Genomic DNA, 57,671 nt, shown 5'->3' with positions numbered 1-57,671 from the left:
TTCTCGCAACGACAATCTGGCCATTCCTGATTTGTTCGGTTTTCTGTACTGCCAGAAGGTCACCATCCAAAATTCCTGCATCGCGCATACTCATTCCGTGCACCCGAAGTAAGTAGTCTGCAGGGGGGTGGAAAAAGCTGGGAGGGAGGTCGCAATAGTCTTCAATATGCTCAGCAGCAAGAATAGGGTTGCCTGCAGCTACGCGTCCAACAATGGGTAAGCCCGATTGATGATCCGGAATACGTATGCCCCGCGACGCGCCGGCAACCATTTCAATGGCTCCTTTTCGCGCCAATGCTTTCAGGTGCTCTTCAGCGGCATTGGGCGAGCGGAAACCCAGCTCCTGGGCGATCTCTGCTCGGGTAGGGGGGTAGCCGGTATCATCGAGATAGGTTTTGATCAGCTCTAATACCTGAGCCTGGCGTGCGGTGAGATTGGTCATAGATTTACCTAGCTTTTCTGTATTTATATACAGTTGCTGGGATTATATACAGAATTTTGGTTCACGCAATCCTAACACCTGCCTCTTCATAAGCTGCTACATTGTTTATGAAAACAAGGAATGAAAGCGATCGTTGAAAGATCTGACAAAGAGGGAAAAAAATAATGTTGGATGTGAAAATGCCAGAGGCGTGGCGTGTCCTGCGGATACAGTCTGAGTTGGTTGATGGGATAGAACGTTTGGTCCCGCTCAGTGGAGCAGTGACCGTTTTTGGAGGGGCAAGATTTGAGGAGGGCAGCCCGGAGTATCAACAGGGGGTAAAACTGGGGGAGCTATTGGCTGCGGAGGGTATCCCGGTGATTACCGGCGGAGGACCGGGGCTGATGGAAGCTTGCAATCGTGGTGCTTTCGATCAACCTGGCACTTCAATTGGATTGAACATAGAGCTGCCATTTGAGCAGGCTGCGAATCCTTACCAGGATATCAGTTTAAATTTTCGTTACTTCTTTGTTCGTAAATTTATGTTCGTTAAGCATGCTGTAGGCTTTGTAGGGTTACCTGGGGGATATGGAACACTGGATGAGTTATTCGAGGCGTTAACACTGGTTCAAACACAAAAAGTGCGGCGTTTCCCAATTGTGCTGGTTGGTAAACGTTACTGGGCAGGGCTTTATGATTGGCTGGTAAACACAGTGCTTGAGCGCAACTGTATTGATGCCAGCGACCTGGATTTGTTCCATATAGTAGATACTGTCGAGGAGACAGCGGAGTTGATTATGAAATATATGCGCAACAAGGAATAATAAAAAATATTTATTTAATTGGTTGCAGGGTTTTTCTGCCTGTTGCTAGGGTGATATTGCCCATAAATCCATTCTGGACCATATGATGGTTTTTGAAATCGTTATAAATATCACTAAATGCCTGTTCCCGATTATCTCAGATTAACGGGATGCTTGTGCCTTAGTCAGGAGGCTGGCCTGTGCCAATTTTTGGCCCTCAATTGTCGAGACCTGCAAATTTAACCAATCTCCTGCTGCCCGCCCTGAAAAGTAAGCCTGGTGAAGTGGCACTTGTTTCCGGGAGTCAGGCCTGGACCTGGCGAGAGCTACAGGGGGATATCAATGCCCTTGCCTTGGGGTTGATCACAATGGGTTTAGGTAAGGGGGATAGGGTTGCATCCCTGATGCCCAACTGCGGCGAGATACTTATTTTTTATCTCGCATGTTTGAAGGTGGGGCTGGTGGTAGTCCCATTAAACTATAGATATACCACACCAGAGATTGACTATGCCCTTGAAAAAAGTGCAGCAGTATCACTGATTATAGGCGTTGAGCGAAGTGGAGATGTCCGGGCAAGCAGATTTATTGGTAAATTAAAAAAAGGCTATCTTTCTTTTGGTGGTACGCTCGGAAATGCCCCAAGTTTTGAAGGTTTGATTAACAATAAGGGGCAGTCTGCTAAATTTTCTACCTCTGCTGTTAATGACCCTGCATTTTTATTTTTCACCTCTGGGAGTACGGGTAAACCAAAAGGCGTAGCCCATAGCTTGCTTAGCTTTGGGGCTATTGTGGCTAGTTTCGTTGCTGCTCTAAAGTTAACCCAGGACGATATAGTACTGCCAGGTGGCTCAATCGCACATGTCGGATCGCTTTTAACAGCTCTGGCAGCTCTCTCAGTAGGTGCGAAGACCCTTATTCCTCACAGTTTTGACGGTGAAGAAATTCTTTCAATATTGAGGCGAGGCCGGCCAACTATTTTGGTTATGGTTCCTGCATTATTTATTGCAATGGAACGCAACCCCAAGGCCAGGCGCGAAGATTTTACTTCACTTCGTGTGTGCTTTACGGGCGGAGACAAATTTCCAGTTAACATTGCCAAAGAATTTACTCACAAAACTGGTCATGTGATCCAGGAGGGATATGGACTGACAGAAGCTCCTGGCTGCCTTTTCAATCGGTCGCTCTCACCAGATAATGCCGGATCGGTGGGTACTGTTGCCCCAGGCTACGCCGTAAGTCTACGCGATGAGCAGGGCAGGGAGGTAGCACCTAATATTGATGGCAATCTTTGGCTCAGTGGAACCCCGGTAATGGCAGGCTATTGGCAGAACCCCCGAGCAAATAGGGAGGCGTTCTCTGATGGTTGGTTCGATACAGGCGATGTTATGCGTGTCGACTCCGAGGGATATTTCTGGTTTCGCGGCCGAAAGAAGCAGATCATAGTCCACGATGGCTCAAACTTATCACCTCAGGAAGTTGAAGAAGCTGTAATGGCGCACCCGGCTGTGGACCTTGCGGGCGTCATTGGCATTCATGACGACGCGCATGGGGAGAATGTTTGGGCTTATATCACCTTGAAAAAAAATGCCCCTAAGCCCTGTGCTAATGAGGTTATCCGTTGTGCAAAAGAACGTGTTGGATACAAGGCTCCGGAGGTGATCGAAATCCTGGATGAAATGCCAATTAATCCAACAGGTAAAATTGACAGAGCGGCCCTTAAGAAGCTTGCTGAAACGCAGTTAGCTCACGATAAGAACAAGTGAATCTGTTGGGAGTGGGTACTAGGGGGTAAGGTTGGCTCTGTAGTTGTGGATCCCGCGAATCAAATTCTTAATCCCGCCCACACCGTAAAGCGACCTGGGAGGCCTGTTGAATCTTTCCAAATATCTTTTCGGTAGTAAGGGGTTGCCGCAAGTACTGCTACCTTTTTCGGGCACGTGAGGAACAGCACGCCATTGGCTGAACAGTGGAATATGCTACTCTGGCCAGAATTAAACAACTGTTTTAAATGATGGTTTGAGAGTTATGAGCCAGACGGATACTGTTAGCCGGATTCTGGATGCTGCCGAGGTTCTGTTTGCCGAGCGCGGTTTTACTGAGACATCCCTGCGCACAATTACGAGTACCGCGGGAGTTAACTTGGCTGCGGTCAACTATCACTTTGGCTCCAAGAAGGAGCTTATTCAGGCGGTCTTCGAGCGTTTTTTGACGCCCTTCACCGATGCCCTCGAGGCTGAATTAGATCAGCGTATCGCTACAGGTCGGAAGCTGCGTGTGGAGGACTTGTTAGAGAGTCTCTATCGCGTGGGACTCGGCGGATTAAGTCAGCAGGGGCTCGACCCGCAACGTTTTATGCGCTTGTTGGGGCTGGCCTATACACAATTTCAGGGGCACTTACGCCGCTTTATAGTGTCCCGATATGGTGATAGCTATCGCCGCTTCGCAGGTTTGTTGGCTGAAGCCCTGCCGGGAGTAGACCCTGTAACTTTCTACTGGAGACTCTATTTTATGCTGGGTGCCACGATCTTTACTCTGTCGAGCTACGATGCCATTGAGGCTATTCTGAGAGAGGATTTTGGCGCGCAGAGCAGTCTGCCGGAGACACTGGAACGGCTGGTTCCTGCGGCATCTGCGATGCTGAAAGTGGAGGCCGGCTAATTTAGCTGCCCTGACTGGCGGATAATAGAGGAATAGAATATGTCTGCACCCTTGGGACCGGTCATGGTTGATGTCGAAGGGCTAGAGCTTACCGACGCGGACTTTGAGCTGCTGCGTCACCCCCTTGTCGGGGGACTGATTTTCTTTGCCCGCAATTATCGTGATCGGAGACAGTTGCAGGACCTGGTAGCTGCCATAAGGGCGGTACGGCCCGAGATATTATTGGCGGTGGATCAAGAGGGTGGCCGGGTTCAGCGTTTTCGGCAGGAGTTTACCCGTCTGCCATCTATGCAGGCATTGGCTGCCGTAGCGAGTGAGGAACAGTTGCAGGATGTTGGCTGGCTCCTGGCGGCTGAGCTGTTAGCGGTTGGGGTGGATTTCAGTTTTGCTCCGGTATTGGATGCTGATGACCGGCAAAGTCGGGTCATCGGCGATCGCAGCTTTTGCGCGGACCCCAAACGCCTGGAGGTATTTGTGCGCCCTTTTATGCGTGGCATGCGTGAAGCGGGCATGGCAACCACAGGTAAGCACTTCCCGGGCCATGGTCACGTACTTGAAGACAGCCATGTAGAGCTGCCGGTGGATAAGCGCTCTCTGGATCAGGTGATGGAGTCTGATGCCTTGCCCTTTGTCGATTGTATTGCTGCTTCTGAGCTGGATGCGGTCATGCCAGCACATATTCGCTTTGTGAATATCGACAGCCAGCCAGTCGGGTTTTCCCGCTACTGGTTGCAGGATATTTTACGTGGGCGGTTGGGCTTTGGCGGTGTTATCTTTAGCGACGACCTGTCGATGGAGGGAGCTGGTGCTGCCGGTGGTTATGGTGAGAGGATTCGTGCGGCACTGGAGGCAGGCTGCGACATGGGAGTAGTCTGCAATAATCGCAGTGGCGCTCTGGAGGCACTAGCCGCCTTGCAGGGCTACATACCACAGGCGGAATCCTGTGAACGTTTGAAAGCCATGCGCGGTAGACCTTCCATTACATCCTGGGCAGAGCTGGAAAAGAGTGCGCGCTGGCGCAGAACCTGCGACTGGTTGACGTCGATAATGCATTAAAGGTCGCAAGACTTTGGTACCGGCACTGGCCTGGCTGCCGTGAGAGCCATAAAGTAGAGCGCCAGGCCTGATTTAAGAGAGCGGAGGGGGTATTCGTGGAATCCGTAGAGAGCATTCTTTTGGCGTGGCTGGGTGAGAACCGGGTCTGGATAGTATGGGTTTTCCTTATAGTGCTGGCTTCGGCACTGGGAGCCTGGATCTTTGGGCGCTTTGTGCAACGCTTGGGGGTAAGGGCTGAGAAGACGGTCAACCCCTGGGATGATGCCTTGGTTGGAGCCATGTCCCCGCCTGGCCCAGTACTTGTATGGCTTCTGGGGCTGACGGTTGCTGCACAGCGCGCCGGGCAGGCCACTGGAGCTGAGATCTTTTCCCTGGCTGTGCCGGCGCGGGAAATAGGACTCATCTTTGTGCTCTCCTGGTTTGCCTGGCGCTTCTCTCATAGCGCAGAGCGCAACCTGTGTAATCCCCGTTATATCGGCAAGCCGATGGACGCGACTACGGTGCGGGCAATCGGAAAGCTGGTGCGGGCGTCGATCGCTATCACTGCCGGCATAGTTATTATGCAGTTCCTGGGGTACAGCGTCAGTGGTGTGTTGGCTTTTGGTGGCATCGGTGGCCTGGCGGTGGGTTTTGCAGCCAAAGATCTCTTGGCCAACTTCTTCGGCGGTTTGATGATCTACCTAGATCGTCCATTCGCAGTGGGTGACTGGATACGCTCCCCGGACAAAGAGATTGAGGGTACGGTCGAGGATATCGGCTGGCGATTGACCCGCATCCGTACTTTTGACATGCGACCGGTGTATGTGCCCAACAGTATCTTCACTCAGATTTCTGTCGAGAACCCCTCGCGCATGCTGAATCGCAGAATCTTCGAAACCATTGGTATTCGCTACGAGGATGCCCACCTGATGGCAACGATAGTGGCCGATGTTAAGGATATGTTACAGCAGCATCCTGAAATCGATTCCAATCGAACCCTTATCGTCAATTTCAATAGTTTTGCAGCGTCATCCCTGGATTTCTTCGTATATACATTTACCCGAACGACGGATTGGGTCCGATATCACGAAATCAAACAGGATGTTCTGTTAACAATCCTGAATATTGTTGAAAAACACGGTGCTTCTTGCGCATTCCCAACTTCAACAGTGCATATTGCCGATATTCCTTCATTAGAACGCGAGGCCGCGTTAGACAGTTGAGTATAGGGAGTGCAATAAGGTACAAATGATTAGTTTATATATGTGTTTCAAGTGAGATTTTGACGGTTAATTACGCATACTGGTAAAAACGTAGTATTTATTTCACATAGAAACCTAGACACTGGCGCTGTTTTATCTAAGAATCAAGGTACGTCCTTTGGGTATCTACCAAAAGGATTAAGCAAGATAGCATTCTGCATGGAGCAGTTTGTTAACAATGGGGTGGCGTTTGCCCCTCTTGCCGAATGTAGTAATGAGGTAATTGAGGTAGGCGCAATAACAATAATGAGGTTTTCTCAATGAGTGATCGCGTTACAGGTACTGTGAAGTGGTTTAATAACGCACGGGGTTATGGCTTCATCACCTGTGGAGAAGGAACTGAAGACATTTTTGTTCATTACCGCAGTATCCGCGGCGAGGGTTATAAGACTCTCAATGAAGGGCAGGCGGTAGAGTTCGAAATGCAACAAGGTGACAAAGGACTGCTGGCGGAAGATGTTGTTCCCTGTGAGTGATTTGCGGATCGCTCGTTGAAAGAACTGTTGTCGTGTAGAGTTTGTGCGGTAACCTGCTGCCGGCTCTGCCAGCGCCTCTGGGAAAGCGGGCTGAAGAGCTCGCTTTTCTATTTCCCTTTTTAATGGGCTTCTCTTGCCTTGTCGGATGAGTGGTCAGCTACTCCTGTGGCTAACTTTTAGTTTCACTCCAATTCCCTTGCTTATAATTTTCCGTTTTTCATTTTTCTTATGCAGATTAGCTGAGCTGACCTATTTCAAAATTATAATTTTAATAAATTTGAAATCTATTTGATGATATCGGTCGAGTATTGGTTGAGCTTAAATATTGTTCGCGTTAGTGAAATTTTATTCCCCTTATATTCAAAAGCTGAAGAAATAAAATCGATAATCGAACTGTCCGTTGAAAGGGATGGTTTGTTGGTTGAATGGGATTGTTTTTGCGTTCAGTTGTCTTGTGTTTTTCGATACCGCTGCCATCGGTTCGAGATCACTATTAAAACCAAACAATATAAACCTGCTAACTGTTCAACTGTGTGTGGTAAAAAGAAGGCTTTGGGCGGAGTTGTGGGTTGAGTGGGGTTATAGCGTTTATAATCCCCCGCCTGGACGGGGGATATGTTAAAAGGTTTAGTATTTTATTAGTTTTCAATATTAGTGGTGCTGCCCTCAATGGGAGAGGAGCTTATTTCAATATCTTCCTCTTGGGGCTTGGCCACAGTGCGAATTTCGATAAGGATACCGAAAGCCGGGTGGTCGATATAATGTAATTGACCACTACGTAAACGGCGTTCGTGCTGCAGGTGGGCAGCATGGGCGACGTAAACCGTTTGCTCTGCCTCTAGCTGGGGTTCCCCAAGAGTGATGGGCTCATAGTCTCCAAGAGAACCCGGGTCATCCTGTAGTGCCAAGCTGCTATAGGAGGGGTTTTTATTTTCTGATTGAGTTGCACTCAATATCTTCACTGGAGTTTCTACAGTAGCCCTGGGGCGTTTGGGGAGTAATATGCCCTCATCAGAAGCTGGCGAGGAAAAATCACTGAGCCAGAGATTGGTGCTGAGGTGAAGATAGCGGGAAACGCTCAAGGTTACTGAGCCTCCCAGCTGGCTGTAACCCTGGAAGCTATTTCCACCGTCGATCAGGACTGCAGGAGAGCTGCGTTTTTGTTTCAATACTTGGCGCCATGCCTTGTGAAACAGTACCCGGTCTCCGCCTCTGACAAGAGCGGCCGCCTTATTGTTTAGCATGGTTGCTGTTGGTGACAGGAGCAGCGCTGAGCCGACTTTTGCTGCTGCCTCACCCATGGGTTCACCATTGGCTCCTGCCGGCGAAAGGGCTTCGCGGCTGGCAACAGGTTTTGAGCTTTCCTTGCGGGTGTCGAAGTCGACCCAGCGGGAAGGGTATTCAAGGCGCGGACTTGCCGGCCAGTTTTCGCTCGTGTGCGCCATGCCCTGGGGGCGCTCGAAGATAATCATCTCGATTTCGAAAGTGCTTCCGGCATAGTTGGCAGCCTGGGAGCCCGCAGCAGCGAGGGACAGTGCCAGGGCGGAGCAGAGGCGGGTTATCCTTGTCATGGTCATGGTCATGGTCATGAGTTACCACTTGTCATCATTCTATTGTGGGTACCTGGAATAGCGGCCGGCAGCCAGTTATCGGTGTTGGTGATTTTGGCAGGGGGCTTAGCCCCTGTCGATCGACCACCTCACTGACTGCCGGATAATATCACTGTGCCAGCCGCTCCAGTACTTCGTTAATTTCCTGCAGCTTCCGGTCGGGACCCTGCTCGTCGAGGCTGAAGTTCAGCTGGTTGGCTCCTGCGAGTTGATAGCGTCCCGGCTGGGTCTGCACCAACTTCACCAGCGTCAGAGGGTCCACCTGGGTATTCTCGGCGAACTCAATGCGGCCGCGTACTGTAGAGGCTTCTAGCTTGCGAATGCCCATCTTATCTGCCTTCAGCTTGATTTCCGTGGTGCGGAACAGGTGTTTCACAGGTTCGGGCAGCAGGCCAAAGCGATCGATCATCTCCACCTGCAACTCTTTGAGCTGCTGGCGATCGGCGGCATTGGCGATGCGTTTGTACATCATCAGACGGCCATGCACGTCAGGCAGGTAGTCTTCGGGAATCAGTGCTGGTACCCGCAGGTTCACATCCACTGCGGGTGATTCTAGCGGTTCATCGATATTTGGTGTGCGTCCTTCGCGAATAGCCTTCACCGCCTGGTCCAGCATTTCCATATAAAGGTTGAATCCGACACTCTGAATCTGTCCGCTCTGCTCTTCGCCAAGAAGTTCGCCAGCTCCGCGGATTTCGAGATCGTGGGTAGCCAGGGTAAAGCCTGCACCAAGGTCCTGGGCCTCGCTGATGGCCTCCAGGCGTTTGATGGCGTCGTTAGTCATTGAGCGCTTATTGGGGGTCATCAGGTAAGCATAGGCTTGGTGGTGAGAGCGTCCCACACGTCCGCGCAACTGGTGCAACTGGGCCAGGCCAAATTTGTCCGCGCGCTCAATCAGAATGGTATTGGCGGTGGGGATGTCGATACCGGTCTCGATAATAGTAGTGCATACCAGTACATTGAAACGCTTGTGGTAGAAGTCACTCATGACCTGCTCCAGCTCGCGTTCGCGCATTTGCCCGTGACCGATCCCAATACGGGCCTCGGGTATCAGCTCCTGAAGTTCGCGGGCGGTGCGCTCAATACTTTTGACCTCATTGTGAAGGAAGTACACCTGGCCGCCACGCAATATCTCGCGGAGAATTGCCTCCTTTACCAGGGCTTCGTCGCGCTCGCGCACGAAGGTTTTCACCGATAGGCGTCGCGCTGGCGGGGTGGCGATTATGGAGAGGTCGCGAATGCCGGCCATAGCCATATTTAAAGTACGTGGGATCGGGGTGGCGGTCAGGTTGAGAATGTCCACCTCGGCACGCAGGCTCTTGAGCCGCTCTTTCTGGCGTACGCCGAAGCGGTGCTCCTCGTCGATGATCAGTAATCCCAGATTTTTAAAGTCCAGGTCACTCTGCAGTAGTTTATGGGTGCCAACCAGGATATCCACTTTGCCGCTTGCCACTTTTTCTTTCACGCTGTCCACTTCCTTGCCTGAGCGGAAACGTGAGATCACTTCAATATTAATAGGCCAGTCGGCAAAGCGGTCTTGGAGAGACTGAAAATGCTGTTGCGCAAGTAGGGTGGTGGGTACCAGCATAGCCACTTGTTTACCGGCATGGGCGGCGACGAAAGCTGCGCGCATGGCAACTTCAGTCTTGCCAAAGCCCACATCGCCGCAGACCAGGCGATCCATGGGTTTTTTCGACAACATATCGCCGACCACGGATTCGATAGCCTGTTGCTGGTCTGGTGTTTCCTCAAAAGGGAAGCCCGCAGAGAATTCGCGATAGGCAAGTTTGGGGTCGGCAAAGGCATGGCCGACACGGGCTTCCCGACGCGCATAAATATCCAGGAGTTCGGCGGCGGCATCGCGCACTTTTTCGGCGGCCTTGCGCTTGGCTTTCTGCCACTGCTCGCTGCCCATTTTGTGCAAGGGGGCCAGGGCTTCATCAGCTCCTGAATAGCGGCTGATCAAGTGCAGACTGGCCACAGGTACATAGAGCTTGGCCTCGTTGGCATATTCCAGAGTCAGGAATTCTGCAGGCTGCCCGTCGATCTCCAAGTGCTGCAGACCGCGATAGCGCCCAACGCCGTGATCAATATGTACTACCGGAGCCCCAATGCGCAGTTCCGCCAGGTTTTTAACTGCATTATCGGCATCGTCTTTAGCTTTTTTGCGGCGCCGCTGCTGTAGTACTCGCTCACCAAACAGCTGCGGTTCAGCGATTAAGTTGATAGCGGGGTCTGTAAGTAGCAAGCCCTGATCCAGAGGGGCTACCGTGATGCCTGCAGGTTCCTCACTGTGCAGGAAATCCTCCCAACTGGTGAACGTGGGCGGACTCAGATGTATACCCTTTAACAGTTCCAGTAAGGCTTCGCGGCGCCCGCCACTTTCGGCACAGAAGAGTATCCGCCCGGAATAATCGAGCAGGTAGCTATCCAGGGCAGCCATTGGTTGTTCAGCTTTACCGTCTACAGGCAGGCTCGGCGGCACCTTGGTGGCAAAGTTGTAGTTACCCTGGTTCTCCGGCAGCGTCTCGGCAGAGAAGATAACTCTGGGCATCGATTTGAGGGCGCTGTTGAATTCGTCGATATCGAGCAGGATTTGGCGAGGCTGCAATATCGGGCGGGTAAGGTCGCCGCGGCGGCTTTCATAACGATTGCTGACTTCGCGCCAGAAACTTTCAATAGGAGCCTGTACGTCTCCCTGCACAAAAGCCTGGCTGCTCTCAGGGAGATAGTCGAACAGGCTCGCACATTGATTATCGAAAAATAGGGGCAGGTAATACTCGATACCTGCAGGAGCAATGCCTGCACTGATGTCCTGGTAGATGGGCACCAGGCTCGGGTCCGCCTCAAATTGTTCGTGCCAGTTCTGCAGGAAGCCGGAGAGGCCGGCTTTATGCAGTGGAAATTCCCGTGCGGGTAGTAAGTGAATGGTTTCCACTTTATCTACGGTGCGCTGGGTTTCCGGGTCGAAAGTGCGTAGGGATTCGATCTCATCATCAAACAGATCAATACGATATGGCAGGGGGCTGCCCATTGGGAATATATCCATCAGCGAGCCGCGCACGGCAAATTCGCCATGTTCGTAGACGGTGTCTACGCAGTGGTAGCCCACCTGCTCCAGCAGGCGCCGCTGGGTGTCGATATCATATTGCTGCCCCTCATTCAGAATCAGGGCATTGCCAGCTACATAATCACAGGGGGGCAAGCGGTGCATCAGGGTGCTTACGGGCACTATAACAATGCCGCTACCCATCTTCGGCATCCGGTATAGAGTTGCCAGGCGGTCCGAGATAATGTCCTGGTGGGGTGAAAAGGTATCGTAGGGCAGGATTTCCCAGTCGGGAAAATGGAAGATCTCAAAGGCGTCTTCCGTGGCGCTATCTCCCCGAGCCTTGTTAAAAAATTTCAGTTGTACCTCTAAACGGTGCGCCTCGAGGCTGTCGCGTGTAATCAACAGCGTTGGGGATGTGCTGTTGCGTGCGGCGTTTAAAAGGGCGAGCGCGGCCGCTGCGCCATGCAGTTGTCCCCAGAATTGCCGGTCATTGCTGCTGCGAAACTTTGGGGGAGTCAGGGGCTGTATATCGGTCATCTTTCCTTATATATCCGCGCTTTCGTTTGCTGTGGTGCCAGGGGCGGCTATTGTAGCCGCGAAAGGGGTGAACTGCAGTCTATGTTAACCGCGCCAGTAGTTCTGGTCGCGAACGGCTACGCTTTTTGGGAGATTGTGCGGCATTGTCCGGGTAAATGATAAAAAGGTAGTTTTACTACATTTTTTAGGTTTTTTTTTGTCCAGTTGCGTAGCAATAGTTGAATACTGATAATGCGCAGCCACACGGCCCCGAGTGTTTCCGGGCCGTGATTCCCCGCCTATCTAACACATTGCAGAGGTGTTGACAGTGACTCAGAAGCGACCGAAGCCCGCGGACTTTTTCAAGGACTGGAAACAGCGTGAAGCGCTGGCCGAATCCATGATCCCGATGATAGGAAAGCTCAACCGCGAGCAAAACGTCGGTATTTATATGTACGGCCGCAACCTGGTTAATCGCTCAGTTTTGAGCATTATGAAGGCACATCGCTTTGTGCGTCAGGTTGAGGAAAACGAACTCTCTGAGTTTGAAACCTTCCCCGTGCTCGAAGCCATCTGTAAGTTGGACCTGGGTCCTGTACATATTGACCTGGGAACCCTGACCAACAAGTTTATGCGCGATGAACGCGATCTATCTGTTGACGATTTTGTGCGCGAAGAGCTGGCGGATGCCGAGGGTGCAGGTACGCCTCTACCGGAGCCCAAAGATGTTGTGATCTACGGTTTTGGCCGTATTGGTCGCCTGGTTGCGCGCCTGTTGATCGACAAAGCTGGCAGCGGTGATGTACTGCGTTTGCGCGCTATTGTTCTGCGTAAGGGCAAGGCCCCGAACGATCTGGTGAAGCGCGCTTCCCTGCTGCGTCGTGACTCCGTGCATGGCGCCTTCCAAGGTACTATCCGTGTAGATGAGGAGACCGGCTCCCTGATCTGCAATGGCAATGAAATCAAGATCATCTACGCCAACTCCCCTCAGGAAGTAGATTACACCCAGCACGGTATTAACGATGCGATTATCGTTGACAGCACCGGTGTATGGCGCGATGAAGAAGGCCTAAGCCAGCACCTGCAGAGCCCTGGCGCCTCCAAAGTGCTTCTGACTGCACCGGGCAAGGGCGACATTAAGAATATCGTTTACGGTATCAATAGCAGCGATATCAAGCCGGAAGACAAGGTGCTGTCAGCCGCTTCCTGTACTACTAACGCCATCGTACCGGTCCTGAAGGCGATGATGGACGGCTACGGTGTTGAGCACGGCCACGTGGAAACTGTACACGCATACACCAACGATCAAAACCTGATCGACAACTACCACAAAGGTGAACGTCGCGGTCGCGCTGCAGCACTGAATATGGTTCTGACCGAAACCGGTGCGGCCAAGGCCGTTGCTAAGGCGCTGCCAGAACTGAAAGGCAAGCTGACGGGTAACGCGATTCGTGTGCCGACCCCGAATGTTTCCATGGCAATTCTTAATCTGAATCTGGGTAAAGAGACCACCAAGGAAGAGCTGAACGAGTATATGCGCGAAGTGGCGCTGCACTCTCCGTTGCGCCAGCAGATCGACTACACCAATTCTCCGGAAGTGGTGTCCAGCGATTTTGTTGGTTCTCGCGTTGCCTGCGTATTCGATTCCACTGCGACTATCGTGGATGGTAAGAATGCAGTGCTTTACTGCTGGTACGACAACGAGTTCGGCTATAGCTGCCAGGTAGTTCGCTGTTTGGAAGATATGGCTGGCGTTCGTTACGAGCGGTTCCCTAAAAAAGACTAAGGCGTCAGTCGCCAATCTTGCAGTCGGTTCTTGGGGCTGACTGCAAGGCCGGAGCGGCTCTTGCGGCCGCCCGCCTATAACAATCCAAATCCCTGTTTTTTCAGTAAAAATTTCCCATCTTGATGCCACTTTGGGGTCTTCCAGACTGGTAAAGATTCTGTCCCGTCTTTATAATGCGCGCGATTTTGCGGGGCGACCGTGCGCCGAGAAGTTAGCGCGCGCAAACCATAGTTAGCTTCCTTCCGCCCGGCCTACGGGTGATACGGTGTAAGCCCCTGCAGCACGGAATTCCACAATATGGCCCGCGAGTCCGAGGTCGACTGCTTGACAGTCTGACCCCGGACTCGCGGGCCATATTGCAATTTTTTTAAACTAGAAACTTAGGCATAGGCGTATGAGAAAGATCCGTCGGGGATTGGACTTACCCATATCCGGCGCGCCCGAGCAGGTCATCCACAAAGGACCTGCGCTCAAGACCGTTGCTGTTCTCGGCCCCGATTACCACGGGATGAAACCGACAATGGCAGTGGCTGTAGGGGATCGCGTCAATCTTGGTCAGCTACTTTTCAGCGATAAGAAAACCGAAGGGGTGCGCTACACCTCGCCGGCTGCCGGTCGTGTTGTGGCTATTAATCGCGGGGCCCGCCGTGTACTTGAATCTGTCGTGATTGGAATAGACGGCGATGCAGCTGAACAGTTCCAAAGCTACAGCGTAGACAAATTGTCTAGTCTGACTCGTGAGCAGGTCGTTGAGAACCTGGTTGAGTCCGGTATGTGGACTGCACTGCGCACCCGCCCGTTCAGCCGTGTTCCCGCGGTGGATGCGAAACCGGTAGCGGTGTTTATCAATGCGATGGACACCAACCCGCTGGCTGCTAACCCGGAAGTAGTGATCGCCGAGAATCCAAAGGCCTTCTCTCAGGGCGTTGAGATTCTTTCCAAACTGGCGGAAACCACTTACGTCTGCACCGCCCCCGATGCAGATATCCCTGTGCCGAGTGCCGATAATATCCGCCGCGAAGCCTTTGCAGGCCCCCACCCGGCAGGTCTGTCTGGTACTCATATCCATTATTTGCGCCCTGTGTCCGGCTCCCGTAGTGTCTTCACTATCAATTACCAGGATGTGATCGCTGTCGGTAAGCTGTTTAGCACCGGTAAGCTGTTCACCGATCGCGTAGTCTCCCTTGCGGGTCCCCAGGCTAAGCAACCGCGCCTGTTGCGCACCCGGCTCGGTGCCAACCTTGAAGCTTTGACCGCAGATGAGCTGAAAGGTGATGATGACCGCATTATCTCCGGCTCTGTATTTGGTGGCCGCACCGCTGAAGGCTCTTTGGCGTATCTGGGACGTTACCATAACCAGGTAACCGTCTTGGAAGAGGGTGGTGAGCGTCCATTCCTGCACTACCTGCGTGCCGGCAATAAGCGTTTTTCGGTATTCCCTGTTTACCTGTCGCGCCTGTTCAAGAACAAGCTGTTTGATTTCACTACCAGTACAAACGGTTCCGAGCGTGCCATGGTGCCGATTGGTACTTACGAAAAGGTAATGCCTCTGGATGTACTGCCTACACAGCTGCTGCGTTCGCTGATCGTTGGTGATACTGAGATGGCCCAGAAACTGGGTGCTTTGGAGCTGGATGAGGAAGATCTGGCACTGTGCACTTTTGTGTGTCCGGGCAAGTATGAGTACGGCCCCATTTTGCGGGACAACCTGACCCGTATTGAGAAGGAGGGGTAAGTATGTTGCGTAAATTCCTCGATTCAATCGAACCGAAATTCCACAAGGGCGGCAAGTTCGAAAAGTTCTATGCCCTCTTTGAGGCAATTGATACCGGCCTGTTCCAGCCGGCTGATAAAACCAGAACCACTTCCCATGTACGCGATGGCATCGACCTGAAACGTATCATGATCACCGTTTGGGCATGTGCCATGATCCCCGCCTTCTACGGCATGTGGAATATTGGCTTCCAGTCCAACACCATTCTTGAAGGAATGGCCAACCCGGAATTGTCTGGCTGGCGTCACGCGATCATTGGTGCGGTTTCCGCCTATAACCCGGCAAGCCTGTGGGACAACTTTGTCTATGGGGCTATGTACTTCCTGCCAATTTACCTGGTCACCTTTATTGTTGGCGGTATCTGGGAAGTCTTGTTTGCCGCTGTTCGCGGTCACGAAGTAAACGAAGGTTTCTTCGTAACCTCCATCCTGTTTGCCTTGACCTGTCCACCGGATTTGCCGCTGTGGATGGTGGCTATGGGCATCAGCTTTGGTGTGGTAATCGGTAAGGAAGTCTTCGGTGGTACCGGTAAAAACTTCCTCAACCCGGCACTCACCGGTCGTGCATTTGTATTCTTTGCCTACCCGGCGGCTATGTCCGGCGATGCTGTATGGACTGCGGTCGATGGTTACACCGGTGCAACTGCGCTGTCTGTAATGGCCAGCGAAGGTATCCAGAACGGTATCGTGAACGCTGCTGTTGGCCAGGTGACCTGGTTCGACGCTTTCTTTGGCAAGATACATGGTTCCATTGGTGAAACCTCTACCCTGGCTATTTTAATTGCCGGTGTCATCCTGATGGGCATGAAGATCGCCAGCTGGCGTATCGTTGCTGGCACCTTGCTGGGCATGATGGCCACTGCCTTTATGTTCAACCTGATCGGTTCCGAATCCAACCCGATGTTCCAGGTACCCTGGTACTGGCACCTGGTAGTTGGTGGGTTTGCTTTCGGTCTGATCTTTATGACCACCGACCCTGTATCCGCTGCGATGACCAATATTGGCCGCTGGTGGTACGGCATTCTGATCGGGGTGATGGTTGTCCTGATTCGTGTAGTGAACCCGGCCTTCCCGGAAGGCATGATGCTGGCGATCCTGTTCGCCAACCTGTTCGCTCCGCTGTTTGACCACTTTGTGGTGCAGTCCAATATCAAACGGAGGTTGGCACGTGGCTAATAAAGATTCCGTAACCGGTACTCTGATTGTCGCGCTGGTAATGTGCCTGGTGTGCTCCGTAGTGGTTTCCACTGCGGCGGTAATGTTGAAGCCTGCCCAGCAGGCTAATGCCGAGCTGGACATGAAGCGCAATGTACTGATGGCAGGGGGCCTGCTTAAAGACTCCCACGCTAGTAAAGCCGAAGTTGAGAAAGCCTTCGCTGATATTCAGATCAAATACGTCGACCTGAATACTGGCAAGTTCACCGACCAGGCTCCGGCTGGCGGTAGCGGTCGCGCTGCTTCCAAAATCGCCTCTGCCAGCGAAAAGCTGCCCACTGATGAGGACACAGCCAAAATTATCCGCCGGGAAAACACCAAAGAAGTTTACCTGGTAGAGAAAGATGGCAAGCTGGACAAGATAATCCTGCCTATCCGTGGCTACGGCCTCTGGGGCACCTTGTACGGCTTCATCGCCCTGGAGAACAACCTCGACACCGTAGCAGGCCTCGGCTTCTACGAGCACAAGGAAACTCCAGGACTCGGTGGCGAAGTAGACAATCCCAATTGGAAAGCCCAGTGGATTGGCAAGAAAGTCTTCGATACCGATGGCAATGTCGACATCAACGTGATCAAAGGGCAGGTTAACCCCAACAGCCCCGATGCGATTCACGAAGTGGATGGCTTGTCTGGTGCGACTCTGACCAGCAAGGGCGTGGATAACCTGGTGAACTTCTGGCTGGGTAACCAAGGCTACGGTCCCTTCCTGAAAAACCTGAAAGCAGGGGAGGCATAAGCATGAAAATCAAAGAAACTCTGCTAGACCCAATTTTTAACAATAACCCGATCGCGCTGCAGATCCTGGGTATCTGTTCTGCACTGGCTGTTACCAGCTCAATGCAGGTTACCCTGGTAATGTGTATCGCCCTGACTTCGGTTGTGGCCTGTTCCAATGTTGCGGTATCTCTGATCCGCAAACAGATCCCGAACAGTATCCGTATCATCGTACAGATGACCGTGATTGCCTCTCTGGTAATTCTGGTGGACCAGCTGATTAAGGCTCTGGCTTACGATATCTCCAAACAGCTGTCGGTATTCGTTGGTTTGATCATTACCAACTGTATCGTAATGGGCCGCGCAGAAGCCTTCGCTATGAAGAACCCGCCGCTGCCCAGCTTCTTCGATGGTCTCGGCAATGGCCTGGGTTACAGCGTAATCCTGATTGGCCTGGCCTTTATCCGCGAACTCTTTGGAGCGGGCAAGCTGTTCGGTGTAGATATCCTGACTACCGTGAGTAACGGTGGCTGGTATATCCCCAACGGCCTGTTGCTGTTGCCGCCCAGTGCATTCTTCCTGATCGGTCTGTTCATTTGGGCAATCCGCGCCTGGAAGCCAGCTCAGGTGGAGCAAGATGAGTTCAAGATTGCGCCTAACACCCAAGCGCAGGAGGCCTGATCCGTGGAACATTATATTTCTTTGATTATCCGCGCTGTTTTCGTTGAAAACATGGCGCTGGCCTTCTTCCTCGGCATGTGTACCTTCCTTGCCGTATCGAAGAAGATCGAAGCTGCGATCGGCCTGGGTGTAGCGGTTATCGTGGTACTGACGCTGACAGTACCTGTGAACAACCTGATCTACACCTACCTGCTGAAAGACGGCGCACTGGCCTGGGCCGGTTATCCCGACGTGGACCTGAGTTTCCTCGGCCTGCTGTCTTACATCGGCGTTATCGCAGCGCTGGTACAGATCCTGGAGATGTTTCTGGATAAATATGTGCCGGCTCTTTACAACGCACTGGGTGTATTCCTGCCGCTGATTACTGTGAACTGCGCCATTATGGGTGCCTCCCTGTTCATGGTGGAGCGCGAGTACGCATTCGGTGAGAGTGTTGCCTACGGCTTTGGCGCTGGCCTCGGTTGGGCCCTGGCGATTACCGCGCTGGCCGGTATTCGCGAAAAGCTGAAGTACAGCGATGTACCGGATGGCTTGAAAGGCCTGGGCATTACCTTCGTAACTGTTGGTCTGATGTCCCTGGGTTTCATGTCCTTCGGCGGCATCGACATCTAAGCGGGGGAAGGCAATCCTATGAATAATATTGAAATTATCCTCGGCGTAGCGATGTTTACCGTCATCGTACTGGCGCTGGTGGCGGTGATCCTTGTGGCCCGCTCGCGCCTGGTAAACACCGGCAACGTCAACATCCTGGTAAACGGTGAGAAGACTCTCACCGTACCGGCCGGCGGCAAACTGCTGCAAACCCTGGCTGCCAACAACCTTTTCCTGGCCTCTGCCTGTGGTGGTGGTGGCAGTTGTGCGCAGTGTGTGTGTAAGGTTAACTCCGGTGGCGGTGATATGCTTCCCACCGAAGCGGCTCACTTTACTCCGCGCGATGCGAAGGAAGGTAAGCGCCTTTCCTGTCAGGTTGCTGTTAAGCAAGACATGGAAATCGAAGTACCGGAAGAAGTATTTGGTGTGAAACAGTGGGAGTGCACTGTGGAATCCAACCCCAACGTAGCCACCTTCATCAAAGAGCTGACCCTGCGTCTGCCAGAAGGTGAAAACGTCGACTTCCGTGCGGGCGGTTACGTGCAGCTGGAAGCCCCGGCTCACCATGTAAAATTTGCTGATTTCGATGTGGAAGAGCAATACCGCGGAGACTGGGAGCACTTTGGCTTCTTCAAGCTGGAATCCAAGGTTACTGAGCCTGTGGTACGTGCCTATTCCATGGCCAACTACCCGGAAGAGAAAGGTGTTGTTAAGTTCAACATTCGTATCGCGACTCCGCCGCCGCGCACTGAAGGTGTGCCGCCGGGTCAGATGTCTTCCTACGTGTTCAGCCTGAAGCCTGGTGACAAGATCAAGGTATACGGACCCTTCGGTGAGTTCTTCGCCAAGGAAACCGATAATGAAATGATCTTCATCGGTGGTGGTGCCGGTATGGCACCGATGCGCTCACACATTTTTGACCAGCTCAAGCGCCTGAATTCCAAGCGCAAGATCAGCTTCTGGTACGGTGCTCGTTCCCTGCGCGAGATGTTCTACGAAGATGACTACAATGGTTTGGCTTCCGAGTTCGACAATTTCCAATGGCATATAGCCCTGTCTGACCCGCAACCGGAAGACAACTGGACTGGTTATACGGGGTTCATTCACAACGTTGTGTACGAAAACTACCTGAAGGACCACCCGGCTCCGGAAGACTGTGAGTACTACATGTGTGGACCGCCCATGATGAACGCCGCAGTAATCAATATGCTCAAAGACTTGGGTGTAGAGGATGAAAATATTCTCCTCGATGACTTCGGTGGTTAAGCGGAGAGCTTAGTTTGCTAAACGCAATCAAAGCCCCAAAAAAAGCAAAAACAGGGCCCGTTCTTCCGGCCCTGTTTTTGCTTTGTGTGGCTGTATTTTTTTCTGCCTGTTCTCAAGCGCCGGAGAATTGGCAGCTTAGTGGCCGCACCATGGGGACCAGTTATCACATCACGGTTGTCGATGTTCCCCAGGGTGTTGAGCGCAGCAAGTTGCAAACACTGATTGATAGCGAGCTGCAACAAGTCAACCAGGAGATGTCTACCTATATCGATGACTCCGAGTTGATGCGCTTTAATCGCAGTCCTGTTGGTGAGGCGGTTCATGTTAGCCAGCCGCTTGCTGATATTGTGGAGATGTCCCTGGATATCTATCGCCGCAGTGAAGGTGCCTTTGAGGTGACCGTTGGACCCCTGGTTAACCTATGGGGATTTGGTCCACAGCCTGAGCCAGAACGTATTCCCTCGGATACTGACATTACCTTATTGCAGAAGGTGGTAGGTTCCGATGCACTTAAGGTGACCCGGCAACCGGATACTATAACCCGCCAGCGCCCGGTGGAGATTGACCTATCGGCCATCGCCAAGGGGCACGGTGTCGACCGGGTTGCGGTGTTGCTAGAGCAGCAGGGAATCCGTAACTACCTGGTCGAGATCGGTGGTGAACTGCGCACCCTCGGTGTGAATCCAAAGAGTAAGGCATGGCGAATCGGTATCGAGGCTCCTGACTCAATGGGGCAAATGGTTCAGCAACCCATTGATGTCAGCGGTAAATCGGTTGCAACCAGCGGCGACTACCGCAATTACTATGAACGTGATGGTGTACGCTATGCGCATAGCATAGACCCGCGTACCGGGCGTCCGCTAAAGCACCGATTGGCGTCGGTGACTGTCATTGCGAATACTTGTGCCGAGGCAGATGGCCTGGCTACTGCACTGAATGTGCTTGGGGCTGAAGCGGGGATGGCTTTGGCAGAGCGTGAAAAACTGGCTGTGTTCATGCTGGTGAAAACTGACAAGGGATTTGAGGAGCGGTATAGCGCCGCTTTTGCCCCTTACCTAGAGAGGTCTGAGTAGTGACAATTTTTATATTTGCATTTGTTGCCATGCTACTGGTCGTAGCAGGGATGGCACTCGGAGCCATGGTTCAAAACAAACCATTAAAAGGTTCTTGCGGTGGCCTGAATAATATCGGCATGAAGCAGGACTGTACCATCTGTGGTGGCAATGATGACGAGTGCGAAAAAGAACAAGAGCGCCAGCGCCAGAAAGAGATGACCACTGATGACCTTGCTTACGATGCGACTAAGCGCAAGTAAGTAAGACCTTTTCCAAGCCCGTGGCCAACGGGCTTGTTGTTTTATGTCATTGGCACAAGCTGTGCTGATAACCGTAAATTGAGTGTTAAGTGGGTGACGTTATTGCGTAGCTCGCTTTTTTTGGATAACAGAATTAGAGCATTTGATGGCAGAGCAAAAGTTTGACCTGGTAGTAATTGGTTCGGGCCCGGCAGGTGAAGCCGCCGCGATGAGTGCTGCTAAAAAAGGCATGCGCGCTGCAGTTATTGAAAAGCGCCAGGTAGTTGGTGGCAACTGTACCCACAAAGGCACCATTCCTTCCAAGGCATTGCGCCACTCCGTCAAACAACTGATGCGTTACAACACCCAAAGTGTATTTCGAGCTCTGGGTGAACCCCGCCGCCTTACTTTTCCGCAGGTGATGCAGACAGTTAACAAGGTCATTTCCTACCAGGTGGAAATGCACACTTCTTTTTATGCGCGCAACCGAGTTGAGTTGATTGTTGGCGAAGCCAGGTTTCGCGATGCCAACAGTGTGGAAGTGCAATTACCGGATGGCGCCACAGAAATTGTCACCGCGAAGAAGTTTATTATTGCTACCGGCTCCCGTCCGTATCGCCCGGCCGATGTGAATTTTGATCACGAGCGTGTCTACGATAGCGATATGATTTTAGACATGCAGCATACCCCGCACTCCATCATGATTTACGGGGCGGGAGTGATCGGCTGTGAATATGCTTCAATTTTTGCCGGCTTGGGTGTGAAGGTTGACCTTATAAATACCCGGAGCAGTTTGCTGGAATTTCTGGATGATGAAATCTCAGACGCACTGAGCTACCACCTGCGTGATATGGGTGTCACCGTTCGCCACCAGGAAGAATATGCTCAAGTACTGCCCAACGAGCAGGGCGTGATTATGGAGATGCAGTCCGGTAAGCGTATACATGCCGATGCATTGCTCTGGTGTAACGGCCGTACTGGTAACACCAGCTCTCTGGGCCTGGATAATGTCGGCCTGGAAGCTAACCATCGCGGCCAGCTAAGCGTGGATGACCACTACTGTACTGAAGTGGAAAATATTTATGCGGTAGGGGATGTGATAGGCTGGCCAAGCCTCGCCAGTGCTTCTTATGATCAGGGGCGTGCTGTTGCGGCTGCTATTGCAGGGCGTGGCCACCGTGTAATCGAAGATGCACCCACAGGTATTTATACTCTCCCAGAAATTTCCTCGGTCGGTAAGACCGAATCCGAGCTGACCGCGGCCAAAGTGCCTTATGAGGTGGGTCGTGCGCTCTTCAAGCACACCGCACGCGCGCAGATCTCCGGTGAACGAGTGGGTATGCTCAAGATCCTGTTCCACATTGAAACCCGTGAAATCCTGGGTATTCACTGCTTTGGTGCTGAAGCCGCTGAAATTGTGCATATTGGCCAAGCCATTATGAAGCAGCCAGCTCCAAACAACTCGATTGATTATTTCGTCAACACCACTTTTAACTATCCCACCATGGCAGAGGCTTACCGGAGTGCCGCATTGGATGGACTCAACCGGGTTGCACGCTTATGACAGAACCCTCACCTAGTGAGTTTCAGGAGCTGGTAAAAGGGTTCTTTGAAAAGATCCCTTTTAACCAACAAATCGGACTTGAAATGCGCTCCCTGGACTTGGAGGCGCTGACCCTTTCAGCAGGATTTGATCTGCGCCCAGAGCTGATTGGTAATGTCTGGAAAAATATCCTACATGGTGGCGTAATCGCTACAGCCCTGGATACTGTCGGTGGCCTTACCGCTATGGTTGCTGCCTACCAGCGAATGGGCGACGTACACTGGAAAGAAAAAGCTGATCGTCTATCCAAACTTGGCACCGTAGATATGCGTGTGGATTACCTGAAGCCGGGCAGGGGAGAGCACTTTCTCTGTGAGGGCTCTATTCTGCGTACTGGTAACAAGCTGGTTGTTGCGCGTATGGAGCTGAGCAATGATAAGGAAGAGTTAATCGCAACCGGTACAGCGACTTTTCTTTATTAGACGGTGGAAATACTATATACCGGCCTAATCCAAAGGGCTGGTAAGTCCACGCTCATGTATGCCGACAACGTGAGTGTAGATCATCGTGGTACTTATGTCGTTGTGGCCAAGCAGCTCTTGGATATTGCGAATGTCCGCGCCTGATCGCAGTAGGTTAGTAGCAAAAGAATGGCGAAAGGTGTGGCAGCTGGCTTTTTTCCATATTCCTAAGTTTGAAATAGCCCTGCCAACTGCTCGCCTTATCTGTTGTTCCCCAATGTGATGTCTTCGTATGGTATCGCTGCGAGGATCACGAGAGCGCTCCCTGGCCGGAAATATATATTGCCAGACAGGGCTGGCTGCAGCCTTCGGGAATTTTTTGGCCAAGGCGAAGGGAAGATAGACTTCCCCGTGCCCCTCATTAAGATCTTGTTGGTGGAGCGAGAGAGCATAGTGAATTTGGGCCTTTAGAGGCTCAATAAGAGTTTTAGGTAGCAGGGTTCTCCTCGACTTTTCACCTTTGGCCTCACGTACGAATAAGCACTGTTCCGCAAAATCAACATCCTTAACTCGAAGCCGTACCGCTTCCATCACCCTGAGACCGGAACCATACATCAAAGATACGGCAAGCTTTGCCGGGCCAGTAAGCTGCCCCAAAATGTCTGTAGCCTCCCTATGGCTGAAAACTACCGGCAGCTGCCTGGGGCGGTGGCTACTGTCAAATTTGAGTTCACCCAGCTCAAGGCCCATAAACTGCTTGTATAAAAATACTACCGCATTCAAAGCCGTTTTCTGGGTATTGATTGACACGGATCGATTGATTGCCAAATGACTGAGCCAATTATCCACTTCAGCTTTACCCAATACTTCTGGATGACGCATCTGATTAAAGCGAATAAAGTCCTTAACCCAATAGCAATAGGTTTGCTCGGTTTTGTATGCCAAATACTTTGAACGCATAAAAGTTCTCAATCGATCCATAAATCGCGAGGAACTTTTGGGAATTGGTATAGGAATGTCATCCATTTTAACATGCCCAAATCTGGTTATATATACAGTCTTGCAGGAAATGTGACCAAATGCGAGTTGGAATTTCGGTCATCGTGACCGTTATTTTGAAAAGTTTTGCAAATATGCCAGAAAAATCATTAAATACAATGAGTTACGCAAAGTAGTATATTCCGGGATAGTGGTCGCAGTGACCGTTTTTCCATATTGTACCTTCGTATCAAGTTTGTGTAAGTGTATGATTTTGAGATGATTCAAGAGGTTCTGACGTGGAATTGCTTCTGAAATAGTAATCAGGATAATAGTGGTCATGGTGATCACTATATAAATGTTAAGTGAGTAATCCATTGAAACTAGTTACCAAAAAAGAACTAATTGAATATATTTGGAACTCGTGCAAACACGACGATGGTGCAATTGAATGGGCCAGCGGAAAGCTTTCGGATGGATATAAAATCCGCCTGGAGGAAGAACATAAAAATGTAGCACGTATCGGAATGCTGATGTCACATATTAGTGGGCATCTTACCGGTGACAACACGATAAGAACTATCAATGCAGCGGAGTATATTAATAGGGGTGAAATCCCTGAAGTGTTGGTAGGTTCAGATATTGAAAAATATTTCTCGGAAATATTTGAGCGTTTAAATAATGTCTCAAATCCGTAATCACTTAACAAGTAAAGGCAGCATCGCCCTTCGGGCTGGACGCGCTAACGCGCGCCGCTGCTTTAGGCGTTATGCGTAGGAATGACATGGATCGCATTTATCACAAAATAATTGAGTCTCCACACCTATATGACATCACATTCTTTTCATATCAGGTAAATTCAAGCGATATAAGCAGGTCATATATCGATCTCCACATGGAGAAAGATGGGGACCTTAGAAAGTTAAGATTCTGGGCTCCTCAAGACTTGGAGATTGAGAAGGGATTTCCATACTCTACGGGCGGAATGTTCATAGAGGATGTGTCTTCTCACCAACTTGATGGCATTAACGTGTATGTTGGGGACTTTGAATCAAACTATGGTTCTGTAACATTTTGGGCAAAGCGTGTTGAGCAGCTTTAATCTATGCGCGCATAACCAGCGCCAGCACACACGCCCGCAAGCGGGCTGGACTCGCAACTGTGTTGCTCGCCCGTGTGGCGAGCGTTATGTTTCTAAGGGTTCAAGATGAAGATTATCTTCGCAAAGCTTAATAATGATCCGCCACACTCTCTTTCGAAAAAAGACATAAAGAGAATCTTCACCCTAGTTCCTAAAAAATGGACTAGTTTGGTAGATCAAGTAATATTTAGCGCGGAGATTTTCCAAAATTCTCGATTTGATCGTCCAGTTATACATAGCTCATATTCTAGTCGATTAAATATACTGTCTAGAGGCTTCTCCAAAGAAGATATAGTAAAAGAAGTTTTTCGAGAGCTGGGGGTAAATGGCGGCATAGCGAAAACAGGCTATGCGAAGCACCTCCCTAAATCAGAATTAGATAAACTTGATCTTGTTATAGCGCCTTATTTGGATAGTTTCCTAAATGAAAAAACATAACAAAGCCAAGCACAATTGCGCATTACATGCGCTGGACTCGCAACAAGTTGCTCGCCTGTGTTGGCGGCGTTATGGCCGTAGCCGGAGAATAGGTAGGCATGAAAAAAGTCGATAGAAAAATCATATGTTAGTATTGCTCTTTCCCATATTCCTAATCTGCGTGCTTTCTAGCGTGTTTCTTACCGGAGAATACGTAACTCCGCTAGTATTGGAAATTTCAAACTGTACTCCAAGAAGCTCTAAACAGGAAATTATTGAATTTAGCCTTTTTATCACCTCATTTCTTGCCGGATATATATCTTTCTTGATTTCTGTCAAGATCATTTCCATATTTTTTGTCAGTGAAAGTCTGCTCCAAAAGTGGCGGGATAAATTAACATCTTCTGATGATTCTAAGTCTGGCTTTTCTACTGCAATAGATAAACACATTTATTGGGCCTTAAAATCCGAGAGGTGACTGCCATAACAAATGCCGGCACAATCAAGTACTTCGTGCGCTGGACTCGCAACAAGTCGCTCGCCTGTGCGGCAGGCGTTATGAGCTAAACGAGCTATGTTTAAGAACATTTTAAAATCTTCGTTTTTAGTGTTTTGTGGTGGATCTATGGCCGATGGTCTACCTGAAAATACTGAAGTAACACGGGAAAACGCTGAGTCACTGTCTGTTAAGTTGGCAAAAATAGATTCTGGAAGCGCTGATACTTCTCTATATCAGCTTGAGTTTGCTAATAAGCTCGGAAATTGCTTAGCGGGTCGAGTTCAAACCTATCTATTACTCGGCAAAAACGAAATTTCAGGCTCTTCTATGGATTATAAAGTTGGTAGTGAGCAACCCAGCGTTTTGCTTCATATGCCAGCATCGGGTTATGACATGGCGGTAACTGTTCAGTACTGCTGTTCAGAGGGTATGTCCCCTGGCTGTAAGCAATCAATCTCAATCAGTTCGGTCAATGGAATTGTGTCGCAGTGAGAGGTGCTCATAACAAGTGACTATGGTTCTTCGTCAAGCTTTTAAGCCATATTTTCATCCCAGTATGTGTTGTTTTTCACCATCGTATTCAGAATGGTAAGTTGCTTTCTCATACATGCAATGAGGGCCACTTTCTTAGGCTTGCCAGCGTCGACTAAGCGTTTATACATTGGCTTTAATTTAGGATGGCACTGGATGGCCGACATGATGGAAACAAACAGAACTGTGCGTACGCGATGCCTTCCGCCTCGAATATATCTCTTGCCCTGGAAGCTGCCGCTATCTCGGTTCATTGGGGCGATACCAACGAGTGCAGCAATCTCTTTTCGGTTCAGTTTCCCAATTCAGGTAGTTCGCTCATCAGGGTGTAGGCCAACACATTCCCGACTCCTTTAGCGCTTAACAATAGATCGCGTTTTTGTCGCCACTCGGCAATACTGTTGACGAGTTTATCCAGTTGCTTGTCGATTACCTCTAACTCTTTTTTGATGGCTTTCAATATGGATTGAATAGGTTTGTGTACAGATTTAGGCATTCGCTTGAGACGGTTCTTTTGCATGGTGCTCATCTCCAAGCACTGGCTTCTTACAACCAGTAAATCACTGATATTCCTTAATTTTTCAGGTTTTATCGACGATAGCCTCGGCTTCATTGCCTCCCCAAAGTGAGCAATGTCGACAGCATCCAGCTTGTCAGTTTTGGCGAGTCGCCCCGCTGACTTTGCAAAGTTTCTTACCTGCGAAGGATTGCAAACAACTATCGGCAATCCCGCTTTGTGGGCAGCACAGACAAACTCCAGTTCAAGCCTTCCTGTGGACTCGATAAGTACCCTTTTGGGTTTAAGGGGTTGCAGTCGTTTAATGGCGTCCTTAATACCATCTTTATCATTGGTAACACTAAAGAATTGGCCAGTTGGTCTCACAGAAATATCGAGCTGTTTGCTGCTAGTATCGATACCGACATTGATCTCTTGAGGTTCCATAAGATAAGCTATCTCCGCCTTGCTATTCGGGCTCGAGGCCCACATGACTATTCGAGTTATGCCTAGTGAGTGTCTGTCACGTTCCTACTTGTTATCGGTCTTTTATGAGCCGGCAATGCAACGAACTGTGATAAACAAGGCCTTCGGTGGCCGCCGAACGTGGGTCTCAATTTACCCGTTAGCGAAAAGGATTTTCAACATCAGAATCGGACAAGAACAACCATACAAAGCTAGGCAACCTCGCCCACTACGTGGGCTGGACCTTCATTCCGGCGCTTCGCGCCTCCACTCCGGCCGTTGCTAGCGGCGTTATGCACCAATGGGTAAGGTTCAATGAATTTGCTATTCGTTTGCAGCGAGAATAGATTGAGAAGCCCAACTGGAGAAGAAGTCTTTTCTCAGTATGATGGCATCAATGCTATTGGTTGCGGCACAAATAAAGATGCAGAAACAACTATTAGCGGCGATCTTATTGAGTGGGCTGACATAATCTTCGTTATGGAGAAGTCTCACCGCAATAAGGTAATGAAAAAGTTTAAGGATTTACTAAAGGGTAAGAAGTTAGTTTGCCTGGCAATACCTGATAACTATGATCGGATGGACCCAGTGCTCATCCGTATTTTGGAAGATAAAGTCTCTGTCCATGTTCGTCTTCAGAAAAATGCATAACAAACGCAGGCACAATCGCCAGCAAGCTAGCTGGACGTCGCTGACGCTCCGCCTGTGCTGCGGGCGTTAAATTCTACAACCATGAAGATACTCACTCTGCTCATAGGTATTTTTTTAGCCGGTTGCGTAACAACCGTTACGTGGGACGGGGGAATGCCCGGAAGGCAATACCAAATCACATTCATGGATAAGGCCGGCACCCCGGTTTCCGGAGTCGAAGCCAGTTGTATTGGCGACGACATCTGGCCAAGCAATGAGTTGGCAAAAGAGATTAATGGCTCTGTCAATCCATCAGATCAGTATGGAGTGCTAGTGCTGAGCCACGGCGGGTATGAAGCCGGTGGCACCTATAAGCAAATGGGCTCCTATACATGGGCTCACACCAAATCTGGCGGGTGCTCTGTGATTTCTTATATCGTGGTAAAAAAGTAAGTTCAGGTTATATTACAGAGTACAATCAGCCAAAAAACGTAGTTATAGCAACCAATGAAATTTAACAAGTCAATGAACTACGCGCGCACAAGACGCGCGCCGGACCGCCAACGCTATGCGCTTCACGCATAAACAGCTCCGGCCGCCGGTTATTGCAACGTTATCTTTCTCTACAGAATACTGACTTAGGTTTTAGCTTGATGAAAAAAATATTATTAACGACTGTTCTAAGCTTTGCCTGCATAATAGCACCAGTATTGTCCGCATCTAACTCAAATCTCATGACCAATGAAGCGATTGGCCATAAGGCTTCAATCGATTTTCCGAATAATGGTGCTGAGTATTGGGCAGTGAGAACCAAAGCCGTAGACTACGCAAAAAATAGTGAGTGGGACAAAGCCATCCCATTGCTAGAGCAACTGACGATGCAGTATCAGGACGATGGAGATACTTGGTTTTTATTAGGTCATGGGTACTTGCAAGCTGAACAATATCAAAAGGCGATACCGGCATTGGAGAAAACGCTTAAGATTGGCACAATAATGTCAGGGATAAAGTCAGCATCATCTCCATCAAACGATATAATGATCAAAATTGCTCAATCCTATTCCGCTATCGGAAATAAGGCTGAAGCACTAGCATGGATTCAAAAATCACTTGAATTTAGGTGGGACGACAGAAAGTCTCTTATTAACAACGCCAAATTTGAGAATATTTCTGGTGATGTACACTTTCAGAAGCTTTCAGGTGAATTCCTCGCTCCGGATTTATCAAGAAACGATGCCTGGGCTAATGATTTACAATTCTTATTAAGTGAAATAAAACGTCTTCACGTTGACCCATACCATAGTGTTTTTGTCGAGGAGCTCGAATTAAAAGCAAAATTAATCGTCGAAAAAATCCCGAAATTAAGCGATGAGCAAATCGTATTTCAATTTATGGATCTGCTAGCTAGCGTGGGTAATGGGCATAACTTTATTGTGCCGACCAACTCCCTGAAAGGCGCTTTTACTCGCCTACCGGTACAGTTCTACTGGTTTAACGATGGTATTTACATTGTTAGAGCTAGCGATCGCTATAGGCATTTAATTGGCCGAAAAGTCATTTCAGTGGCAAATATTCCTGTTGAACAAGTAATGGAGCGGATTGAGAGGATTAATGCCAGAGATAATGAAATGCAACAATATTGGCTAGGACCTTACTATCTAGCTATCCCCGAAGTCCTCAAGGGGTTAGATGTAGTGAAGGACACCAAAGGTATTGCTTTTTCTTTAGTTGATGAGAACGGCGAAGAGGAAAAAGTAATGTTTTCGGGAGAGCCATTTAGCTTTGGCGGTTTTCCGAGATTGCCGGAGCTTGAAAATGCTGATAATCCAGAATATCTGACAAGGATTAGTGAAAATTACTGGTATTTTGAAAACAGAGAAGATAATTATTTTTACATACAGCTAAATGCCGTTACCCAGAGCAAATCGCAATCTCTTTTCGAGTTTAGTGGCGAAGTTCGCCAAAATATTAAGAAAAGCAATATAAAAAATGTAATTCTGGATTTACGACATAATAGTGGAGGAAATGGATCTATTACTCCTCCTCTCACAAGAGCTTTAATTCACTTTGTAGAGCAAGATACAGATAACAAGTTGTTCGTTATAGTTGGTCGCAATACATTTTCAGCCGCACATTTATTACTGGCAGATATCAACCGGCTGACAGATGCGATCATAGTCGGCGAACCCAGTGGGAGCAGGCCGAACCATCTTGGTGAAGCCGGTTGGTTTAAGCTTCCATACAGTGGTGTTTGGGGAATAATTTCTTCTCAGTATCATCAAGCTTCGAAGGCTGAAGATCATCGTATATGGATTGCTCCGCATTTACCTGTATCTCTGTCATCCGCGAGCTACTTTTCGGGTGAAGATCCTGCCATGAAGCAGATAATTGAAGTCGTTAAAAACCAATAATTATGCTTAAAAGATAACAAAACGTTACACCGGACAAGCCGGTGAACGCGGCGTTATTCGCAATAATACTTTGAATGCCAAGTAAGTAGCCAAAAAATGGAAGTCGTAAAAAGTAGGCAGTTTCACTGCCGATCGCGCTTGGGGATCAAAACAAATTGCAAATATGCAAGGAATTACTACCAAGCTACATTGGACCGATAAGCCATACAAATGGCACATAAACAACGGAGAGGAGGTCTTCGTAGTTTTAGATGGTGTAGTAGATATGCACTATCGCGTGAATGGAGCTGAAGAAGTAGCCGTATTAGAAGTTGGAGACATATTCTTTGCTTCAGTAGGTACGGAACATGTCCCTCACCCGCGGGGTGAGGTGCGCGTACTCGTAGTTGAGAGCGAGGGTAGCGTATAACAAAGCCGGGCAATTTGCTCCGGGCCTGTGGCCCTCCGCGGGACAGCGTTTTGTTTGAGAAGTGAGCCGTGAGTAAAAGTAAAATAGTGGTATTGACAGCTATTCACTTGATTGTGGTTTGCCTACTGTGGGTTAGCACGCTCGTCATTGCACTTGGATTTGGATTCGAAGAGAATTGGGGGGGGCATAGAGTACTGATCCTACCCACCAACGACGGACACTCTCTTAAGCGATAAACTACGCAGCAGAGGTGCCCTATGACAAGATCAAGTAAACCAACCAAAACCACTCGTAAACAATACTCAGATGAGTATAGAAAAGATGCCCTGGCACTGGCGCTCAAGGTCGGGGTAAGCGTTGCCGCTAAACAGCTTGGGTTGCATCCTTCCCAGATTTACTGATGGCGAAGTAAGGCTAAGTTACATCAGAGCCGAGGGGATGCCGAGAGAGAGCTGGCCACAGAAAATGCTCGACTTAAGCGGCAGCTGGCTGAGCAGGCAGAGGAGCTGGCGATCTTAAAAAAGGCCGCAGCGTACTTTGCAAAGAGCCTGAAATGAGGTACGCCTTCATGCAAAAGCACAGGTATGAATTCAGTATCAAAGCGATGACCAAGGTGTTGGGCGTATCTCGCAGTGGCTTTTATAACTGGGTGTCAAGATCGGCTGACAAATCCAAGCAGCAGTACCGAATGCAGCTTGATAGCTTGGTACAGCAGCGCTTTATAGCCAGCAAAGAACGTAGTGGCGCCCCTCGTCTGACGAAAGAGTTGGCCAGTGAGGGGAGTAAATATAATCAAAAAACAATTGCTGCCAGCATGCGTCGACAGGGGCCTACGGGCTAAAGCAGCCAGGAGATATAAAGCCACAACCTACTCAAAACATGGTCTACCAGTGGCCCCAAATCTGCTCGAGCAGAACTTCAATGCTGAAGCGCCGAATCAGAAATGGGCCGGGGATATTACCTACCTACGAACAGAAGAAGGTTGGTTATATCTAGCTGTAGAGATAGACCTATATAGTCGGCTGGTTATTGGTTGGGCGATGTCGGAAACGATGATGGCTACGTTGGTCTGTGACGCCCTTCAAATGGCTTTATGGCGACGTAAGAAACCTACGAATGTTATCGTGCATACAGACAGGGGAAGCCAGTATTGCTCTAAAGATTATCAATCTTTAATTACAGCGTATGATCTGCGGTGCAGCATGAGCGCCAAAGGTAATTGCTATGATAACGCTTGTGCAGAAACATTCTTCCACTCACTTAAAGTAGAAGCAATCCATGGTAACCGCTTTCCCGCAAGGCGCCTCATGAGAGAAACCGTATTTGAGTATATAGAGATAGACTACAATCGAAATCGCCTACACAGCGCCAATGGCTATCTCAGCCCTGAGGCGTTTGAGGAACAACTAGTCGCTTAGTGGTGTGTCCGTTGTTGATGGGTAGGATCAATGCGATGAAATGAAGTAGTTCAGACTTGATCTAACAGTTACTAGTATTTTAGAAGATGCTCTATCAAGTCAAATTCAAATTACGTGCAGTTCTTTCCAGATCTTTTGTCCATCTTAAAGTGTCACCATGGATATAATTGTTAGCGTCTAAAGTAAATTTCGGGTTTTCGGAAAAGACCTATGAGTGCTATTTATTGTAAATTCTAAATGGATTGAGAAATTTTCCTGTAGTAGATGTTCTATATTGACGTTGCGAGTACAGATTTAGTTTTGATGTCTATTTGGAAACGAGATCGAGTGGGTGTGATAAAGAGAGCCTCTGAAAAGAGGTTGAGTGTGAAAATCTATAGAAATTTCTGATGTATATGGAGTAGAAACGATGAGCGAGCTATTAGCTAGCTCGCAGAATGGCTGGTTTGCAATGTGGAGTAATAGAGCACTGGAAGTAGGCGGTTTACCTGCGTACCAGTAGTAGACCGGTTTCGGTGTGATCCGTGTAGGGGAACTGATCGAATAGGGCAAAGCGGTCGATACGATGAGTCTTGCTCAGTAGCCTTAGGTTTTCCAACTGTGTTTCTGGATTGCAGGAGATATAAAGTATTCTAGGAAAGCGGGCAACCATTGTACAAGTGTCTTGGTCCAGGCCGGCGCGAGGCGGGTCTACCAGTACAGTGTCGAAGCTATAGCTATCCAGGTCAATTTCGGCGAGACGGCGGAAGGGGCGGACTTTATCGATAGCCTGGGTAAATTCTTCGCTGGATAAGCGCACAATATTCAGGTTACTCACACCATTTGTACGGATATTCTCCTGGGCGGAGTTTACTGAGACTTTTGAAATTTCGGTAGCCAGTACCTTTTGAAAATTCTCACTCAGTGGAATGGTTAAGTTACCATTTCCGCAATACAGCTCCAGTAGGTCACTATTCATTTTTCCGCAAGCGCTTTTGGCCCAATGGATCATGGAGCGGCAGATTTCACCGTTGGGCTGGGTAAAGCTGCCTTCAACCTGTTTGTATTGATATTGCTTGCCGTCGATCTCAAATTGTTCGGTGACATAGTCTCGCTCTAACACCACCTTTTGCTTGCGGGATCGGCCCAGGATGGGAAATCCCAGCTTATTCTGAAGGGCGCGGGCTTCCTGTTCCCATATTTCGTCAAGTCTCTTGTGGTAGATCAGGGTGATAAGGGCATCACCACTCAAAGTAGTGAGAAACTCGGCGGAGAAAAGACGTTTGCGCAGTACTTCACTGCCGTTTACGGTTTCCAGTACCTTTGGCATCAGCGTATTCATCAGCTCTGAACCAACGGTAAATTCGTCTATGATAAATGGCTTCTTGTGCTCGCCTTGGCGGTACATGGCGTAGTGGGCTACACCTCCCTCATGCCAGACTTTGAACTCGGCACGCAGCCGATAGTGGATGGGAGGGGAAGGGAACAACTCTGGCTCCAGGTGGGTAAATTCCCGGTAAGCTTCGCTCAGGCGCTGGGCCTTCTTGTGCAGCTGATCTTGATAGTCGTCGGTGTTAACGCGGTACAGTGCCATATAGAATACGGTAGTCTCAATGATGGAGCGGGCGTGAATTATATAGGAATCCGTATGGCAATAGGCGAGATAGCAATCAGAGTACGAGGGCAGGGGCTGCAGGAGTTTACCAATCAGGTGACTGACTGGGTCTCCAATCAAGGTGTGGACGAGGCGCTTTGTACGCTATTTATCCAGCATACTTCAGCAAGCCTGCTGATTCAGGAGAATGCGGACCCAAGCGCGCGGAAAGACCTAGAGCAATGGCTGAATCGGCTGGTGCCTGAGGATGACCGCCTCTACACCCACACCCTGGAAGGACCAGATGATATGCCGGCCCATATCAAGTCTGCGTTGACCGCAACCAGCCTTTCAATCCCAGTGCTGGGGGGCCGCTTGATGCTGGGAACCTGGCAAGGTATCTACCTTTGGGAACATCGCCATCATCACGGGGAGCGGCGGGTTATATTGCATGTTTGATGGAACGTGGGCTCTTCCTTGCTCTGTGGTCAGCTAATTGTACTTTCAGGAGCATAGGGCGGTTTTTCCAATCTGATTAAGGATATCTTCCCTTAGTATGTTGCAGTCCATATCACTGGCCCCCTACGTCGTAGCTGAATTCAAAGATCGAAGTTTGTTCGTTGGATAACCCGATCAGGGCGGCGCCACTGATGATAGTCCCGTTTTGCTGATGGTGCTCCACGCTTCCAGAAATTTGGTCCTGTGGGGCCCGGGAAACTCTACGATTACGCACATGCCGTAACAGGTAATATCCCCCATTGCGCCTATCGACCACACTTTTAGATTGAAGCAGACATTCTCGCCCCTCATGAAGGGGAAAAGAAAGCTGTATGTATGGGGTTAACAGTCCCGATTACAGGCAGTTGGTGGGTTTGGGCAGGCCGGCGATTTTGCTGGCGACCCTGGCTGGGCTGGGTGGGAAAAGTTGCATTAAATAGATACTACGCCCTTTGTCTGCCCCCAGCTTTTGGCCGATAAATTTCACCAGGGGGCGCATGGCAGGAGATAACTCAAACTGGTGATAAAAGTCCTGCAGTAGTTCAATGACTTCCCAATGGGCATCTGTCAGTTCTATGCCTTCTGCAGTTGCCAGCTGTTCTGCAACATCCTGGCTCCAGTCGTTTAGATCACGCAAGTAGCCCTCTTTGTCGAGGGGAATTTCCCGGCCCTTAACTTCGATAGTTCTCACCGCTATTACCTAAACCAGCTGACGATAGGGTTGTGCTCAGTACAGAGATTGACCCAGCCGGTGTCGTCGATCATTTTGACACCGGATATTATTGCTGTTAATTCCTGCTGGCCTCGCGCTGCAGCATCGGCTTCAAGACAATAAATGGCTGAATTTTGTAGCGCCTGTAACGCGTCATGGCGCAGGGCATACACGCCGTCCTCAATTAAAAGCAATACATCCCCTTCAGAGAAGCATTGCAGGCAATCACGCAGGGCACTGGAGCTGAATGGAGACTTATTGACTACATGTAATGTCATATCAAAAGCTCAATACACATTGATAAGAGGCAATCAAAGAGCTCGGATGTTCGATCACTTTAACGATTATGCCGGGAACCTGGACCTGTTCGGGGGCGATTCTTCTCTCCGCCAGGCTCTTTGAGCAAACAAATAGCTGCTCCAGACCAAACATGGGCAGTGCCAGTAGGTTACGGCGCAGATTCTTTTGCAGAATTTCCCCCGCTGACTGGTTATCCAATAACTGGAAAACCCCATCACCGAGAAATAGCAGGTCCACCTCCTGTTCCATTGCGCAAGAAGCGAGTACTGCTTCGAGCCCTTCACGGGCAAGTGCGCTACCGTAGGGGGCTGTCCGGCACAGTGCCAGCGCTGTATTACTCATAACTAGCCTCCAAAGGTTACCAGGCGTTCGGAGTTAACTACGGCATCGGTCAATTGACCAAGGCCGGCCAGTTCAAACCCCTCAGCGAGATTGGCAGAGGGCTTCTCCAGACGATTCGCTTCCCGCTGGCTTAAAACGCCGCGTCTCTGTGCGGCGGCAATACAAACTACAAGGTCCAGGTTGTGCTCACGTTGCAGAGTTTGCCATTCTCCGGTCAGGTCGGATTCGTCCTGGGGAGGTGCGGCGATGCTATTGCCATTCTGCACGCCATCGCAGTAGAAAAAGACCCGATAGATCTCGTGACCTTTCGCCAACAGAGCTTTGGCAAAGCGCAGGGCACTGGAGGCAGATTGGGAGGCGTGGGGTGCAGAGTAAACTGCCAGTGAAAACTTCATAGGGGGCCAAATGGTAAAATGCCCCGCTTGGCGGGGCATTGTATCTTGTTCAGCAGAGCTGTTGCTTAGTCGTCAGAGGATGCGAATCCAAGGATGTGCAGCAGGCTGGTGAACAGGTTGAAGATGTTCAGGTAAAGGGAAGCTGTGGCCATCAGGTAGTTGGTTTCACCGCCATTAATAATACGGCTGGTGTCATACAGGATGAAGCCAGACATCAGTAGCGCAATAACTCCACTCAGGGCAACGCTAACCAATGGCATATGGATACCGAAGAGCCCGGCAACGATTACGGCTAACAGGCAAACCAGCACGGCGATCAGGCCTACGGCAAGGAAGCCGCCCATAAAACTGAAATCTTTACGAGTGGTCAGCACATAGGCAGACAGCGCAAAGAAGATAACAGCTGTGGTGCCCAGAGCCTGCATTACAATCTGGCCGCCGCCGGCGAGACCCAGATAGTGGTTAAGCATAGGGCCAATGGAGGCGCCCAGAAGACCAGTGAAGGCGAAAACCACGCCGACGCCAGCGCTGGAGTTTGCGGTGCGCGGCAGTACAAACCAGATAAGCGCCAGGGCTCCTAGGGAGCAAATCAGGCTCATGCCGCGGCCCATTCCGATGGCCATAGAAATACCGGCAGTAACAGCACTGAAAAGCACAGTCATAGCCAGCAGGGCATAGGTATTGCGCAACACCTTCGCCGATTCCGAGCGGTCCAGTGCGCGGGTATTTGTATAAGCTTGCGGTTGCATTTAGCGACTCCTGCTATTTAATTGATACCGGAATCATATAGCCCACAGTGGGGACCATCAAGTCGGGAAATCCCTTTTATGTGCTGGCTATAAGTCTTTTCGAATCCGAAAAACCGCAGTTTTTACAGGGTTTTAGCCGAATCCTCTCTTGCTATTAATAAGGGTGCGTGGCCGGTTTTCAAGTGTTTTAAGATGGTCCAGGCCGGAAAGGCACTTCGATATCCACAATCAGTGGCAGATGATCCGAAGCTTGGCGGGTGAGGGCAGTACGGGGAATCCGCACCTTCTTTACTCCGATGCCGGCACTTAGAAAAATATGGTCGATCCGCACTTTTAGGAATGTCCCTTTGGGTATGTGCCGGGGCGCTTGCTCCTGAGCATCGCGCAGGTAACCGCCAAGGCGCTTACACTCTGCCGAAGCTGGCAAGGCGTTAAAGTCACCCAATAAGATTCGTTCACCTTTGCAGCGGGGGTTGCTCAACCATTCCGGGCCCAGTAGTGCATCCACCTGGCGCAAGCGTTCGGCGCGGGAAAGACCCAGGTGGGTATTGATGATCTGGATCCTGTTACCATTGTGCTCAATTTCCACCCAGACTGCACCGCGGGGCTCATCGGCGGCGGGATTGAATAGTCGGCCTTTGCCCTTTGGGGGACCGGGCAGAATTCCTTTCTTGATCAGCTTTACTGGCAGGTGAGTAAGAATTGCATCGCCGTAGCGTTCTTCTTTCAGGTTGATCGCCGGCTGAAAGTGCACATCCATCGCCAACAGCCGAGCCAGCCGTTCCGCCTGGTCCAGGCCGCCGCTGCGTTTGCGCTTTACATCCAATTCTTGCAGGGCCACCACATCGGGACGATAGCGGGCTATGACCCTGGCGATGCGCTGGGGGGAGAGGGTGCCGTCCATTCCTTGGCAGCTATGCACGTTGTAGGTCATGATTCTGAGGGTTTTCTGAGGCGCCCTGTGCTCATCAAGCTTCATTGGGCGTGCGCCACGAAGATAGGCCCTGGCGGCGGAGCGCAAGTCCTGCGGGCGCCAATAGCCGAGGCCTGGGTCCGGCGGCTGAATATCCTCTGGCATCAGGGCGAAAGCGTGGGTCTCATTGGGTCCGGCGGCACCGTGGCTGCCGTTTTCCATGGCGAATGTCAGCGGTTGCTCTTCGCTGGAACACCAGCCGTACATCATAAAGTCACCGGCATCCGGGTGGCTGCACAGGGAGATCATGTCGGAGATAGCCTGGTCGGGATAGGGGTGCTCATCCCCCATTAACTCGCGGCCATCCTCTGGCAGGCGTACCGGGCCGTGTTTCCACCAGCCGTGTACCGGAGAGGAGTCCGAATTGGGGTCCACTCGGTAGAGCACCAGGGGTACATGGGCCTCTTCAACGATCATACGTGCGACATCTTCACGGCTATGATCGTCTATATCCAGGTTGTAAAGCATTGCCAGGGGGCCGAGAGCGGTCAATGCCAGCGGGGTTTTACTGCCGTTCTTTTCCGGAGTCCGCTCCAGTTCGACCTTATCCATCCACTCGCTGCCAAATAAGCGGGCCCGCTCCAGCTGTACGCCGCGTCTACTTTGGCCCGGCTCGATTTTTGGCGGTTTCGTTAGCCCCGATAGGATTTCTGACAGGGCGTCACCGAGACTGCGACCATGAAGCTCTTCGTAGGGCAGGGTTTGTTCCTGTCCGTGATCGGAGAAGATCCACACATCATAGTGGCGCCGGTCCGACGCGTGGGCGGCGCGCCAGATTCGCGCCACGGCATCGTCTATACCTTTGAGCACCCAGTGGGCAAAAGCTGAACGTGGTCCACGGCGGTGCGCCTGTTCGTCGTAACCGAGCAGATTGACATAGATAATGGGTAGGCCACGGGTGATATCCACCTTGGCGCCCATGGTGCAAAACTCCCGTGTGAGGATGGTAATGCCGACCCGGGTGGGTATAAACATCAGCTCCTTCATGAAGTTTTGCCCCTGCATCAACCCGCGCACGCAGTCCACCAAGGATAGAATCAACTCCGCCACAATCAGGGCGCCGGTACGAATCAGGCTCCAGATATTGGTAATTAACAAGATACAGATGGTCAGCGGGCTGGCGCTGCGCAAGGCGGGTCCCCAGCCCTGGTCGGCTGGACAAAAGTGTGCTTCGCCGGTCTTGGTGCCGGCGCGGAACAGGCTGAGATAACAACTTCCACCACGCAGCAAGGGGTCGCGCTGCTGGGTATTGATTCTCTTTTCCACCAATGCGGCCACATCGGGGTCATACATTCGTCCAAGTTTCTGGGTCTCATGGACCAGGAAACCGAAGGCTGGTACCGCCTGACGCACGCCGTAGAAGAGCTCAGCTTGCACAGCCGGTGTGGTGGAGGGGACTCCAGGATACATGTGCTCCAGGCGGTAGTGTTCCTTCCGAATCAGCCTTTTCAGGAAAGGCATACGGCCTCTGGCCAGGGCTTTGAGTAATTCCGGATGGGCCAGGCCATCAATTTGAATCAGGATCAGTCCGGGAGCATGGGGTTGGCGCCCACTGGTAGAGAGCCCGAGCAGTGATGCAATCCACTCGCTGCGGCTGAAGCGGCGGCGCCAGCGCCTGACGGAGAGTCCAATACGGCTTAACATTACTGGGGTTTACTGCTCCGGTGTCTGGCTGAGTGCCGCCCCCGCAGCTCCTGTCAGCCCTTCGATAATCTCCCACTGCGCCCCCATTAATTTGCGCATACGCACCCACTGGGAGAGGCGGGCGCTATTTGGAGGCTTATAGCTCTTCACTAGTGGCTGGTAGAGGTCGAGTGCACGCTGGGCACAGCTCTTCATGGAGAAATCCCTGGCGGTACACACTGCCTGGTGAATCAGCTCCCGGCGCCCCCCTGGAGGAGTATCGTGCAGCCAGTGGATGGCGGATACGAATTGATTTATATCGTTGCCAGTGATCAATCGGCCATTAATCCGGTCTTTGACCATTTCCCGTGTCCCGTTGGCCTCCAGTGCAATAACAGGAACACCACTGGCCATTGCCTCGGACAGGACCAGGCCCTGGGTTTCAGTTGTTGAGGAGAACACGAAGGTATCCATGGCACTGTACATGTCGCGCCGTGCTGAACCGAGCACTTTGCCTGGCATATGTACCCGCTGCAGCAGCCCTTGCTGAGTAAAGAAGTCACGCAGGTCATCTTCCAGCGGTCCACTTCCCGCCAGCAGGAAGTGGGTATTGTCCCGGTCGTGCATAAAACGCGCTACAGATTCACACAGGAAAGGCAGGTTCTTTTCCTGACCAAATCTGCCGAGGTGGCCTACCACAAATGCAGACTGGGGAATATGCAACTGGTCACGGATACCCCTGCCATCGCCGCCGCAGTAGTCCTCTATGCGTACCCCGGTTGGCACCTCTGCAATAGGCGTACGCACGCCGCGTTCTCGCAACAGCCGCACAACACTGAGGCTTGGAGCCAATACCAGAGTGGCCAGGTTAGCGTAGCGGGTGGCGATCTCTATTGCGAAACGCTTTATAACCTGGGAATTGGCCATCACATTATGGGTGTAGTGCTCGTAAAGTGTGTGGTGAGTGAAAACCAGAGGGAGCTCACGTTCGCGGGCAATTCGCAGAGCTGTCAGGCCTAGCAGGAAAGGGTGGTGGGAGTGGATGATGTCCGGTTTGAAGGCATCGAGCCGTTCGTTCAGGGCGAGAGAGAAGGGCAGAGCAAAAGAGAAATCACTGCCGTTGAAGTTCTGTATCGCATGAATTCGCAATACATGCTCCTCGCGGGCGAGCTGTTGTGCGAACTCTGGGGCAATCACCAGCACGTTATGCCCATGCCTGCGGTACTCTTCGCTGAAAGCTGATACCGAATGCGCTACACCACCAACGTGGGGCAGGTAAGTATTGGTTAGCATTACTATATTCATGGGCTTTTCAACTCTACGGAATGCACCCCATCGCCAACCAGGGTGGGAGGAAAGCCGAGGGGGTTGATGGCGATGGCTGGTGGCTTTCCGTGCCATTCTCCTTTCCAGGATACTTTCGGCGTGGTGCCAGGAGTAATTTCCATGGAAATCACCCCAAATCGGGTCGGGGCTGGGCCGAAGAGAATAGGTTTTTTGGCGGAAGTATCTTTGAGCCACTCTGGTGGTAACCCGGATATCAGGATCAATGCATCCTGCTCTTCCCGTACAAAGCAATTGCGCTGCATAGCCACCCATTCGGCCGCCGCCCAGGCGTGCTGCCCGTCGCCCATACAGCCCCCTAAAGAGTGGGGGTGGATGGCCTCCGGCCACTGACCGGTAGGGGAGGCCAGCTGCGCGACATTGCGCATCAGGTCCAGGCAGCGTCTGTCACCTGCCCTTAGCAGCACCTGGGCGATATGTAGGGTCAGATAGGCATTGATCCCGGAGTGGATCATGTCCTGGAAAAACCCACCGTTGACAAAACAGTTGTCGATCAGGAAGTCAGCCAGATCGGTAAGCCTGGGGTCTTCCGGTGGGTAGAGCTGAAGTGGGTAGCCGGCGGCAATAGAGCCAATTGCACCGGCGTCGAGTCGGCGGTTGGGAGAAGCCGGCATGGCTGCGCGGCCGACTTTCTGCTGAGCCTGGGACAAGCTGTTGTCGATTGTGCGCTGGAAGTCCCCGGCCGCTGTATTGAACCGGTGAGCGTTATCGTCGATGCCCTCTCGTGTGCAGATAGTGGCGGCTGCATGCAACCCAGCCACACCCCAGAAATCATCCCAGTAATAACAGTCATTGGGCCCCAGGTGTTCGGCGCTGAAGCCGGCGGGGAGCAGTCCGGCACAGGGGCTGCCATCCTGGGGCAGACGTTTGCCGATTATCCATCGTGCACCTTTGAGTACCGGGTCGCACCAGTCCTGTTTCAAAGGCTTGTTGGTCATCTGGCAGTAGAGATCGAGAATCCACAGAGCTTCGCCGTTGGAGTCCCACTCACCATCCTGGGAATGAAAAAAACCATCGCGCTTCTGCCGTTGGGGAAATTGTTCCAGAGCCCTTTCAGCCCGCTTGGTAAGGCCGGCAAATAGCAGTGACTGGATCATAAAAGCGGCATCGCGAAACCAGAAGCGCTTATAGGTATAGGGGCCTGGGTATACATCTTTGGGGGAGTGAAGAATCAGGGTTCGGATTGCTGAGTCGTATAGAAACTGGAAGTCCCTGTCTGGTACCTGCAGGGTGCAGTGCCCCTTCAGGCTGTCCTTCCAGGTTTTGGTGGGCTGGCTACCCTGGAAATCCTGTCCCAGGGGAATGGAGACATCCAGCTTTAGCGGTTTGTGTCTCTCGACGCGAAACATGGCTGCTGCAGTCGCCATGCCGACATCACACTCACCGGACATGCGGCCGTGTTCGTCTTTCAGGTGCAGGTAGATATCCCCACCGCGATAATCGGATGCGAGGTGCTTGTCCACCGCTTGCCCGAACTCAACCGCTGGATGGTCCTCAATCAGCCAGCGCTTGGCGCTTTCCTCAAGCCTCACCTTGTGTACAAAGCTGACCCCTTCTGGGTTACATGGGCGGAGTACTACCAGCAACCAGCCGCCGTCGCGGCAGCTGGCAGTGAGATCCATCACACAGCAGGGCTTTCCCTGTCGTTCTTCTACGTGAGCGCGGTTGCGCAGCTTCAAACCTTTTAGCGCAGATTCGGTCACCACTGAGACATTGTTGCCCAGCTCCTGGTGTTGCTCGCAATAAGCAAGGCTGGCAGGGGTCAGCTCGTCGCCAGAGTCGCCAATCACCCAGGCGTCGATAGACCAGCCATCATAGTGTGGGGTGAGCAGGCCGCGCGGATCGATAACTGGCAGCTCATCGCAATCGGGAATACCTATAGCAGTCCAGTTTCGATGGCTGAGATTACAGTGGGTAATTGAAAAGGCACGAGGAATGAATGACTTGTCCCTAGGGTCAAACTGACGCTGAATCCAATATGGCCATACCCAGTCGAGGTTGTGCTGGATGACTTTGCTATTGATCAGGGCTCGAGCATGGAAAACAGCCCCGGCGCGGAGCAGCTCAATGGGCTCACTGACCTCTGAAGGCTCGGCAAAACGCTGTAAACGCGCCATTAAGGTGAGTGGGTCGAGGAAGCCGTGGGCGGTGGCGAATCTGCGTACGAAGAAGCGCCACGGTAGCCATTTCATCCAGGGCATTACAGGTCCTCTTCTTTCACGATACGTTTCAGCGCACGCCGCGCCATCCGGGTCAGGCCGATCAAGGCAATTACTGCAAAGACAAAGCCCATGATGTACAGCGTCCACTGAATTGTTGTGCGCTCTTCCACCTTGCCGAGGGAAGTGAGGTCTGCGGCGATTGAACCTACATAGACGTTGTGCAGGGTGAGGGGGATCACTCCAAGTGTGTTTCCCAGAATAAAATCCCTCAGCCGTACCGGGGTAAGCCCAAAGAAATAATTGGAGAGCTTGAAGGGAAATAGTGGCACCAGGCGTGTCAGCATAATCATCTGCCAGCCCTCTCTGCGGATGACCTCTCCGATGGTGGCAGGCTTGATATGGGACATCACCCAGCGCGAGGGCCGCTCACCAAACAGGTAGCGGGCGATCAGAAAGGCAATGGTGGCGCCTAAAACTGTACCAGCAACCACCAGAATGGTGCCCTTGATGACACCAAAAACAAATCCGGCTCCCATGGTGAAAATCACACCGGGAAGTAGCAGTACGATCGCTGCAGCCACAATCAGGATGTAGAGAAGGCTCGTTTGCCAGCCCCGGTCATTTAACCATTGCAGCAACTCAATTAACCGTTCATCCAAGTCGAAATAGAAAATCAGGCTCAGTGCCCCGGCCACGGCGATCAGGCAGATGAAAAACACTACAAATGGGAGAAACTTTGCCGCCATAGAATTGCTCGGGGAACCAATAACAAGCGGTTTTGATTGCCGCCAGTTATTAGCCTAGCCAATGGATAACGGCAGGTGAAACTTCATTGTGGCGCGCGAGTGGTGAAAAAGGCCCTGAAGTGGCTAATTGACAGTACACAGGTAAGGCAGTGAGTAAATAATGGAACCAGCAATAAGAAAGGCCGGATAAGCTCAGGTTAATGAAACAGTGAGCTTTAATTACAAAAAGAAATATTGAGGCCCTGAAACAGGTTGGCGTGGGTATGGGCTCAGTAGCTAAGTGCAGTGCTAGCAGCACATATACTTATTTGATCTTAATTATTTGCGCATTGACCAGGTTTGTGCCGTTGCCGGAATAGAGGTGATCGTTGTTCAAGGGCGGGTTGGTAATATGGATATTCTTCGGCGCTGCCTGGAGCTCTGCCCCCGAGCCCGTGCTTCCTTTAAATGAAGCCGTACAGACAGCAATAAGGACCAATTTGCGTGTGCAGGGTGCGGAGCTGGAAGTTGATGAGGCTGGTGACATGGTGAAAGCCCTCAAAACCCGCCGCTATCCGCGCCTGGAAATGGATGCTGCGATTGAGCGAAACCTCACCCAGCAAAACTACACATTTAACCAGGGAAGTTTGGTCCCAGATTCTGAAATCGGTCCCATCCCGCCAACCGATGTAGAAATTACCAGTGAGGAGGGAACAACAAAGTTGTTCTCTGTGGGCTTTCGTCAGCCTCTAACCCGGCTATACACCATTGCTTTGGAAATTTGTGAAGGATATGTAACCACCGATATGGCGGTACAAAAGGTGCGCTGGACTCAGCAGGATGTGGCGTATTTGGTAAAGCTGCAGTACTTCCAGATCGGGAGAATTCTGGGGGATCTACAGGCCATTGATGAGTCCATACTTTTTCTTAGTTCCCTGAGTGATCTGGTTAAAAATTATGTCGACCAACAGGTGGCTTTAGAGTACGAGTTACTGGATGTGCGCGCCAGGCTTGCACAGCGTCAATTGGAGCGTCAGCGGCGCATTGATGAGATGATCACTGGTAAGGAGCGTTTGAATGCCCTGCTCGGGAGGGATGTGGAAACACCATTCAGTGTTGAGCACCTCCCTATCCCCCATCAGGTTGTCTTTGATACCAGTAAATCCCTTCAGTTGGCTTTTGAACAGCGCGCTGACTTTCTGGAGTCACAGTTAGCTATTGAAAAAGCGGAATACAGCTATGACGTTAAGAAATCTGAATATATACCCGATATAGATATCCACTTTCGCTATCTCAAACTCTATGACGTTAATTTGATTCCAGATGCCGAGGCTTTTATTTCCCTGGATATGCGCTGGGAATTTTTCGATTGGGGGCGTAAGCGTGATGAGCTATCCAGCCGCGCGAGCAAAATCGCGGGTGCTGAAGTGAAAATGGAAGAGGTTCGCAACAAAATAGAAATAGAGGTGCGTAAAAGTTTGCGCAAACTGGATACCGCACAGGAATCAGTTGGTGTTGCACGTGACTTGCAGGCGGCTTACCGGGAAAAGGTGCGAGTGATGATCAATCGCTACCGTGAACAGACGGCGCTTCTTACCGATGTCCTTGAGGCAGAGACCCAACTTGATAGGGCCAACAGCGATTATAACGGTGCCGTTCTCTCGGTCTGGGGCGCATTGGCGGATTATGAAAAGGCGGTGGGGGAAGTTTAGTGGTGGTGCGCCTGGTTTTTGCCTGTTTACTGCCCTTGGCCCTGGTCTGTTGTGACAAGCAGCCACCAGCTAAACAGCCTATGCCTGTACAGGTAAATACGGCGGAAACCGAGCGGGGAGCGGAGGGCTACCCGTATTCTGCTGTGGTCAACCCCTATACACAGGTGGATGTCTCTTTTCGAACGGAGGGGTATATAGAGATTATTCCAACGCGCAAGGCTCTGGGAGATATACGAATTCTCCAGCCAGGCGATTATGTGACAGAAGGGGAAACACTCGCTGAAGTCAACGATGAGCAATACCGGGACAAGGTTGTGGAAGCTGCAGCGAATGTGAGTAAAGCGGAGGCGGCGAGGCGTAAGGCAGATCTCGACTACAAGCGCGCGTCTGCACTATTTGCCACTGCCAGTATAACGGCCCCCGACTACGATGCTGCACGGAAGGAATATGAAGTATCCCAGGCGGCGGTTGTCGGGTCCAAGGCGCACCTCGACAGGGCTAAGGAGGAGTTACACGATACTGTACTGCGTTCACCCCTGAGCGGCGTTATTTTGGAACGCAAAATAGAGGTAGGCAGCCTGGTCCACTCGGACTCCATTGGTTTTGTTGTGGCGGATACCTCTCGGGTAAAAGTAGTTTTTACCGTGCCGGATGTGATGCTCATGTATGCGAAGCTGGGCAGCGTAGTAAGTATGCGTACCCAGTCTCTCCCTGAGAAAGTATTTACTGGTCGGGTGACGGAAGTTTCACCAATGGCCGAGACGCGTACACGGGTATTTGCCATTACTGTAACAGTGCTGAATCCCAATGCTGAATTGAAAACCGGCATGATCATGTCTTTGGCTTTGGATAAGCTGAGCATTCCTTCTAACCGCGTTGTCGTTCCACTTTCCAGCTTGATTATGCACCCAAATGGTGGAGAGGGTTTTGCCGTATATGTTATTGAGTTGGACCATGAGGTACTCAGGGCGAGGTTGCGCAGGGTGACTCCCGGTCCGGTACTGGGCAACAGCATTGTTATTTCACAAGGATTGACCGTGGGGGAGAGGGTTGTTTGTAACGGAGCTGCACAACTTGAAGAAGGCCGGGCGGTAAGGATAGTGCCTTAAAGGGTTATAAATTGTGAACAAGGACGATCAATCCCGAGAGGAGATTCTGGAGACAGAAAGCGAGCACCGTTTTAATACTGCACGCTTTTTTGTCGACAACGCCTCCATATCATGGGCCCTACTTGTGGGGGTTATGCTGTGGGGGGTATTTGCTTATTTTATGATGCCAAAGAGCAAAGATCCGGATATCCCGGTTCGAATTGCAATGGCAACGACCAAGTGGCCTGGACAGAGTGCCATTAAAGTGGAGGAGCTGGTTACCAAGCAGGTGGAGGATGCCATTGCGCAAAGTGAATATCTATATCAGCCGGATGCACGCTCCTTCGGGTTAAAGTCCCTGACGCTAAATGGCATCTCTATGGTGCAGGCTCAACTAGCCCCACATACCGATGTCACCAAAGCATTTAATGATCTCAACCTGAAACTGCTTGATGCGCAGAATTATTTACCAGCAGGCTCAGAATCTACTCAGTTGAATACTGAATTTGGAGATACCGCTGCCGTATTACTCGCTGTCGCCAGCCCCCGTGCAGAAGCCACCGAAATCAGCCTCAGAGCGGAGGCTATTCGTAAAGCTCTCTTAGATATTCGTGCAGAGAATAATCGTGAGGAAACAGAGCACCAGCAACGGCAGTTTGGGCAAAGGGTCAGTATTGTGGCGCCATTACCACTTTCGGTAGAGGGAATTAATGCTGTTGCATCGCTCCGGGTATTCTCGAGCTGGATGGAGTCTGAGGGGTATGGTACCGACTTTAAAATACTGCAAGGGCCTGGTTATGTCGGTGTAGATTTCACCTCAGATAAAACTGATGAGCAGCTGACAGTAGGGAGGGAAATTTTCTCTAATCAACGACTGAGCGGGCAAAAGTTTTTTCCCGATGCCTGGAACCCCTTTATTGTTCGCAATCTCGCTAATACCCGGGAGCGACTGGCCTCGGTTGCTGGTGCAAAATATAGCTACCGGCAACTGGATAATTTTTCAGAACTGATTGCTGCGACCATTCGCAACATCCCACAAGTCAAGCGCGTGCTGCGTTCTGGCGTTTTACACCAGCAAGTTAATCTAATCTACTCGCAAGAGCGGTTAGCCTCTTATGGTGTGCGCCCAGATATGATCGCCCCAATACTGAATGCACGCAATACCACAATACCCGGCGGTACACTTACTGTGGAGAATATGGATGTTGCCATTATGCCAAGTGGTGATTTCACTAATTATGAGGAAATTGGTGACGTCCCTGTTGCCTTGAGTAAGGAGGGCTCCCCAGTCTATCTGAGGGATATTCTTGATGTAAGCCTGGGGTATCAATCTCCTCCCACATTACTTAATTACTTCATCGACAAGGATAAAGATGGGCAGTGGCAGCGACATCGCAGCATCAATCTGTCGGTACAAATGCTTGAGGGTGAGCAGATAGGGGAACTTGGCAAGGCGTTGGACAAAGTGCTTGCTCAAGTACGAGTTGATCTCCCACCTGACCTTATTATTCAACGTGTTTCTGATCAACCAAGACAGGTCAGGGAGAGTGTTGGGCTCTTTATTGAGGCCTTGGTTGAAGCGGTTATTCTGGTAGTGATAGTTGCCTTTATCGGATTTTCTGATTGGCGGTCTGCTGTGTTGCTGATGATATCGATTCCTATCACTTTGGCGATGACATTTGGTTTTATTCATTTTATGGGCGTGGATATCCAGCAAGTATCTATTGCTGCATTGATTATTGCTCTTGGATTACTGGTTGATGATCCAGTAGTGGCAGGGGATGCGATCAAGCGGCAAATGGCAGCTGGCAAACCCTCATTTATTGCTGCCTGGTTAGGTCCTACCCTGCTGGCAAAGGCTATATTTTTTGCGACATTGACCAATGTAGTTGCCTATCTCCCATTTTTACTGCTCACAGGTAATCAAGGTGACTTTCTACATAGCCTGCCTGTTGTGATGGCGAGCGCTTTGATAGCCTCTCGCATCGTGTCCATGACCTTCCTACCATTTATCGGTAACCTGATATTACGTCCTCCAAAACAGAAAGAGCCCAGTATGGAGGTGAGGCGTAAAAAGGGATTAACCGGCCATTATTACCGGTTGACAAGTTGGGCTATTGATCACCGTAAGTTTGTCTTATTAGGTACATCGGTAATTTTGGTGCTGGGCTTCGCCTTAAAGAGTCAATTAAAGAATGCCTTTTTTCCCGATGATGTTCAATATCTATCCTATGTAGATATTTGGCTGCAAAATGATGCCAATATTGATGCTACCGACTATGTTGCACAGCATGCTGAAAAGATTATTAGGGATACTATTTCCAAGTACCGAAAAGAAAATGGGGTAAAAGCTCCAATTCTTGAAGCATTAAGTACCACGGTAGGCGGAGGGGCGCCAAGGTTCTGGTATACCGTTAACCCCCAACAGCGGCAACCCAATTATGGTCAGATTATTATAAGGCTCAGTGATAAAGACATGACGCCTATTTTGGTCCCGATTATTCAGCGGGCACTAACAGATAATATCCCGGGTGCACATCTGGATGTACGTCAGCTACAAACTACCCCTGTTACCTACCCGTTTGCCATTCGAGTGTCGGGAAGGGTAACAACAGGTTCAGAGGAGGAGATAAAAGACATTCAAATCCTCCGTGGAATTGCACAAAAAGTGAAAGACATAGTGCAGCAGTCCAGCTATGCACGTACGGTCCGGGAGGACTGGGGTGGGGAGAGCCTGACTCTGCTTATGAATGTACTGGAAGACCGGGCCGCAATGTCGGGTGTCACCAATGCGGATATTGCTCTCGCTTCTTCTACAGGTATAGATGGAACAGAAGTGGCCACCCTGCGCGAGGGGGATAAGGAAATTCCCATTGTTGTCCGGCTGCGCCTAGACCAACGGGGCCAACTACAAGATATTAACAACTTCTATGTGTTTTCCTCAGATTCTGAGGTTCGAGTGCCATTGGAGCAGGTGGCTACAACCAGTATTAAGTTTCAGACCAGTAGAATTTATCGCTTGGAAAAATTCCGCACGATCAAGGTGTTTGCTTTTCCTTTTTCGGGGTTTATCTCCTCCGACATTATGGGGGATGTGGAAGAACAGCTGGCGGAACTGGAAAAGACACTGCCCAGTGGCTATCAATTGCAAGTATCGGGGGATGCAGCCAATGCGAAACATGGATTTTTGCAATTGCTAATGATCCTGGGTGTTTCTTCCAGTGCAATTTTCTTGGCCCTGGTATTCCAGTTTAACAATTTGATCAAGCCGCTGGTGGTTTTTGCCACAGTGCCACTCGGTATGGTGGGTGCATTGCTTGCACTTTATGTTACCGGTCAGCCGTTTGGTTTTATGGCCTTTTTGGGGATTGTCAGCTTGGTGGGGGTGATCGTCAGTCATATCATTGTATTGTTCGACTTTATCGAGGTCCGCCATGCCGCTGGTGACTCCTTCCGTGAGGCGCTGCTGGATGCTGGTATCATGCGTTTGCGGCCCATCCTGATCACTATCTCCGCCACAACCTTTGCTCTGGTGCCGTTGGCTATCCATGGTGGCCCTCTCTGGCAGCCACTATGCTTTGCCCAGATTGGCGGCCTGATCCTGGCAACCTGCGGCACGTTGCTGTTGGTACCAGTGATCTATACCACGATGGTGGTGGATCTGAAGTGGATTCGTTGGGAGGAACGTGGGACTAAACAGGGAAATGGTGAGAGCCCAGTGACGGCTTAATCCTTACTATTAAAATGAGAGGCATAATTGTTGGGAAATGACGTTAATTACCGCTTGACGTGCCCAGCAGTGGCTATGTTTGGACGCAGTTACTCCTACACAATAACGCGAGGTAGTCAGATGCGCCTGCTCATGAAAATCCTGGTACCGGTAAAATCAGGTAACAAATCCATAGCCGATAAATCCATGTCTTCAGTTTTCAGCGACTTTGTCGCTTCAGCCAATCCAGAAGCGTCATTCTTCTTTATAGAGGATGGAAAACGAGCAGGCATATTTATTTTTGAAGAGAAGCGCCAGGATCATTTGATGGCTTACAATGAAAAATTTTTCTCAGTATTGGGGGCTGAAATCTGGGTAACACCAGTGTTGAATTACAAGGAATTGCAAAAACATATGTAGTATCCAGCCAACTGCCTGCCCAAAATGCGCTCGGGCCCAGCCTGGGCGCTAACTACCTCTCTCAAGTGTGTATTGCCTATTTCCCGCTAGTGTCATTAAGCTTCCTGACAAGGTGAATGCCAAGCTGTCCATAAAGTCATTAGTGCCTGAAAGAGAGTGAGTAGCAAAGGCAGGGTTTCAGTCAGCGATTTTGGAGCTGGTATTTGCAACGCTATAATAATCGCTTGGAACTCTAAAACGGATGACTTTGGAGGGCTTGTTGTGCGGGCTGGTCGGCGTATACTGAGATCCAGTAACTTGATCTTTTTACCCTCGGGTTTGGGAGTTTCCAATCTCTATTCTGGCGCAGTCATACTGCGACCCCTGTTAGCCGGGCTTAAATTTCTCACTCTGTTTACAGCTCTGCTATTTATCCCTACCAGCAATTCCAATGCTTTATTCAATAAGGATGAATACCCGCAGAGAAGAGCAACCCTGATAGCCCCTATAGAAGACCTTCTGGTTAAAATGCCCATTCCGACTGTAAAAAAGTTTACTGTTCTATCCACAAACCATGTTGATGAGAGCGGTTATCAAAATACGGTGGGAGAATTTATGGAAGCTATTCATTTCAGAACTATCTTATTGGATATCTCTGAATACCGCAGTAAAGGAAGGCCGGCAATCAGGCACTTCGATGCCGTGATTGAACATGGTTTCAAAGCAAAAATGGCCCACAAGCGTTACCATCATATCTGTGATCGTAAATTGCCCAGGGACCTGCCACCATGTCATAAAGCGGAGTGGCGTTACCATCAGGCTGTATCCTGCTTACGTGCCCGAGAGGCTTGGGAGGAGCGTTGGGGTACCCTGGAAACTGCAGCACCTCATGAGAGGGCTCTAAAAAATGTAAGGGCCCGACTGAAGAATGCGGAGAAAGACAGGCAGCGAAGCTGTGAACTGGATCGGCTCGATGACAGTTGAGAGTCGCTGACAGATTTGACTCTAAGGCAGACTTTAGGTTCACGTCCCCAAAAGTTAAGGGCTACGCCAGAACTCTTACCTTGAGTATTTCCTCAGTGACTCCCCCCGGCACAAAGGTAAACTAGCTGTTGAGTACTCTTTGATGCGAGCGTTTGGGTGAAAAAACATATATTACTTACGGGTGCCAGCGGCTTTGTGGGAAAAGTTTTGCTGCCTACTTTGAGGAATAAAGGTTATACCGTTATTCCCGTGTACCGTCAGGCAGGAAAGGGCGGATTCCGGATAGACAGTTTGAGTGCTGATACCGATTGGTGTGGAGCCTTGGAGAATACTGATGTTGTGATTCACACGGCCGCCCGAGTGCATGTCATGAGTGAAAATGCGGACAATCCACTGTATGAATTTCGTAAGGTCAATGTAGACGGTACCCTAAAGCTTGCCAGGGAGGCTGCCTCAGCAGGGGTCAAACGATTTATTTATTTGAGCTCCATCAAGGTTAATGGTGAATCTACAGATGGCCGCGCACCATTTAGCGCAGATGAAGAGTGCCACCCTTCCGACCCCTACAGTATTTCCAAGAAAGAAGCAGAAGACAATCTTTTAGCTTTGGCCCAGGAGACTGGCATGGAAGTAGTAATCATTCGCCCACCGCTGATTTATGGTCCTGGGGTAAGAGCGAACTTCCAATCCATGATGTCATGGCTCAAGAAAGGTATTCCACTACCTCTGGGCTCTATAGATAACCAGCGTAGTCTGGTTTCCGTGTATAATTTAATCGATTTAATCTTGGCTTGTATTAACCACCCTGGAGCAGCAGACCAGATTTTCCTGGTTTCCGATGACATGGATATGTCCATCCCCGAACTATTAAATCGGTTATCTAAAGCCTTGGGATGTCGCGCCCTGCTGGTGCCTTTCCCAAAGTCTCTGTTGGTGTTGGGGCTTTCCCTGTTGGGAAGGGGGGCATTGGCCCAGCGGCTATGCGGCTCCCTTCAGGTGGATATTACAAAGAACAAAGAACTATTGGGCTGGAGGCCGCCAGTAACAGTAGACGAAGGGTTAGTGAAGACTGCGCAGACTAGCCAGTTAAATTAGTGCCCTGTCGTTGCCTTATTAAAACAGAGGTATGAAAGGGCCGCGGATCAGAATTACTACCGCGGCGTATTTTACTTATCCTTGCCGATTGACAATCGCCGCATAAAATCCCATCAGGTAGGAAGGTGGAACTTCTACAACAGACCGGTGCCCTGATTTTGCCTTGAGTTTTACCCTGAGAGCATTACGCTGTTTGAGTGCCTTGACAATTTGTTCTTCTTCCAGGGGAACTTCTAGGGTTTCTTCAAGCATACAGGTAGTGACACTTGGGCAGTTAAGGATGTTTTTCTCAAGCTGGATTATTTCGACTTGACGACCACTGCCAAACGATGCAGATGCGTAGTTGCGCCAACTCTCCCGATAGCTGATATCAATGATAAGCTGGTAGCTAATAGGGCCACCGGCTTGGGGTTCAAAGGCTCGGAGCTCGTAGTAGAACAAATTGTGATCTGAACCGTCGGTAGTGGCTTGCATCGGGGGGCCACTGTACTTAACTCCAAGATTCTCCACGCTACTTTGCGCCGTTACCCCTTGTCGAACTTCTGCTGAGCTTTTCTGTGTAAGGCTTGTCGTCGAACTACATCCTGCCAGTAGCAGAGCCGTCAGAATGATTGCATGTTTGGTCATAGTCCTTCCCTGATGAGATAGAGATTTTATAAAGGAGGAGTATCTCATATTTTACGTCGTGTGCAGGATTTGATAGCCCTAGTTGCCTCCTGATGAAGCAAAGGGGTTGCTCAAAGTTTGTGCGGTGGTGTTGGTTCGATAATATGCTACCTACTATGATTGTTCGTAGGTTGGTGGTCGGCTGTGGAGATGACAAGATAAAGCTACTAACCACTAATAAATACTATCAGACAATGTAGATTCTGATTTACGTATTATATGCAGAAAAATCCTGAATTTTCATTTTGACGGGGAAAGTAAATTTAGAATGTTTGATGCCATGGGCTGCCAGGCCGGGTCTACCCGAAACAGAATTTTTGGTTACGAAGGAAATGATCGGGGTAAAAATATCGAGACGTAAAACAGTTAAAGTTTTATTTACTTCGACTGGTGTGGTTTAGAGTGTCAGGAAGTCGAGCTGGTGGAAATTTATAAATAAAAATACATTTTTATGGTGTTGGGAGATTGTCGTCAAACCATTTAAGGCCCAGGCAGAGATGCTAAAGTGTCAGTTTTAAGCTTAACACCCAGAGTCCTCAGGCATGTTGCTGAGGTGACCGGATGTTTGGGCTCTGACAGTTATGGCCCAGAGAGTTTTCTGGGTTATTGGGGGCAACGGCAAAGAGAGGGTGGCGGGCCTGGAGGCAGATGTCTACATGCTTCGTATCTGACTGTATTGTCGAAGTGGCCAATCGCTTGGTTGTGCATCGTTCTATTGCGGCGATGGCTATACCAAGTGGGTAATATTGGCTGCTGTTTCAGTAGCTGAGTGGGCGTATCACCGGTGCGAAAGCCCGAATTATAGAGCGATGGCTTACATCCACAGAAAGTCCCCCCTAACTTATTGATTTAATTATGGGTAAAATGTGTTCAAGAGCGGGAGGTTGAACTAGGTGACTTGAGCCGATGGCCTACTATCTCTGGTTGATATTTGAACGAAAATTTATAACCTACTGTAAATAAAAGCTTATTTACATAGCTTGAAATGGCTACGTCAGAAATAGTGGCCAAGGTGATAAAGAGCCACTGGCTCTTTAATAAACTGTTAAGTGTCTAATCAAGAATGAGCAAAGTTATCGAGAAAATGTGGCTTTTACCGTTGGTGCTAGCACTGCTTGTGATTTTTTCATTTGTAGCAGTGTTAATAGGGCTTTTCCCAATGCTCTACTATTTCGGTTTGGTCATACCGTATCTCGTAGTCGGTAATCTGGGATTAATTACCTACGTAGCTGCCAGGCATAAAAAGCAGCTACTAAAGGTATCTTTGGTTAGTATGATTTCCCTAGGGTTGGCATATTTATGGGCAATACAAACGGCATAAGTGCCAAACACTTAACAAACATAGGCAACATCGCCCGCGAAAAACGCGGGCTGGACGGCTTACACTACGCTTTGCTCCGTTCCAGCCGCCGTTGCTATGGGCGTTATGTGTCACCGTTAGCACAAGCTTGTATATTCAACAGAAATATGGATTTTCAATAGGTCGTATGAAAAGTTGGTTCATACCCGTTTCAATTGTTCTTCTTCTGCTCGTACTTGCTGTGGGCGTGCCGGCCATCATGCTTCAGTTAAAAATAGATAAGTGCTTAGATAGTGGCGGTAAGTTCATGTATGACAGTAAAGAGTGTGAGGTCGTAAAGTAGTTAATGTATCCAACACATAACAAGCAGCGGCAGAGCGACAGCCAACGCTACGCACCTTTTGTGTTACTCTCTGGCGCTCAAACAATAACACAAATTGCGCTCCGCGCTGACTGCGCCTGCGCTGGGCGTTATGCACCAAGCTAGAGATTTGAGTTTAATATGGAAATTTCATTCTTAGCAGATATGCCAAATGAGTCTTTAAAAATTGCTCAGTGGTATTTTGATGAGTGGGCTTATACAGTTCCAGGCGTAACCGTTGATATGGTTCATCAAAAAGTACTAGAAAAATCTAAAAGCAGAATGGAGATTCCGTTAATACTCCTTGTTCATGAAGATAAGGAGTTGGCGGGAGTTGCAGAATTAAAGCTCAGAGAAAACGTTAATCATCCTGAATACGAGCATTGGATTGGCGGGATTTATGTCTCTCCAAGCCATAGAGGCAAAGGTTACGCTTCATCCCTAATTTCAAAAGCTAAATCACATGCATCCGAGCTCGGTATAAAATCATTATATCTGCAGTGCGAAGATCACAATATCGACTTATACCTAAAGCATGACTTTAAGGTCCTGCATAATTCAGAGCATAACTCGGTAAAAACCACAATTATGGTGCACGGTACAAATGCATAACAAGTGACTATGGTTCTTCGTCAAGCTTTTAAGCCATATTTTCATCCCAGTATGTGTTGTTTTTTACCATCGTATTCAGAATGGTAAGTTGCTTTCTCATACATGCAATGAGGGCCACTTTCTTAGGCTTGCCAGCGTCGACTAAGCGTTTATACATTGGCTTTAATTTAGGATGGCACTGGATGGCCGACATGATGGAAACAAACAGAACTGTGCGTACGCGATGTCTTCCGCCTCGAATATATCTCTTACCCTGGAAGCTGCCGCTATCTCGGTTCATTGGGGCGATACCAACGAGTGCAGCAATCTCTTTTCGGTTCAGTTTTCCCAATTCCGGTAGTTCGCTCATCAGGGTGTAGGCCAACACATTCCCGACCCCTTTAGCACTTAACAATAGGTCACGTTTTTGTCGCCACTCGGCAATACTGCTAACGAGTTTATCCAGCTGCTTGTCGATTACTTCTAACTCTTTTTTAATGGCTTTCAATATGGCTTGAATAGGTTTGTGTACAGATTTAGGCATTCGCTTAAGGCGGTTCTTTTGCATGGTGCCCATCTCCAAGCACTGGCTTCTTACAGCCAGTAAGTCACTGATATTTCTCAATTTTTCAGGTTTTATCGACGATAGCCTCGGCTTCATTGCCTCCCCAAAGTGAGCAATGTCGACAGCATCCAGCTTGTCAGTTTTGGCGAGTCGCCCCGCTGACTTTGCAAAGTTTCTTACCTGCGAAGGATTGCAAACAACTATCGGCAATCCTGCTTTGTGGGCAGCACAGACAAACTCCAGTTCAAGCCTTCCTGTGGACTCGATAAGTACTCTTTTGGGTTTAAGGGGTTGTAGTTGTTTAATGGCGTCCTTAATACCATCCTTATCATTGGTAACACTAAAGAATTGGCCAGTTGGTCTCACAAAGATATCGAGCTGTTTGCTGCTAGTATCGATACCGACATTGATCTCTTGAGGTTCCATAAGATAAGCTATCTCCGCCTTGCTATTCGGGCTCGAGGCCCACATGACTATTCGAGTTATGCCTAGTGAGTGCTTATCACGTTCATACTTGTTATCGGTCTTTTACGAACCGGCGCTGCAGCGAACTGTGATAAACAAGGCCTTCGGTGGCCGCCGAAGGTGGGTCTCAATTTACCCGTTAGCGAAAAGGGTTTTCAACATCAGAATCGGACAAGAACAACCATACAAGACGCGGCACCCGACTCCGGCGCTATCGCGCCTCCGCGGGTGAGCTTGGCGTTATGTGTCACCGTTAGCACAAGCTTGTATATTCAACAGAAATATGGATTTTCAATAGGTCGTATGAAAAGTTGGTTCATACCCGTTTCAATTGTTCTTCTTCTGCTCGTACTTGCTGTGGGCGTGCCGGCCATCATGCTTCAGTTAAAAATAGATAAGTGCTTAGATAGTGGCGGTAAGTTCATGTATGACAGTAAAGAGTGTGAGGTCGTAAAGTAGTTAATGTATCCAACACATAACAAGCAGCGGCAGAGCGACAGCCAACGCTACGCACCTTTTGTGTTACTCTCTGGCGCTCAAACAATAACACAAATTGCGCTCCGCGCTGACTGCGCCTGCGCTGGGCGTTAAATAGCAAACATGATTGAAGATTGTTATAGGCTTTACGCAGGTGAAATAATCACCAACCATTCGACATTCGAAGACGCTAAGGAGGCGGCAAAGAAATATATGCCCGCTGAAAGCTATCTTCGAATTGAAATATTAAAAGAGATGGGAGCACACAAAGCTGATTGGTGGGCCTATGAATACGAAAGCAATAAATGGGT

General features: G+C 50.0%; 50 protein-coding genes and 2 pseudogenes (2 of these 52 cut by a window edge). 35 read left to right on the top strand and 17 right to left on the bottom strand.

Annotation, left to right across the window (positions count from 1 at the left end; all coding sequences use genetic code 11):
- A protein-coding gene (lexA, locus tag GL2_RS19320; RefSeq protein ID WP_143732363.1) for a transcriptional repressor LexA crosses the window boundary here: on the bottom strand, positions 1–442 show its 5' portion. The gene continues 164 nt to the left of window position 1, outside the view; 442 of the gene's 606 nt are visible here — the first part of the coding sequence; its start codon is at positions 440–442; its stop codon lies beyond the left edge, outside the window.
- 164 nt (positions 443–606) lie between these two features.
- Between lexA and GL2_RS19315 the strand changes: the two genes are divergently transcribed.
- The 6 genes from GL2_RS19315 to GL2_RS19290 all read left to right on the top strand — a co-directional run bounded on the left by GL2_RS19315 (position 607) and on the right by GL2_RS19290 (position 6,655).
- On the top strand, positions 607–1,245 hold the full coding sequence (locus GL2_RS19315; RefSeq protein ID WP_143732361.1) for a TIGR00730 family Rossman fold protein: 639 nt from the start codon (positions 607–609) through the stop codon (positions 1,243–1,245).
- A 179-nt stretch (positions 1,246–1,424) separates the two neighbouring features.
- Positions 1,425–2,987 carry a class I adenylate-forming enzyme family protein gene (locus tag GL2_RS19310; protein ID WP_143732359.1) on the top strand — a complete coding sequence of 521 codons (1,563 nt, stop codon included), beginning with the start codon at positions 1,425–1,427 and terminating at the stop codon, positions 2,985–2,987.
- A gap of 262 nt (positions 2,988–3,249) precedes the next feature.
- Entirely contained in the window at positions 3,250–3,882 is a 633-nt protein-coding gene (locus GL2_RS19305) for a TetR/AcrR family transcriptional regulator (protein WP_143732357.1), read from the top strand.
- Between the two features lie 39 nt (positions 3,883–3,921).
- Positions 3,922–4,938 carry a beta-N-acetylhexosaminidase gene (nagZ, locus tag GL2_RS19300; protein WP_143732356.1) on the top strand — a complete coding sequence of 339 codons (1,017 nt, stop codon included), beginning with the start codon at positions 3,922–3,924 and terminating at the stop codon, positions 4,936–4,938.
- A gap of 95 nt (positions 4,939–5,033) precedes the next feature.
- Positions 5,034–6,140, top strand: coding sequence for a mechanosensitive ion channel family protein (locus GL2_RS19295; protein WP_172621207.1), 1,107 nt, complete (start codon positions 5,034–5,036; stop codon positions 6,138–6,140).
- A gap of 299 nt (positions 6,141–6,439) precedes the next feature.
- Complete coding sequence (locus tag GL2_RS19290) at positions 6,440–6,655, top strand: cold-shock protein (RefSeq protein WP_020413094.1); 216 nt, start codon at positions 6,440–6,442, stop codon at positions 6,653–6,655.
- A gap of 638 nt (positions 6,656–7,293) precedes the next feature.
- Here the strand turns inward: GL2_RS19290 and GL2_RS19285 are convergent.
- Together GL2_RS19285 and mfd are read right to left on the bottom strand one after the other, a co-directional pair.
- Complete coding sequence (locus tag GL2_RS19285) at positions 7,294–8,244, bottom strand: CsiV family protein (RefSeq protein WP_143732355.1); 951 nt, start codon at positions 8,242–8,244, stop codon at positions 7,294–7,296.
- A 130-nt stretch (positions 8,245–8,374) separates the two neighbouring features.
- Positions 8,375–11,854, bottom strand: coding sequence for a transcription-repair coupling factor (gene mfd / locus GL2_RS19280; RefSeq protein WP_143732353.1), 3,480 nt, complete (start codon positions 11,852–11,854; stop codon positions 8,375–8,377).
- Between the two features lie 301 nt (positions 11,855–12,155).
- Here mfd and GL2_RS19275 point away from each other — a divergent pair, with 301 nt between their 5' ends.
- The 11 genes from GL2_RS19275 (at position 12,156) to GL2_RS19225 (ending at position 23,178) form a co-directional block, all read left to right on the top strand.
- Positions 12,156–13,619, top strand: coding sequence for a glyceraldehyde-3-phosphate dehydrogenase (locus tag GL2_RS19275; RefSeq protein ID WP_143732352.1), 1,464 nt, complete (start codon positions 12,156–12,158; stop codon positions 13,617–13,619).
- Positions 13,620–14,013: 394 nt separating this feature from the next.
- Positions 14,014–15,354, top strand: coding sequence for a Na(+)-translocating NADH-quinone reductase subunit A (locus GL2_RS19270; protein ID WP_143732351.1), 1,341 nt, complete (start codon positions 14,014–14,016; stop codon positions 15,352–15,354).
- A 2-nt stretch (positions 15,355–15,356) separates the two neighbouring features.
- Entirely contained in the window at positions 15,357–16,568 is a 1,212-nt protein-coding gene (locus tag GL2_RS19265) for an NADH:ubiquinone reductase (Na(+)-transporting) subunit B (protein ID WP_143732350.1), read from the top strand.
- Positions 16,561–17,343, top strand: a complete 783-nt coding sequence (locus GL2_RS19260) for a Na(+)-translocating NADH-quinone reductase subunit C (protein ID WP_143732349.1) — start codon at positions 16,561–16,563, stop codon at positions 17,341–17,343. Before GL2_RS19265 ends, GL2_RS19260 begins: the two co-directional genes overlap by 8 nt.
- A 2-nt stretch (positions 17,344–17,345) precedes the next feature.
- On the top strand, positions 17,346–18,002 hold the full coding sequence (locus tag GL2_RS19255; protein WP_143732348.1) for an NADH:ubiquinone reductase (Na(+)-transporting) subunit D: 657 nt from the start codon (positions 17,346–17,348) through the stop codon (positions 18,000–18,002).
- A gap of 51 nt (positions 18,003–18,053) precedes the next feature.
- Positions 18,054–18,614: an NADH:ubiquinone reductase (Na(+)-transporting) subunit E gene (gene nqrE, locus GL2_RS19250; protein ID WP_370452159.1), complete on the top strand. Its 561-nt coding sequence runs from the start codon at positions 18,054–18,056 to the stop codon at positions 18,612–18,614.
- An 18-nt stretch (positions 18,615–18,632) separates the two neighbouring features.
- Complete coding sequence (gene nqrF / locus GL2_RS19245; RefSeq protein WP_143732347.1) at positions 18,633–19,859, top strand: NADH:ubiquinone reductase (Na(+)-transporting) subunit F; 1,227 nt, start codon at positions 18,633–18,635, stop codon at positions 19,857–19,859.
- Positions 19,860–19,873: 14 nt separating this feature from the next.
- Positions 19,874–20,932 (top strand): FAD:protein FMN transferase, encoded by a 1,059-nt coding sequence (locus tag GL2_RS19240; RefSeq protein ID WP_143732346.1) that lies wholly within the window; start codon positions 19,874–19,876, stop codon positions 20,930–20,932.
- Positions 20,932–21,174 (top strand): (Na+)-NQR maturation NqrM, encoded by a 243-nt coding sequence (gene nqrM / locus GL2_RS19235; RefSeq protein ID WP_143732345.1) that lies wholly within the window; start codon positions 20,932–20,934, stop codon positions 21,172–21,174. The genes GL2_RS19240 and nqrM overlap by 1 nt, the downstream gene beginning before the upstream one ends.
- Positions 21,175–21,319: 145 nt before the next feature.
- Positions 21,320–22,717, top strand: a complete 1,398-nt coding sequence (gene sthA, locus GL2_RS19230) for a Si-specific NAD(P)(+) transhydrogenase (protein ID WP_143732344.1) — start codon at positions 21,320–21,322, stop codon at positions 22,715–22,717.
- On the top strand, positions 22,714–23,178 hold the full coding sequence (locus tag GL2_RS19225; RefSeq protein ID WP_143732343.1) for a thioesterase family protein: 465 nt from the start codon (positions 22,714–22,716) through the stop codon (positions 23,176–23,178). The genes sthA and GL2_RS19225 overlap by 4 nt, the downstream gene beginning before the upstream one ends.
- Positions 23,179–23,202: 24 nt before the next feature.
- On the opposite strand, the gene GL2_RS19220 is transcribed toward GL2_RS19225, so the two are convergent.
- A complete protein-coding gene (locus tag GL2_RS19220) occupies positions 23,203–24,117 on the bottom strand; it encodes an integron integrase (protein WP_232053688.1) in 915 nt (304 codons plus the stop codon).
- Between the two features lie 395 nt (positions 24,118–24,512).
- Between GL2_RS19220 and GL2_RS19215 the strand changes: the two genes are divergently transcribed.
- The 4 genes from GL2_RS19215 (at position 24,513) to GL2_RS19200 (ending at position 26,684) form a co-directional block, all read left to right on the top strand.
- The gene (locus tag GL2_RS19215; RefSeq protein ID WP_143732341.1) at positions 24,513–24,833 is read left to right on the top strand and encodes a hypothetical protein; all 321 of its coding nucleotides are present in this window, start codon (positions 24,513–24,515) and stop codon (positions 24,831–24,833) included.
- A gap of 86 nt (positions 24,834–24,919) precedes the next feature.
- Positions 24,920–25,237: a hypothetical protein gene (locus GL2_RS19210; RefSeq protein ID WP_143732340.1), complete on the top strand. Its 318-nt coding sequence runs from the start codon at positions 24,920–24,922 to the stop codon at positions 25,235–25,237.
- 105 nt (positions 25,238–25,342) lie between these two features.
- A complete protein-coding gene (locus GL2_RS19205; protein ID WP_143732339.1) occupies positions 25,343–25,714 on the top strand; it encodes a hypothetical protein in 372 nt (123 codons plus the stop codon).
- 553 nt (positions 25,715–26,267) lie between these two features.
- Positions 26,268–26,684, top strand: coding sequence for a hypothetical protein (locus tag GL2_RS19200; protein ID WP_143732338.1), 417 nt, complete (start codon positions 26,268–26,270; stop codon positions 26,682–26,684).
- Between the two features lie 41 nt (positions 26,685–26,725).
- Here the strand turns inward: GL2_RS19200 and GL2_RS19195 are convergent.
- Positions 26,726–27,666: pseudogene (locus GL2_RS19195) on the bottom strand (IS110 family transposase).
- A 333-nt stretch (positions 27,667–27,999) separates the two neighbouring features.
- Here GL2_RS19195 and GL2_RS19185 point away from each other — a divergent pair.
- From GL2_RS19185 to GL2_RS19165, 5 genes and pseudogenes are all read left to right on the top strand, one after another.
- Positions 28,000–28,335 (top strand): low molecular weight protein tyrosine phosphatase family protein, encoded by a 336-nt coding sequence (locus GL2_RS19185; protein WP_143732336.1) that lies wholly within the window; start codon positions 28,000–28,002, stop codon positions 28,333–28,335.
- 153 nt (positions 28,336–28,488) lie between these two features.
- Positions 28,489–28,767, top strand: coding sequence for a hypothetical protein (locus GL2_RS19180; RefSeq protein ID WP_143732335.1), 279 nt, complete (start codon positions 28,489–28,491; stop codon positions 28,765–28,767).
- A gap of 200 nt (positions 28,768–28,967) precedes the next feature.
- Entirely contained in the window at positions 28,968–30,725 is a 1,758-nt protein-coding gene (locus tag GL2_RS19175; protein ID WP_143732334.1) for a hypothetical protein, read from the top strand.
- Positions 30,726–30,990: 265 nt separating this feature from the next.
- A complete protein-coding gene (locus tag GL2_RS22050) occupies positions 30,991–31,134 on the top strand; it encodes a hypothetical protein (protein ID WP_232053687.1) in 144 nt (47 codons plus the stop codon).
- A 257-nt stretch (positions 31,135–31,391) separates the two neighbouring features.
- Positions 31,392–32,552: pseudogene (locus tag GL2_RS19165) on the top strand (IS3 family transposase).
- Between the two features lie 484 nt (positions 32,553–33,036).
- Here GL2_RS19165 and trmA read toward each other — a convergent pair.
- Positions 33,037–34,125: a tRNA (uridine(54)-C5)-methyltransferase TrmA gene (gene trmA / locus GL2_RS19160; RefSeq protein ID WP_143732332.1), complete on the bottom strand. Its 1,089-nt coding sequence runs from the start codon at positions 34,123–34,125 to the stop codon at positions 33,037–33,039.
- A 54-nt stretch (positions 34,126–34,179) separates the two neighbouring features.
- On the opposite strand from trmA, the gene GL2_RS19155 reads away from it, so the two are divergent.
- On the top strand, positions 34,180–34,584 hold the full coding sequence (locus tag GL2_RS19155; RefSeq protein ID WP_143732331.1) for a secondary thiamine-phosphate synthase enzyme YjbQ: 405 nt from the start codon (positions 34,180–34,182) through the stop codon (positions 34,582–34,584).
- A gap of 394 nt (positions 34,585–34,978) precedes the next feature.
- Here the strand turns inward: GL2_RS19155 and GL2_RS19150 are convergent, their stop codons facing one another.
- The 9 genes from GL2_RS19150 to GL2_RS19110 all read right to left on the bottom strand — a co-directional run bounded on the left by GL2_RS19150 (position 34,979) and on the right by GL2_RS19110 (position 43,969).
- Positions 34,979–35,314: a TusE/DsrC/DsvC family sulfur relay protein gene (locus GL2_RS19150; protein ID WP_143732330.1), complete on the bottom strand. Its 336-nt coding sequence runs from the start codon at positions 35,312–35,314 to the stop codon at positions 34,979–34,981.
- Positions 35,315–35,319: 5 nt separating this feature from the next.
- On the bottom strand, positions 35,320–35,613 hold the full coding sequence (gene tusB, locus GL2_RS19145) for a sulfurtransferase complex subunit TusB (protein WP_143732329.1): 294 nt from the start codon (positions 35,611–35,613) through the stop codon (positions 35,320–35,322).
- Position 35,614: 1 nt separating this feature from the next.
- Positions 35,615–35,977, bottom strand: a complete 363-nt coding sequence (gene tusC / locus GL2_RS19140; RefSeq protein ID WP_143732328.1) for a sulfurtransferase complex subunit TusC — start codon at positions 35,975–35,977, stop codon at positions 35,615–35,617.
- A gap of 2 nt (positions 35,978–35,979) precedes the next feature.
- A complete protein-coding gene (tusD, locus tag GL2_RS19135; RefSeq protein ID WP_172621206.1) occupies positions 35,980–36,372 on the bottom strand; it encodes a sulfurtransferase complex subunit TusD in 393 nt (130 codons plus the stop codon).
- A gap of 65 nt (positions 36,373–36,437) precedes the next feature.
- Complete coding sequence (locus tag GL2_RS19130) at positions 36,438–37,121, bottom strand: Bax inhibitor-1/YccA family protein (protein ID WP_143732326.1); 684 nt, start codon at positions 37,119–37,121, stop codon at positions 36,438–36,440.
- 187 nt (positions 37,122–37,308) lie between these two features.
- Positions 37,309–39,738, bottom strand: a complete 2,430-nt coding sequence (locus tag GL2_RS19125; RefSeq protein WP_143732325.1) for an endonuclease/exonuclease/phosphatase family protein — start codon at positions 39,736–39,738, stop codon at positions 37,309–37,311.
- A gap of 9 nt (positions 39,739–39,747) precedes the next feature.
- A complete protein-coding gene (locus GL2_RS19120; RefSeq protein ID WP_143732324.1) occupies positions 39,748–41,022 on the bottom strand; it encodes a glycosyltransferase in 1,275 nt (424 codons plus the stop codon).
- Complete coding sequence (locus GL2_RS19115; RefSeq protein ID WP_143732323.1) at positions 41,019–43,262, bottom strand: hypothetical protein; 2,244 nt, start codon at positions 43,260–43,262, stop codon at positions 41,019–41,021. Before GL2_RS19115 ends, GL2_RS19120 begins: the two co-directional genes overlap by 4 nt.
- Positions 43,262–43,969 (bottom strand): TVP38/TMEM64 family protein, encoded by a 708-nt coding sequence (locus GL2_RS19110; protein ID WP_143732322.1) that lies wholly within the window; start codon positions 43,967–43,969, stop codon positions 43,262–43,264. The genes GL2_RS19115 and GL2_RS19110 overlap by 1 nt, the downstream gene beginning before the upstream one ends.
- A gap of 368 nt (positions 43,970–44,337) precedes the next feature.
- Here GL2_RS19110 and GL2_RS19105 point away from each other — a divergent pair, with 368 nt between their 5' ends.
- The 6 genes from GL2_RS19105 to GL2_RS19080 all read left to right on the top strand — a co-directional run bounded on the left by GL2_RS19105 (position 44,338) and on the right by GL2_RS19080 (position 52,935).
- A complete protein-coding gene (locus GL2_RS19105) occupies positions 44,338–45,660 on the top strand; it encodes a TolC family protein (RefSeq protein ID WP_143732321.1) in 1,323 nt (440 codons plus the stop codon).
- 2 nt (positions 45,661–45,662) lie between these two features.
- Positions 45,663–46,769, top strand: a complete 1,107-nt coding sequence (locus GL2_RS19100; RefSeq protein ID WP_143732320.1) for an efflux RND transporter periplasmic adaptor subunit — start codon at positions 45,663–45,665, stop codon at positions 46,767–46,769.
- A gap of 13 nt (positions 46,770–46,782) precedes the next feature.
- Positions 46,783–50,478, top strand: a complete 3,696-nt coding sequence (locus GL2_RS19095; RefSeq protein ID WP_143732319.1) for an efflux RND transporter permease subunit — start codon at positions 46,783–46,785, stop codon at positions 50,476–50,478.
- Between the two features lie 75 nt (positions 50,479–50,553).
- Complete coding sequence (locus GL2_RS19090) at positions 50,554–50,877, top strand: hypothetical protein (protein ID WP_143732318.1); 324 nt, start codon at positions 50,554–50,556, stop codon at positions 50,875–50,877.
- A 594-nt stretch (positions 50,878–51,471) separates the two neighbouring features.
- Positions 51,472–51,840: a hypothetical protein gene (locus GL2_RS19085; protein ID WP_143732317.1), complete on the top strand. Its 369-nt coding sequence runs from the start codon at positions 51,472–51,474 to the stop codon at positions 51,838–51,840.
- 156 nt (positions 51,841–51,996) lie between these two features.
- Positions 51,997–52,935: an SDR family oxidoreductase gene (locus tag GL2_RS19080; protein ID WP_143732316.1), complete on the top strand. Its 939-nt coding sequence runs from the start codon at positions 51,997–51,999 to the stop codon at positions 52,933–52,935.
- A gap of 75 nt (positions 52,936–53,010) precedes the next feature.
- Here the strand turns inward: GL2_RS19080 and GL2_RS19075 are convergent, their stop codons facing one another.
- Positions 53,011–53,562 (bottom strand): hypothetical protein, encoded by a 552-nt coding sequence (locus GL2_RS19075; RefSeq protein ID WP_143732315.1) that lies wholly within the window; start codon positions 53,560–53,562, stop codon positions 53,011–53,013.
- Positions 53,563–55,403: 1,841 nt separating this feature from the next.
- Between GL2_RS19075 and GL2_RS19070 the strand changes: the two genes are divergently transcribed.
- Positions 55,404–55,874, top strand: coding sequence for a GNAT family N-acetyltransferase (locus GL2_RS19070; RefSeq protein WP_143732314.1), 471 nt, complete (start codon positions 55,404–55,406; stop codon positions 55,872–55,874).
- Between the two features lie 28 nt (positions 55,875–55,902).
- Here the strand turns inward: GL2_RS19070 and GL2_RS19065 are convergent, their stop codons facing one another.
- On the bottom strand, positions 55,903–56,844 hold the full coding sequence (locus GL2_RS19065; RefSeq protein ID WP_143728875.1) for an IS110 family transposase: 942 nt from the start codon (positions 56,842–56,844) through the stop codon (positions 55,903–55,905).
- Between the two features lie 639 nt (positions 56,845–57,483).
- On the opposite strand from GL2_RS19065, the gene GL2_RS19060 reads away from it, so the two are divergent.
- Positions 57,484–57,671, top strand: partial view of a hypothetical protein gene (locus GL2_RS19060; RefSeq protein ID WP_143732313.1) — the 5' portion only. It continues 10 nt past the right edge of the window; only the first 188 of its 198 coding nucleotides appear in the window; the start codon lies at positions 57,484–57,486; its stop codon lies off the right edge, out of view.

The sequence above is a fragment of the Microbulbifer sp. GL-2 genome, assembly GCF_007183175.1.
Classification (GTDB): domain Bacteria; phylum Pseudomonadota; class Gammaproteobacteria; order Pseudomonadales; family Cellvibrionaceae; genus Microbulbifer.
Note: the sequence above shows the minus strand (reverse complement) of the source record. Positions and strands in the feature narration are given on the sequence as shown.

Excerpts from the sequence above, each read along its gene's own strand:
- GL2_RS19125 (WP_143732325.1), bottom strand. The coding sequence starts at position 39,738 with ATGTTAAGCCGTATTGGACTCTCCGTCAGGCGCTGGCGCCGCCGCTTC.
- GL2_RS19130 (WP_143732326.1), bottom strand. The coding sequence starts at position 37,121 with ATGCAACCGCAAGCTTATACAAATACCCGCGCACTGGACCGCTCGGAA.
- GL2_RS19115 (WP_143732323.1), bottom strand. The coding sequence starts at position 43,262 with ATGCCCTGGATGAAATGGCTACCGTGGCGCTTCTTCGTACGCAGATTC.
- GL2_RS19205 (WP_143732339.1), top strand. The coding sequence starts at position 25,343 with ATGAAGATTATCTTCGCAAAGCTTAATAATGATCCGCCACACTCTCTT.
- GL2_RS19090 (WP_143732318.1), top strand. The coding sequence starts at position 50,554 with ATGTTTGGACGCAGTTACTCCTACACAATAACGCGAGGTAGTCAGATG.
- tusC (WP_143732328.1), bottom strand. The coding sequence starts at position 35,977 with ATGAGTAATACAGCGCTGGCACTGTGCCGGACAGCCCCCTACGGTAGC.
- GL2_RS19315 (WP_143732361.1), top strand. The coding sequence starts at position 607 with ATGTTGGATGTGAAAATGCCAGAGGCGTGGCGTGTCCTGCGGATACAG.
- GL2_RS19120 (WP_143732324.1), bottom strand. The coding sequence starts at position 41,022 with ATGAATATAGTAATGCTAACCAATACTTACCTGCCCCACGTTGGTGGT.
- nagZ (WP_143732356.1), top strand. The coding sequence starts at position 3,922 with ATGTCTGCACCCTTGGGACCGGTCATGGTTGATGTCGAAGGGCTAGAG.
- GL2_RS19210 (WP_143732340.1), top strand. The coding sequence starts at position 24,920 with ATGGATCGCATTTATCACAAAATAATTGAGTCTCCACACCTATATGAC.
- nqrF (WP_143732347.1), top strand. The coding sequence starts at position 18,633 with ATGAATAATATTGAAATTATCCTCGGCGTAGCGATGTTTACCGTCATC.
- GL2_RS19265 (WP_143732350.1), top strand. The coding sequence starts at position 15,357 with ATGTTGCGTAAATTCCTCGATTCAATCGAACCGAAATTCCACAAGGGC.
- GL2_RS19085 (WP_143732317.1), top strand. The coding sequence starts at position 51,472 with ATGGAAGCTATTCATTTCAGAACTATCTTATTGGATATCTCTGAATAC.
- trmA (WP_143732332.1), bottom strand. The coding sequence starts at position 34,125 with ATGGCACTGTACCGCGTTAACACCGACGACTATCAAGATCAGCTGCAC.
- GL2_RS19070 (WP_143732314.1), top strand. The coding sequence starts at position 55,404 with ATGGAAATTTCATTCTTAGCAGATATGCCAAATGAGTCTTTAAAAATT.
- GL2_RS19285 (WP_143732355.1), bottom strand. The coding sequence starts at position 8,244 with ATGACCATGACCATGACCATGACAAGGATAACCCGCCTCTGCTCCGCC.
- GL2_RS19220 (WP_232053688.1), bottom strand. The coding sequence starts at position 24,117 with ATGCGTTCAAAGTATTTGGCATACAAAACCGAGCAAACCTATTGCTAT.
- GL2_RS19185 (WP_143732336.1), top strand. The coding sequence starts at position 28,000 with ATGAATTTGCTATTCGTTTGCAGCGAGAATAGATTGAGAAGCCCAACT.
- GL2_RS22050 (WP_232053687.1), top strand. The coding sequence starts at position 30,991 with ATGCACTATCGCGTGAATGGAGCTGAAGAAGTAGCCGTATTAGAAGTT.
- GL2_RS19180 (WP_143732335.1), top strand. The coding sequence starts at position 28,489 with ATGCCCGGAAGGCAATACCAAATCACATTCATGGATAAGGCCGGCACC.
- tusB (WP_143732329.1), bottom strand. The coding sequence starts at position 35,613 with ATGACATTACATGTAGTCAATAAGTCTCCATTCAGCTCCAGTGCCCTG.
- GL2_RS19075 (WP_143732315.1), bottom strand. The coding sequence starts at position 53,562 with ATGACCAAACATGCAATCATTCTGACGGCTCTGCTACTGGCAGGATGT.
- GL2_RS19225 (WP_143732343.1), top strand. The coding sequence starts at position 22,714 with ATGACAGAACCCTCACCTAGTGAGTTTCAGGAGCTGGTAAAAGGGTTC.
- GL2_RS19065 (WP_143728875.1), bottom strand. The coding sequence starts at position 56,844 with ATGGAACCTCAAGAGATCAATGTCGGTATCGATACTAGCAGCAAACAG.
- mfd (WP_143732353.1), bottom strand. The coding sequence starts at position 11,854 with ATGACCGATATACAGCCCCTGACTCCCCCAAAGTTTCGCAGCAGCAAT.
- GL2_RS19110 (WP_143732322.1), bottom strand. The coding sequence starts at position 43,969 with ATGGCGGCAAAGTTTCTCCCATTTGTAGTGTTTTTCATCTGCCTGATC.
- GL2_RS19290 (WP_020413094.1), top strand. The coding sequence starts at position 6,440 with ATGAGTGATCGCGTTACAGGTACTGTGAAGTGGTTTAATAACGCACGG.
- GL2_RS19200 (WP_143732338.1), top strand. The coding sequence starts at position 26,268 with ATGTTTAAGAACATTTTAAAATCTTCGTTTTTAGTGTTTTGTGGTGGA.
- GL2_RS19255 (WP_143732348.1), top strand. The coding sequence starts at position 17,346 with ATGAAAATCAAAGAAACTCTGCTAGACCCAATTTTTAACAATAACCCG.
- sthA (WP_143732344.1), top strand. The coding sequence starts at position 21,320 with ATGGCAGAGCAAAAGTTTGACCTGGTAGTAATTGGTTCGGGCCCGGCA.
- GL2_RS19175 (WP_143732334.1), top strand. The coding sequence starts at position 28,968 with ATGAAAAAAATATTATTAACGACTGTTCTAAGCTTTGCCTGCATAATA.
- GL2_RS19270 (WP_143732351.1), top strand. The coding sequence starts at position 14,014 with ATGAGAAAGATCCGTCGGGGATTGGACTTACCCATATCCGGCGCGCCC.
- nqrE (WP_370452159.1), top strand. The coding sequence starts at position 18,054 with ATGGCGCTGGCCTTCTTCCTCGGCATGTGTACCTTCCTTGCCGTATCG.
- GL2_RS19155 (WP_143732331.1), top strand. The coding sequence starts at position 34,180 with ATGGCAATAGGCGAGATAGCAATCAGAGTACGAGGGCAGGGGCTGCAG.
- GL2_RS19305 (WP_143732357.1), top strand. The coding sequence starts at position 3,250 with ATGAGCCAGACGGATACTGTTAGCCGGATTCTGGATGCTGCCGAGGTT.
- tusD (WP_172621206.1), bottom strand. The coding sequence starts at position 36,372 with ATGAAGTTTTCACTGGCAGTTTACTCTGCACCCCACGCCTCCCAATCT.